Origin of the sequence: Eggerthella sinensis, from assembly GCF_003339815.1 — a bacterium.
GTDB classification, from domain to species: Bacteria; Actinomycetota; Coriobacteriia; order Coriobacteriales; family Eggerthellaceae; genus Eggerthella; species Eggerthella sinensis.
Window position 1 is genome coordinate 1 of sequence record NZ_PPTT01000019.1, and the last position, 57,671, is coordinate 57,671.

Consider the following 57,671-nt stretch of genomic DNA (forward strand, 5'->3'; position numbering starts at 1 on the left):
AGGGGGGTTCGCCTCGGGCCGGGTTTCCGTACAACAAGATTCATGTGCTTGGCTATGTTAATTCTTGCTTCTCAGTATCCGGTTTTCAAGGTTCTGCGGCGCCCCTGCGGGCGCCCCGCGCTTTCGTTGTGTTTCAAGCGCGTGAGGAAATATATTACTCTTTCGTTTCTTCACTGTCAAGAACTTTTTACCAAAATTCTTGGAAGCTTGGGGAGAAGCTTGCTTCTCCGCGCTTCGGGGAATTACTTCCTCTTAGCAAAGAACCGTTCCGCGCTTTCCTCAAACGCGGGTTTTGTATATTACTCGTAAGGTGGGTGTAACGCAATGGGTAATTTTGCAAATACTTGATCTTTTTTGCCCCAAAAGGAATAATCCCAGGTGGTAAGGCATAGAATGTGAATCTATGTGTGGCACCCTCCACGAGTGCCACACATACGAGCGCCTTAACGGTTGTTCATGCCGTTCTGGTTGCCTTTGCCGCCGTGTCCCCCACCGTGGCCATGGCCGTGTTCGTCGGAAGAGCCTTCGGGGGAAAGCTCGGCGATGCGATCGCGCAATTCGTGCATGGAAAGACCCTGGCACTCCTCGAGCGTGACGCTGGGGTCGAGCTCCATGAGCTCGAGCGCGGCGCGGTAGCGGCCGGCTCCCATGCCGGCCGACGAAGCGGCTTCGCGCGTGTCCTCGTCCACGGCGTGGCAGGAACCGCGGCACGGCAACGAGCTGAGGCAGGCGTCGCTCTGCTGGCGGATGTTTTCCGCTTGACGGTCGTCGCCGGACGTGACGCTGATTTCCACGTACGAATCGGCCTGCGCGTAGGGCGAGAACGCATCGCTCTCGGTGAGCAGCTTGAGAGCGTCGGCGTACCCGCGACCGGTCAGGGACACGGCATCGAGCAGCGCACGGCCGTCGTCGTTGAACGCTTCGGCCTGCACGACGATGCCGAATCGGTTGACGCCGAGCTCGATGGACGGATTGACGTCGATGCCCACGTATGTGGTGGGCTGCGCGTAGGCGAAGCCGCCGAACCCGACGACGGCGAGCACGAGGCAGGCTGCGACGGCGGCTACGGCACGGCGCAGCGAGACGAAGCGAGTGCGCGGGCGCTTACGTGGAGTACGTTCGGGCGCGGACGAAGGGGCTGGGACCGCCGGGGTCGCAGCGGGCGCAGCCTGCTGCTCGGTTGCTTCGGCAACGCACGCTATATAGGTAAGGGCGCTGCGCTTCACATCGTCGGGAACCGTCACGGAGTCGAAGGCTTGACGCACGCGCGTATCGAGATCGTTCATGACAGCACCTCCTGCAGCTGCTTTTTACCGCGCGCGATCCACGAGTACACCGTGTTGACGGGCGCTTCCACCATCTGCGCGATTTCGGGAGCGGTGTAGCCCTCGTAGAGCGCGAGGTACAGCGGTGTGCGCAGCGGATCGTCGAGCGAGCGCATGGCATCCACCACCTCGCTGGCAAACGAGGCCGGCTGGGTTGCGGGATCAACCGACACGGCGCATTCCGCGCAGGAAGCCGCTTCGAGGGGGATGACGCGGCGACCTGCCGCCTTCAGCATGTCCTTGCATATATTGGTAGTCACGCGGATGAGCCACGCCTTGCGGTGCTCGTCGCCGTTGAACTCCTGCTGGTCGGCGAGGGCGTACTTGAGAAACGCATCCTGGAATGCGTCTTGAGCATCGACATGGGAGCGAAAGTAGAGCACGCAGACGCGCCATACGGCGTCGCCGTGGCGCTCCATCGCCCCCTCGATGTCTTCGGGTGATCGCATGCGGTGGTGGCCGGTGCGCTATCGATGCATGCGACCGTGGTGGCCGCCGCCGTTGCCGTTGGCCGCGCTGTAGCCAGCACCATTACCGGTGCCGTTGCCGCAGCCGTGACCGTGGCCGTGGCCGGTGCCGCAAGCGCCCGAGCCGTAGGTGTCGCAGATGCCGTCGTTGTCGGCATCAGCATAGCCGGGGCAGGCGCCCTGGCCGTTCGTGCAATTGTCGCAGACGCCGTCGCCGTTTTCGTCGGCGTAACCGGGACATCCCTGCTGGTTGTCGGCGTATGCGCCGCGCACGGAGGCGATGGCTCCTTCGACCGTGGCAGCCGCATCGCTCTCGCCTGCTGCATGCATCGCATGATGGGCAAGCGAGCCCGCGCCGCCCATGGGCGCCCATGCCTGATGCATGCCGTTGGCGAACGCGATGGTGGGCACGGCAAGCATGACCAAAGCCACGGCAGCGACGAGCACGATGATGTACTTCTTCATGGTTGAATCCTCCTGGTTGTCGTTCGTTCTTCACCTATAACACGAACGAGCCATGCCTATCCTTGCAGGAATTTTCAAATAATGCAATGCGCATCTGGAAACGCGCAGCGGGCGACCCGAAGGCCGCCCGCTGGTCAGTGCGAGACGATACGCGATCGAGCTACACGAGCTTGACGAATTTGCGCTTGCCCACCTGCACGGTTGCTCCGACAAGCAGAGCGGGATCGACGTTGTAGGACTTCGCGGGCAGCGCGTCTCCGTTCACCTTCACGCCGCCGCCGTCGATGAGGCGGCGCGCTTCTCCGGCGCTTGCGGCCATCCCGGCATCGGCCAGCAGTTTCGCGAGGTACACGGTGCCTTCGTCGTTGGGCGTGAGGTCGGCTGCGAACTCGGGGATGTCGTCGGGCACGGCGTGCTGCTTGAACACGAGGTCGAACTGCTCCTCGGCCGCCTGCGCCGCCGCCTCGTCGTAGTACGCGGCCACGATGTTCTGCGCGAGGGCGCGCTTCACCTTGTTGGGATGCAGCTCGTCGGCGGCCAGACCGCGCTCGATTTCGTCGATCTCGTCGACCGGCAGCGCCGAGGCGAGGCGGTAGTACTTCACCATGAGCTCGTCGGGAATGGACATGACCTTGCCGAACATGTCGGCCGGCTCGTCGGTGAGGCCGATGTAGTTGCCGTAGCTCTTCGACATCTTCTGCACGCCGTCGGTGCCCTCGAGCAGCGGAAGCGTGAGGCACACCTGCGGTTCCATGCCCATCTTCTCCATGAGCTCGCGGCCGGCCAACAGGTTGAACAGCTGGTCGGTGCCGCCGAGTTCGACGTCGGCTTCGATGACCACCGAGTCGTAGGCCTGCATGAGCGGGTAGAGGAATTCGTGCAGGCTGATGGACTGGTTCGACGTGTAGCGGTTGTGGAAGTCGTCGCGCTCGAGGATGCGGGCCACCGTGAAGTTGCTGGCCAGCTTCAGCAGGCCCTCCATGTTGAGGGAGAGCAGCCACTCGGAGTTGTAGCGCAGGGTGGTCTTCTCGGGATCGAGGATTTTGAACGCCTGGTCGACGTAGGTTTGGGCGTTCGCCTTGATCTGCTCGGACGTGAGCTGCGGGCGCGTGGAGTTGCGGCCCGAGGGGTCGCCGATGAGCGCGGTGCCGTCGCCGATGATGAGCGTGACGCCGTGGCCGAGATCCTGGAACTGACGCAGCTTGCGCAGCGGTACGGCGTGGCCGAGGTGGATGTCGGGGGCCGTGGGGTCGACGCCCAGCTTGATGTTGAGCGGCTTGCCCCGCTTGAGCTTCTCAAGCAGCGCGCTTTCCGGCACGATCTGCGCCGCGCCGGAAGCGATGGTGTGCAGTTGTTCTTCCGCGGAAAGCATGGTCTCCTCTTTCTATGTATACGTAGCTCACGATTCTACCATAGTGGGCAAGAGGGGGCGCGGGAAGGCGGAACTACGAGACGCCGCGGAAGAGGTGGCCGCTGGTGGTGCCGGGGGTTTTGGCGATGGCGTTGTTGTCGGCGTGGGCGACGTTGCGGGCGCGCACGGCACGGGACACGGCCTTCGTGGTCTCCTCGACGTTCATGAGCGTGGTGTCCACCATGAACGAGGTGACGCCGGCGTGGATGAGGTCGGGCAGCGTTTGCGCCACATCGAGCTGCACGCCGTTGAACAGGTGGCTGCGGCCCATGGCGTCGGTGATGACCGGGAACTCGTACTCCTTGCGGTCGCGCAGGTAGTGCGGGCTCTTACGGCGCGGGCACGCGTCACAATCTTCGTCGCACGGTCCCTGGCTCATGAGCAGGCAGTGCTCGGTGACCATGAGCTCCTGCGCACCGATGATGGTGAGGCCCAGCTCAACCGGGGAGTCCTCGGCAATGTCGGCGATTTGGCCCAGCGTGAGCTCAGGCGAGAGCCATACGCGCTGCGCGCCGAGCTCGGCGGCGGCGGCAAGCGACAGCCCGTTCGTGACGGGAACGTGCGGGCCGAGCTCGACCTCGGCCCCGAGCTCGGCGGCGCGCACGAGGCCGGCCAGGTTCTCCACGAGCACCGGCTTGCCGGGCTTGACGTAGCGCCAGGCGTCGAAGCCGAGCGCCGCCTCGCGCGTGCCGGGCACCGGGTCGTGCTCGACGGTGGGCAACGCGACGACGGCCTGCTTCGGGTAGCCCGCTTGCTCGGCGGTCGACGAGCGCTGGCCGGCCACGACGGCTTCGCCGCGCTTGTTGTTGAGCGCGGGCACGAAGATGATGTCGGCGCCGGCGCGCTTCGCGGCGCGGGCACAGGCGGGATTCGTAGCCCACGCGGCGATGCGCACGCCGCGCGGACGGGCGGGTGCCGGCGACACGCGCTCCTGCACGCGCGGGAGCGCGCGGTTGCGCGTGGGGGCGAGCAGCTGCTCGCTGAGGTCGTCGAGCGCGGCGGCGCGCACGCGATGGAGCTGCGAGAACCCGATGCCCACGCCCTCGTCGAGTTCCACGTCGAGCGCCACGAGCTCGAACGGCGTTTGGCCAAGGCGGTCGATGTGGGCGCGCACGTCGTCTTCGGCGACGGGCTTCGTGCGGGCGGCTTCCACGACGTCGCCCTCGGCCGTGCCCACCGTTGCAGCGGCGGCTTCGCTGTAGGCGGCGCTTTCCGCGAGCGAGAATTCAACCCGCAACGGCTGGCCGATACGCAGCACGGCGCGCCCCGTCACCGCGACGCGCGGCTCGAACAGATCGTCCTCGAAGGCGGCTTCGGCACTGCGCACGCGGAACACGCGATCGCCCTTCCCCACCGGACGATCGGGGGAAACGCGCACGTTGCCCTGCGCGTCGAGCGACACGGCATCGATCGTATAGGCGAAGTGGCCCTTGTTCGTCCAGAATTCCAGCACGTCGCCCGCAACGAGCGGACGCTCGGCGGCGATGGAGGCGGTACCGTTTTTCGCCGACAGCACGCGCCCGACGAACACGCCGCGGTTGTTCGGGCGGCCGTAGCTCATGATGTCGTTGCCGCGCTTGCCCTGCAGATACGCGGTGGTGAAGCCGCGCGAGAACGCCTCGGCGAGCGTCTGATGCTCCTCGTCGGTGGCTTGCACCGAGGAGGCCCCCTCCGGCTGTTCGGATGCGGCGCGCTCCTTGATGATGCGGTCGAGCACGGCGCGATACGTGCTGGTGACGGCGAACACGTACTCGGGGGACTTCATGCGGCCCTCGATTTTGAACGAGGTGACGCCCGCCTCCACCAGCTGCGGAAGCAGGTCGATAGCGCACAGGTCTTGCGGGGACAGCAGGTGCTCGCCCGGCGCGGGCAGGTTCTTGCGCAGCGCCTTGTTGTGCAGCGTGTACGGCAGACGGCACGCCTGCGCGCACATGCCGCGGTTCGCCGAACGGCCGCCGATGAGCGACGACATGAAGCACTGCCCCGAGTAGCACACGCACAGGGCGCCGTGCGCGAACGACTCCACCTCCATGTCGAGCCCGTCCGCCACGTCGACGAGATGCGCGATCTCGGGAAGGGAAAGTTCGCGCGCGAGCGTGACGCGGCGGGCGCCGAGGCGCGCGGCCGCTTCGATGCCGGCGGCGTTGTGGGTGTTCATCTGCGTGGAAATGTGCAGGCGTGCCTCGGGAAGCGAGCGCGCGATCTCGGATGCGATGCCGATGTCCTGCACGATGAACGCGTCGGCTCCGGCGCGGTACGCTTGACGCACGGTCTCGAGCGCGCGCGTCACTTCGGACGGCAGGATGGCGGTGTTGAACGTCACGTACACGCGCACGCCGCGCAGGTGCGCGTAGGCGCAGGCGTCGGCCAACGTGTCGAGCGTGAAGTTGTCGGCGCCGCGGCGGGCGTTGAACGAGTCGAGCCCGAGGTAGACGGCATCCGCCCCGCCGCGCACGGCGGCACGGAGCGCCGCGGCGTTGCCGGCGGGCGCGAGCAGTTCGATGGCATGCTGCATGGAAGTTCCTTACCTATATATAGTAGTGCGTCACGCGACCTGCGGAACAAGATGCGTCCTGAGAGCAAGAGTTCCGGACTTCTCCGGTCGAACGTTACGATTCGGTATCGGCGCTATGGTAGTATAGTCGAACGATGAAAAATCGGAGAAAACAGCGCGAAATGCGCACCCACGCGGTGAAATGGGCCCTCGTCTTCACGATGGTCGCCCTCTGTTTTGTCGGCTATGCGGCCGTCCAAGGCGTGCTGCACGTGATGGACGGGTGGACGAAGGACCTTCCGAGCATCGAGGACACCGACTTCACGAACACCTCCCGCGAATCCCTCATGTACGCCGGCGACGAAAGCACCCTGCTGGCGGAATTTCAGCTTGAGAAGCGCTACCCCGTCACGTACGACGAGGTGAGCCACTTCGTGCTGGAAGGCACGGTGGACACCGAGGACGTGCGTTTCTACGAGCACACAGGCGTGGACATCCCCGGCATCGCGCGCGCGGCCCTCAACAACCTGCGCGGCGGCGACCTCGAGGGCGCGTCCACTATCACGCAGCAGCTCGTGCGCAACACCGTGCTGTCGGAAGAGGCCACCGACATCTCGTTCAAGCGCAAGATTCGCGAGGCGCAGCTGGCCATGGACCTGGAGAAGCGGTTCGACAAAGACGACATCCTGGTCAAGTACCTGAACATCATCAACTACGGCGACGGCTGCTACGGCATCGAGGCGGCGGCGCAAAACTACTTCCAGGTAGCGGCCATCGATTTGACGCTGGCACAGGCGGCCACGCTCGTGGGCATTCCGCAGTCGCCCACCTTCCTCAACCCGAAGGAGTATCCCGAGGCATGCCTCGACCGCCGCAACGTGGTGCTCGACCGCATGCTGGCGGCCGGCGACATCACGCAGGAGGAGCACGACAGCGCACAGGCCGAGGAACTGGGGCTGGACCCCGAACCGGATGCGCCGACGGACGGCATCTACGCCTACCCCTACTTCACGAGCTACGTGCGCGAGCTGCTGTTCGACGAGAACAACCCCTACGGCTGCTCGTACGCCGACCTGTTCAAGGGCGGGCTGACCATTTACACGACGCTCGACACCGCGCTGCAGGACGAGGCCATCGCGGCCGTGGACAATCAGCGCGCGAACATGGATGCGAACCTTGATGCCTCCATCGTGGCCATCGACGTGGCAACCGGCCAGGTGAAAGCGATGACCCGTGGCGTTCCCTACGGATCGGGCGAAGGCGAGAGCCAGGTGAACATCGCCACCGGCAGCGGCGGCACGGGGCGGCAAGCCGGTTCCACGTTCAAGGCGTTCACGCTGGCGGCGGCCATCGAACAGGGCATTTCGCCGCAGACGCTCATCGACTGTTCGTCCCCTTTGAAGGCGGGACAGGACGGCGCACCGCAGGACTTCGAGAACTTCGGCGGCGCCAGCTACGGCATCCAAACCATTCAGGGCGCGACGGCCATCTCGTCGAACACCGGCTACCTGCGCCTGTCGAACTCCATCGGGCAGTCGTCCACTACGGAAATGGCCTCGCGCCTGGGCGTCACGTCCGAGATGAGCCCCGTGTACACGGCAACCGAAGGCGTGGCCGACGTCAACCCGCTTGAGATGGCGAGCGCCTACGCAACCCTGGCAAGCGGCGGCATGAAGCGCGACCCCGTGGTGATCACGAAGATTCTCGACCGCGACGGCACCGTGATCTACGAAGCGGGCGACACGAGCGAGCGCGTCCTGGACGAGGCCGTGTCCGCGGCGACGACAAAGGTGCTGCAGACGGTGTTCACGCAGAGCGGCGCCACGGCGAACTCAGCCCAGCTGAACAGCGGACAGCCGGTGGCGGGCAAGACCGGTACCGCAAGCCTGTTCACCGACCACTGGCTGGTGGGCTATACGCCCAGTCTGTCGTGCGCGGCGTGGATCGGAGACCCGAGCGGCGCCGTGCCCACCGACACATCGCTCACCGCGAACGCGCTGTGGAAGGACTTCATGGATCGGGCGACCGCCGGCAAGGAGATCGAGAACTTCCCCACCGTGAAGGACCCGCCGTACAACAACCCGTACAACACGGCGCAGAAGAGCAAGCTGGGCAAGAAGGTCGAAGACACCAAGAAGGACGATTCCACCGACAGCGGAACCAAGGACGTGAACGCGGCGCCGAGCGCGGTGGGCAGAACGTACGACGAGGCCATCGAGATACTGAACGGCTACAAGGCCGGGTACCTCGAGGAATACTCGGATACGGTGCCGAAGGGCACGGTGATCAGCCAAAGCGTGCAGGGCGGCCAGGTGGTCATCGTCGTGTCGCTCGGGCCGAAGCCGGCAGCGTAGCAGACGCGCACCCCTCCTTTTTGGCGCGCATGCTATACTTCACGCAGGCCAAGGAGGAGGGGTCCAATGGTCAGGGAAGCCAAAGACACGAAGATGCGTTTCGCCAACGCCCTGTTCGAGCTATGCGAAACGAAGGACATCAACAAGATCACCGTGAGCGACGTGCTTCGCGCAACGAGGGCCGCGAAGCAGACGTTCTACAATCACTTCAAGGACATCAACGACCTGATATTCTTCGCTTCGATGGCGCACTTCGAAGAGGATTACGCGCGATTCTACACCGAGCAGGGCTGCCTCGACATATTCAATTACGTGAAAAAGCACCGGGCGTTCTTCAGGCAGCTACCGCGCCATGAAGGCCAGAACTGCTTTCGCGAAACTCATTTGGCCTGGCTGAAAAGCATCTACTACACCGAAGCGCTTCAGGGGGAGCCTTGCGAGGTTTCGATGCAAAAACACCAGCTGGACGCTTACCTCTACGGTATCGTAGACCTGTTCATGGATTGGTGCACGAGCGATATGGCATGGTCGCCGGAGGCCATCGCGAAGGTCATCTTCGATTCGAAGCCACCGTTCCTTCACTGCGATCCTCTTCCCGACGCGCACCTCAAGCGAGCCTCCGGCACGTCGACGTACGCATTCGAAAGTTAGCCTGAAGCTACAAGACACAAGGCCGAGGATCGTCTGTTTTCCTTCGATAGAAGCGTCCGTATACTCGTTCCCAGGAAGACCCGACAAGAGAGCGGGCTGGGGAACGAGGAGGAACCTATGGATGAAAACACGAGGGAAGAACTGGGCCTGAACCGCCGCGACTTCATCAGAGGAGCAGCGGTCGGCGCCATGGGCATCATGCCCATCTTCAATTTGCTGGGCTGTAGCCCTTCCCCTTCGAGAGGTTCGGCCAACGCCGATTCCGCCGATGCGAAAGAAGCCGATCCTTCGAATGCAAGCGCGTCTTCGGGCGAGTGGGTCGACGTCCTCAGAAGCGACGACCTCATGGAGAAGGTCCTCGACGAAGCCGAGATCACGGAAGACGTGACCTGCAGCGACGGCACGGTAATCCCTGCCGTGTACGTTCGTATGCGTAACCGCATCAATCGCATCGGTCGCGGCATCGGATCGATTCCCGCCGACTCCACCAGCTGGGACATGATCAAGTACCTCTGGTCGGAGGAAGATGCCGAGAACTACCTCGCCATGCCCTTGCACGAATACTTCTCGGCTGGCGATTACGCCGCCGTAGCAGGAATATCCGAAGAGGAAGCCTCCGCCATCCTTGAAGATCAGGCAGCTCGCAATCTGATCTGGCGTGTGCGCCGCGGCGGGTTGGCACTGTTCGTGCTCATGCCCTACATCAACGGGTTCTGGGAGTTCAACGAGCTGGACGCGCTGTACCACCGGGAAGAGGGCAAGGTCGCCGAATTCGACACGCAGGGAATCACCGGCGTCGACCCTCATGGGGAAAGCGGCTTCGACAACACGTTTCCCCTGTTCCGCTCGTATCCCGTGAGCGTCGACGTGGTGGAGGGAGACAAGTTGGCGCCCTACCATGACTGGCGCGCCCTCATCAAGCGCAACAGCACCATCACCGTGTCGGCATGCCAGTGCCGCACCATGTGGAATGCGCTGGGCGTTCCCTACCCCGAGGAGCACCCGCACCGCACGTGCCTGTCGCTGGGCGAAATGGCCGAATACTTCATCGAGAACGAGATCGGCGAGCAGATTACGCAAGACGAGGCCATCTCCATCGTCGAGGACATCATCGACAAGGGTATGGTGGTGGAATCCATCTGCGCGAAAGACGCCGACATCATCTGCTGCTGCCATTCGCAAAGCTGCGGGAACCTGATGGCGTACCGTGGCATCAACGGCGAGGGCGCGTGCTCGACGTACTACAATGCCTACCTGCTCAAGTACGACAGCTCCGCATGCACCAAATGCGGGACCTGCGTCAACATCTGCCCGATGACGTCCATCTCCTTCGGCGACGATGGCTTCTGCGTCATGGACAAAGCCTGCGTGCGTTGCGGCCAATGCGTGCGCGTATGCCCTGCCCACGCGCGCATCCTGACCGAGAATCCCAGCTATCCGGAGCTGCCGGCCGACTACGTGGAGTGCAACAAGTATTTCGCAAAAGACCGCATGCAGCGCGGCCAGCTGGTCGACTTCACCGACACCACGCTGTAGAAGCAGCCGCGATTCGCAGGGAGGAGGAGTCCATCGTGCACGAAATGTCGTTGGTACGCAACGTGGTAGACGCGGTCGTTGAAGAGGCCGAGCGGGCTGGAGCTTCGAAGGTGACCGCCGTGTACCTGGTCATCGGCGAGGGCCGCGACGTGGTGGAGGACTACTTCGAAGGGCTTTTCGGGTTCCTCGCACGCGGAACCGTAGCAGAGGATGCTGAAGTCATCATCCATCGCGTGCCGTACACCATGCGATGCAACCGGTGCGGCTTCGCTTTTCACGTCGACTATATCCGGCACGCTGCGAAAACCTGCCCCCTATGCGCCTCGGAAAACGATTGCACGTTTCATTCAGGCATGGAGTTCTATATCAGCAAGATCGAAGCGTCGGTCTCCGCAAGCGAATCGTCCCGAACGGGGTGCGACCCGGGCGCGCGGGGTCGAGGGGCCGCGTAACAGACACGACAACGGGGAGGATACGATGGACGAAACCCGCATCATCGAACTGCGCAGAAGCATATTTGCGAGGAACGACGCCGAAGCCGACGCGTTCCGTGCGGCGCGCAAGGCTGAGAACACGTTCTTCGTAGACATCATGGCATCGCCCGGAGCAGGCAAGACGACGTTGCTCCTGGCGCTTATCGCCCAACTGCGCGCCGATTCCGCAGCCTCGGGAGACGATGCGCCCAGCGTGGCCGTCATCGAAGCCGACCTCGAATCCGACGTGGATGCGCTCAAGATCAAGGAGGCCGGCGTCGCATCGGTCGAGCTGAACACCCGCGGCATCTGCCACGTGGAGATGGGAATGGTGCATCAGGCGTTTTCCGCATTCGGAGACGCGCAGTACGAGTACCTGTTCTTGGAAAATATCGGCAACCTGGTATGCCCAGCCGATTTCGATACCGGCGCGCATCTGCGCGTGATGCTGCTGTCGGTGCCGGAGGGCTGGGACAAGGTGATGAAGTACCCGCCCATGTTCGCCGCGGTGGATGCGCTCATCGTCACCAAAACCGATTATCTGCCCCTCAATCCGGACTTCGACAGGGATGCGTTGCGCACGCAGGCGCGCATCCTCAATCCGGATATCCGGTACTTCGAAACTTCGGCTCGCACGGGCGACGGCATCGAAGAACTGGCGGCATGGTTGCGTTCGCAGCGAGAAGCGACGCTGGCATAACCTTCGAGCGCGAGAGAAAAAGCCCCGCCTGATTGCGAGGCTTTTTTGGTGGCGGGACACTCACGTCTCGGAGGCGTACGCCTCATTGAACAACGACAAGAGTTCTTCACGGGAACCGACACCCAGCTTGCGATAGATGTTGCGAATATGAGTGCGTGCCGTGTTGTCCGAAATGAACAAGTTCTTGGCAATGAACGATGAGCCATAGCCGCGGCTGAGGTAATCGAGCAATTCGCGTTCGCGGTTAGTCAAACCGTGCCCGTCAGCCAGCACCTCGATACGCAGACGGCGAAATTCCTCAATTGCATCGGGGTCGATTGCGGATCGAGCGGGTTCGACGGCGTCGTCATCATACGGGCGACACAGATCACGCCATGACGAATATCCTAGCTGAACGATAACGCAGGCGAAATAGCAGCAAATAACGACCCAGAGCACGGGCCCTATCGTATCGGATGAAGCCAACCCGCCTCCGGACGCCAATCCGACGAGCGTAACGAGGTTGCTTGAGAAGAATGCCGCTCCGAACACGAACGGCAACGAGAACTCGCCCGCCGCCGCGATCGCAACAAGCGAGGCAAGAGCAAACAGCGACAAGAACATCATCGGCACGAATATGTAGGCAGCGCCGAGAACGAACGGCATGCTGTTGGCAGGAAAACTCCCCAACACAACCGACACGGCAATGAGGCCCGGCACGACGAGTTTGTCCACAAGGAGCACGAACGGAGTCTTACGGTGCATGAGACATAACGCAACGGCAACGATCGAAGCTGCCATCCCGCCGATGAACTCGCTGCGCAGGGTGACGCCGTCGATGCTGAACTCGCACGACGCTGAAGTAAACGTACATATGAGAAAGCCGACCAGGGGCAACCAGATCACCGACATCAGATTGCCCACCGCAGCACCAATCCCCGCACCCACCGCGCCTGTCGCATCAGCCACGTTCCTGCATGCAACCATTGAATCTTCCACGCTTTTGGTATCGCGCCCCGAACGAAGCAAAGCTCCGCCAGCTCCTACGCCAGCGCACGCAACGCCAAGCAAAGCGGCCGGCAGCGCCGGAAGAAGCGAAAGCGCCCAACCGAGAAGCGCCGCGCCCACGCACGCCAACGCGCCGTGGAACATGACATTCCGCACGTCAAGCGCGTAGCGCGCAACCCACGCCATGGCAATGGGCATAGAACATGCCGCCAATACCATGCCTATGCATGCGAACCATACGGGTGGCAACGACCCCAAGGACAGCGTGCTCCAGAGAACCGTTTCCAGGACAACGTAGCCCGCAGCACCGCCAACCAGCATCCGATGGCCGAACCCGGGCCACGAGGGACGGCGGCTTGAAAAGAACGCAAGCGCCGCCGAGAGCAGTAAGCTTGCGCCCGCCATCGCCGTCACGAGCGGATCAACGCCCGATGTGCTCCCGATAAGATCACGCATTATGCGCACATTCGGCACATACAGCGGCATAGAGGCGAGAAACGGCGCGAGCAACAGCAACGACGGACGTAATACGAGCTTCGGCTGCGCGTTCAGATAGCGAAGGAACGCACGAGATTCCTGCATGGCTTTCACCTCCCCTTTCCTCGCATTTTACCGCACGGTTCTCCGGCACGCCTGATCAAGACGGCGTAGCTGCAAAATACTGCAAAACGGTGAGGGGGATCACGCAACGAGGTGATCGACCGCACACGATCGCAAGGCCTACGATCGTTCCAGATGCAAGCCACGTCAAGGAGGGAATCGAATCATGAACAACCGTACATCCGCTGATGAGAACAATGGAAAGCGGCCTGGCCTTTCGCGTCGAGCGTTCCTCGGCAGCGCAGCTATGACCGCCGTCGGGGCAGGCGCCATGGCCATGCTGGGAGGCTGTTCTCCTGCGTCGAGCGCGTCTGCCACGGCAAACACGGCATCCAATGATGCGGGTGCGGGCGATCAAGCAGTCAGTCCATCCGGCATCAGGTACCCTTGGCCCGCAACCCCTCCCGAGATTGCCGAAAGCGACATCGAGGAGGAGATCGATGTCGACGTGGCCATCATCGGCTTGGGCGTGTCGGGCGTCGCCGCATTCCGAGCCGCCGCTGAAGCGGGAGCAAAGGTAGTCGGCTTCGAAAAGGGCAGCGAGCCGAGCGTACGGTCGAGCCAATACGCATATCTGAACGGATCGATGACCGAACGGTTCAACTTGGGCACGTTCGATTTGGAAAAGATCATCGACCACGAGTTCGCGGAATGCTCGAGCATCACGAACTACTCCATCATCCGCAAGTGGGCCTACAACTGCGCAGATGCTTTCGACTGGTGGTGCGCGGGCGACGAGGAGCTCTACTTTCCGGAGCCGGGCGAAGTAATCGGCATGATGGGCGATCCCAACCATCCGGTTGCCGTCGCATCCATGAGCGACCCGAACATCGACTACGAAAACGAGAACCAGGCAGCCTACCCGGAGAATCTATCGTTCACCGACCATCCCCACGTGGTAAACGCGAACCTGCAAAAAGGCATCGATGCCGGCGGCGCCACTTATTTCGGCCATTTCGCCGAGCAGCTCATCATGCAAGACGATGCCTGCGTGGGCGCCTACGTGCGCAATGCCGATACCGACAAGTACAAGAGAGTGCATGCGAAAAACGGCGTCATCCTCTCATGCGGCGACTGCGGGTCCAATCCCGACATGATGAGCGTATTCTTCCCCGCCGTCGTCGAGAACGGCAACGGCAATCCTTGGCCGAATATCGACGTCGAGGGCAACCGCACGAACACGGGCGACGGGTACAAGATGGGCTACTGGGCCAATGCAGCCATGTCACAGTATCAGGCACCGATGGTGCACGTGATGGGTGGCCCCGGCGACACTGATTCGCAAAACGACTCCATGGGGCTGACGGGGCCGCTCTTGCGCCTCAACTACCACGGCAAGCGTTTTCAAAACGAGGACGTAGCGGCAACGGAGTGCGAGTTCGCGTTCGATCGCCAGCCTCAGCGCAAGGCGTTCGCGATCTTCGACTCCCACCTCGACGAGCAAACTCCCCTGTTCATCAACACGTTTGCGTTCACCCTCGCGGATTTCGACGAAAAAGCGGGCAACGGCACCATCTTCAAAGCCGACACGCTCGAAGAGCTATTCAAGTCAATTGAGGGCATGGATGCCGAAGAAGCCCTGCGATCGGTCGAGCGCTACAACGAGTTGTGCGCGAAGGGCGTGGACGACGATTTCGGCAAGAAGGAGAAGTACCTGCTACCCGTGCAGGACGGCCCTTTCTACGCCCAGCGTATGGGTGTGGGCCTGTGCCTTTGCACGATGGGCGGCCTCTGCTCCGATGAGGAAGCGCACGTCATCAGCACCGAGCGCGCCATCATTCCCGGACTGTACGTATCGGGCAATGCGCAAGGCGACCGTTTCGCTGTTAAGTACCCCTTCAAGCTTTCGGGTACAAGCCACTCCATGGCCATGTACTACGGCAAGGTGGCTGGAGAAAACGCGGCGGCGGGAAAATAGCCATACGCGAAAGGTGCCCGAGGAGACACAGCGAACGCATTGCGCCCCGGAGCTTTTAGTTCCGGGGCGCTTGCCGCAACGGCGTGGGAGGGATGCCGTATATGCGGGAACTATCGCTTTACTGCTGCGCAGCCGCACGACCGGTCAGCATGCCCATCGTCTCTGCCATGGACAAACTCTGGCCGGCAATGGACGTGAAGTACTGCCAACCGAAGCGACCGCCCGAGGCATTGCCCGCTGCGTAAAGGCCGGAAACCGGATGGTAGTTCTCATCGAGCACCCGCCCTTCGGCGTCCACTAAAAGCCCGCCGCACGTCACCATTATCACGCCGACTTTCTTCGTGCCCTTGTAACCGTAATAGGGAGGCTGCGTGAGGCCGATCATCAGCGAAGGATCTTTTCCGAAATCGGTATCGGCTCCCGCCGCGCAAAGCTCGTTGTAATGCTCGATGGTTTCGACGAACGAATCAAGTGCCGCGCCCGTGTAACCGAGGTACGTGCCAAGCGTTTTGAAGTCGTCGGCCGCGAACACCGTCGACGCGCTCATTGCCCCTACGATATCGTCAGCCGTCTTCGCATCGCCGCCCGCACCGTCCTTCTTCGCATCGGCATCGTCAGCGGAGCCCTTTTCCTTGCCTGCGTACGCTTTTTCCATAACGGCGTGAATGGCGCTGAAATCCCCCGAAGAATAGTCGATGGCCATATGGCCGAAAGGCTGAGCCTTGATCAGCTCTTCGACGTTGCTGTCAAACACGGTTGCGATCTCGCCTGACGGCTGCCACGCGCCGGGCATAGCTTGGAGCTCGGTCGAACCGAACCCTTCGTTCGAATAACGTTTACCGTCTGCGTTGATCCAAAGTGCCGCCGTGGCACCGAGCAGGTCAACCGGCTGATCGGTGGGATACCAGTACGCGCCGTCCATCGTTCCGATGCACGGGTCGATACGGCCGCCAGCCCAGTAGCCCATTTGGATGCCCGTACCGTCGGAATCCATCATCGCGGTGATCTCGTCGTCCGGGCCCATACGCTCGTTGATCTCGTAGAGCAGATCGGCGCACATGTCGGCGTTAGCGCCGAAACCTCCCGTGGTGACGATAACGCCCTTGGCAGCGTTGACCCGCACATAACCGTCTGGCCCTTCGCCAACCGCCCCCGTGACGGCCCCCTGGTCATCGGTTACCAGTTGGCAAGCCTTCGTGCCGTAATACACCTTGCCGCCTGCATCGATGCCCGCCTCGATGCAGTTCATGAGAGCGTCGTTGATGTAGTCGCCCATCATGGCCGTGCCCACCCACGTTTTCACACCGGAAAGCTCCTTTTTGAAGGGGGCCCCTTCGATGAAACTGCGAATCTCGATGCTCTCCTTCTGCTCGTCGGTGAGGTTGGGGAACAACCAATCGAAGCACGGACCGCAGTTCTTGGCGTAATTCATGACGAGACCCGGGTTCGAGCGGTTGTTCGAACGAACCTGCCAGTCGTTCATGAATTCGACGACATCGACGTTCGGAACGCCGCGCCCTTCCAGAAACGCCGAATTGATGTGCCCGATTTGCCCGCCGCCGCGGAACGTGAGCGCGTCCTCCTTGGCCTCATGCAGAGCGCACACCTTTGCACCAGCCTCAGCCGCCGCGCGAAAGGCCGCGCAGCCCGCGTGCCCCAGCCCGATAACAAGCACATCGCACTCATAGGTTTCCGCGATGTCGGTGATGGGGTCGGGTGCTTGCCGCCAGGTAGAGACCTGGTTGCCGGACGATACAGAACCGCTTGCCTCGCTGGTTTTCCCGTCTGTCGCCGATGCGGGCGAGCACGCTGAAAGCGCCCCCGCTCCCATGACGGTTGCAGCCCCGACCGCAGCCGCGCTGAGGAATCCACGCCTGGAAATTTCTCCCATATCATTCCCTCTCTTTCGAACTGTGCGTTGAAGTCCGCGCCATGCAATAGGCGAGACCCTTCCGGGAGTATCATTCCGGCCTCCCGCAGGTGAAACGATACCGACCTTCCAGTCGCAAAGGAATCAACGGATCGAAGGATCGTCACGCGAAACCAGGATGACAACCTGGACGGAATGGGGGATTTCGCCGTTTCTCCCTTCCGGGCGTAGGAAATGCACGCCTATTTCAAGCGTGTCGGCTACAATGAAAGCCTGGGGATGGGGAGGGATCGATATGCATGAGTATCTCAATTCGTGCGCGCGCGGCGTTCATGAAGCCGACGTCAGCACCGCACGCTTCGAACGGATCGGCGATATCGTGGGTTCGGTCGCCTTTATCGCGATCAGCCTCCCTTGCTTCCTCAACCTCACCTTCGCAGAGAGTTCTTTGCATGCTTCGGAACCGTTCGAGACGTTTATGATTGCAGCCATGATAGGGTGCGTGCTCGGATCGGGGCTCTCGATCGTGCTCGGAGCCGTACACGTGTTGCGCGGGAGGCTCGACGCGCCGCTTGTCGTGCTCGCGACCATCTCGTTCGTGGGAGGTTACCTGGTTCCCATCCTCGCGCAATGGATCGACGTGCCCCTTTGGGCGCTCTATCCAGCAGGATTGCTGTCAGGGATGGGCTTCGTGCCGCTCGCCATCGCATGGAGCTTGCGCATCGGAACGAACGACTTCAGGAAGATTCTGCTTGGAGGCGCCGGCCTGTGCTCAGCAGCCGTTTTGGTGAACCAGCTGCTGCTTCACTGCCCGCCGACTATCGCGTCGCTCGCTTATCTTGCGATGCTCGTCGCTTGCTCTCTCGTCCCCCTTCGCGCATCTTTGAAAAACGCACTCGCGTTTCCCCTGTACGACGAACATGCCGTCGACAACGTGAAAGACGGCGCATTCGTCACGAAAGCTTCGCTCGGAGACCTGGCACCGCTGCTGGCAGGATCCACCCTGGGCCTCATGCTGTTCGTGCTCCTCTCGAATTCTCGCCATTTCCTGCTCATACGCAGCCTGTTCGACATCCTGCCCGACAATGCCCAACAATTCATGTCCGAAGCATCGTTCGGGTTATTGTGCGCCTCTGTCATCGTCGCCATCGGGTGCTTCGTGAAACGGGACAAGCCCATCATGCCTTTCGTGTACTGGGTCCTGTTTCCAGCAGTTGCGGGCATCTTGATCGTTCTCGATAGCTTTCCGTCGGAATCATTCGTATTTCTCATCGGGGCGACGGGCGTGTTCGCATTCAGCTCGCTATTGGGACTGTTCGCTGTCGCATTCCTTTTGACGGCGAACCGGCAGGGGGAGTTTTCGCCTTTGCTGATTCTCGGCATACCGCTTGCCTTGGTCTCGTTGGCCGGGCTCGCAGGATACGCCTTCTACTACTCGGGATTCGACTATCTCGTTCGCGGCAAAACGCTGTTGGTGCTATCGACGCTCTACTTCGTCTATCTCCTGGTCATGCCGGCACTGCAATTATGGCACGCGCGCAATGCCGCGCATCTTGAAGAACCAGGGGCTTCCGTACCGACGAGCGAAGAAGCCATGAACTCCCGTTGTCGCAAGCTTGCCGACCAGGCTGAGCTTTCGCCAAGAGAGTATGAAGTGCTTTGCTACCTGGGGCGCGGATACAACTCGCCGTACATCGCGAAAACGCTGTTCATCTCCGACAGCACGGTACGCAGCCATTTGAAGAGCATCTACAAGAAAACGGGCGTCTCTTCGCGCATGGAACTCATCGACCTATTGGAGCATCAAGCATGAGAGCGGCCCCTGCTGGGGCCGCTCTCATGCTTCGTTTGAGTGTTTCGAGTTCTCGCCGCTTACAGGTGCGCTACCACGAGGTCGCCCATTTGGATGGTGCCTACGAGCTTGTCGGCGGGGGTTGCGGCTTGTCTGATGTCGCCGGTGCGCCAACCTTCGTCGAGGACGGCGGTCACCGCGCGGCGGATGTCGTCGGCGGCGTCCTGCAGGTCGAAGCTGTAGCGCAGCATCATCTCGACGGACAGGATTTGCGCGAGCGGGTTCGCGATGCCCTTCCCCGCGATGTCGGGCGCGCTGCCGTGGCTGGGCTCGTAGAGCGCCGTGCCGTCGCCGAGGCTGGCGCTGGCCAGCATGCCGAGGGAGCCCGTGATCTGGGCGGCCTCGTCGGAGAGGATATCGCCGAACATGTTCTCGGTCACCACGACGTCGAAGTCGACAGGGCGGCTGATGAGCTGCATGGCGGTGTTGTCCACGAGCAGGTCCTCGAGCTCCACGTCGGGGTATTCGGTCTCGCCGATGCGATGCACGATCTCGCGCCACATGCGGCTGGTTTCGAGCACGTTCGCCTTGTCGACGCTGGTCACCTTGTTGCGGCGCTTGCGCGCGGCTTCGAACGCCTGACGGGCGATGCGCTCCACCTCGTACTCGCGGTACTCAAGCGTGTCGTAGGCGCGCTGGCCGGCTGCGCCGCCTGAGCCGCAGCCCTCCTCGTCGTAGAAGCGCTCGCGACGGCCGAAGTACAAACCGCCCGTGAGCTCGCGCACGATCATCATGTCGACGCCGTCGACGATTTCGGGCTTGAGCGTGGAGGCGTCGGCCAGCGCGTTGAAGATCTGGACGGGGCGCAGGTTCGTGTAGAGGCCGAGCGCCTTGCGGATGCCGAGCAGGCCCTGCTCGGGGCGCGGCTTCGCGGGGTCGGTGGTATCCCACTTCGGGCCGCCGACGGCGGCGAGCAGCACGGCGTCGGACGCGTTCGCAACCGCGAGCGTCTCGTCCGGCAGCGCCGAGCCCGTCTCATCGATGGCGCAGCCGCCGATGAGCGCCTCGGTGTAGGAGAACGTCGTGTCGTACTTCGCGCCCACGGCGTTCAGCACCTTCACGCCCTCGGCGATGATCTCGGGGCCGATGCCGTCGCCGGGCAGGAGGCAGATGTTGTAGGTTTGGGACATGGCTACTCCTTGCCAAGTTTCTGGCGCGTGCGGTTGATGAGGCCGCCGGCTTCTATGATCTCGCGGATGAACGGGGGGAACGGCTGAGCCTCGAAGGTCTGGCCCGTCGTTTCGTCCACGATCTTGCCCGCGTCGGCGTCCACCGACACCACGTCGCCCTGGGAGATGGCGTCCACCGCTTCGGGGCATTCCATGATGGCGAGGCCCGTGTTGATGGAGTTGCGGTAGAAGATGCGCGCGAAGCTCTTGGCGATGACGACGTCGACCCCCGCCGCCTTGATGGCGATGGGCGCGTGCTCGCGCGACGAGCCGCAGCCGAAGTTCTCGTCGGCCACGATGATGTCGCCCGGCTGCACGCGTTCGATGAACGACGTGTCGAGGTCTTCCAGGCAGTGCTTCGCCAGCTCAGCCGGATCGGACGTGGTCAGATAGCGGGCCGGGATGATGACGTCGGTGTCGATGTCGCGCCCGTAGCGGTGCGCGGTTCCTTTGAATTGCATGGTCGCTCCTCCCCTAGTCCAAATCTTCCGGCAAGCCGATGTGGCCGAGCACGGCGCTTGCCGCGGCGACGGCCGGCGAGGACAGGTAGACCTCGCTCGTCGGATCGCCCATGCGGCCGACGAAGTTGCGGTTCGTGGTGGCGATGGCGCGCTCGCCCGCGGCGAGGATGCCCATGTAGCCGCCCAGGCAGGGACCGCAGGTGGGCGTGGACACGGCGCAGTTCGCGTCGAGGAACACGTCCATGAGGCCCTCCTCCATGCACTGACGGTATACCGCCTGCGTGGCCGGGATGACGATGCAGCGCACATCGGGGTGCACGGTGCGGCCGCGCAGCACGTCGGCGGCCTGGCGCATGTCGACGATGCGGCCGTTCGTGCAGGAGCCGATGACGGCCTGGTCGATTTTGATGTCGCGCGCTTCGGCGGCCGGACGCGTGTTCGACGGCAGGTGCGGGAACGACACGGTGGGCACGATGGATGCCGCGTCGATCTCGTAGATCTTCGCGTACGTCGCGTCCGGATCGGAGTGGTACTCGGTGTAGGGGCGCTCGGTGCGACCGTCCATGTAGGCGCGCGTCACGTCGTCGACCTCGATGAGGCCGGCCTTGCCGCCCGCTTCGATGGCCATGTTCGAGATGCTCATGCGCTCGTCCATGCCCATGTTCCGGATGGCGCTGCCGGTGAACTCCATGGCCTGGTACAGCGCGCCGTCGACGCCGATCATGCCGATGATGTGCAGGATGACGTCCTTGCCGGTGACGCCGGGGGCAAGCTCGCCCTCGATCTTGAACAGCAGCGACTCGGGCACCTTGAACCATGCCTTGCCGGTGGCGTAGCCCACGCCGGCATCGGTAGAGCCCACGCCCGTGGCGAACGCGCCGAGCGCGCCGTACGTGCAGGTGTGGCTGTCGGCGCCGATGATGAGGTCGCCCGCGCCGACGACGCCCTGTTCGGGCAGCAGCGCGTGCTCGACGCCCATGCAGCCCACTTCGTAGTAGTGGTTGATACCCTGTTCGCGCGCGAAATCGCGCACGATCTTGGCCTGCTCGGCGCTTTTGATGTCCTTGTTGGGGACGTAGTGGTCGGGGACGAGAGCGATCTTCGTGGGATCGAACACCTTCTCGACGCCGATCTTGCGGAACTCTTTGACGGCGATGGGGGCGGTGACGTCGTTGGACAGCACGAGGTCGAGATCGCATTCGATCAGCTGACCCGGCTCTACTTCGTCGAGCCCCGCATGGGCGGCGAGAATTTTCTCCGCCATGGTCATGGGACGTGGCATGTGTGCTCCTTTGTGCGGTGGGTCTCTGGTGCCCGCGCTTCCCCGCACGGACCCTGGAAATCGCTCACAATTGTACCACTCGCTTTAGCACGCAAAAGGAAGAGCCCCGGAGGGCTCTTCCAATGTGAAGCGATTTACAGATTTTTCGCTTACCAGGAGCCGTGGTAGCCGTATCCGTACGAGCCCATGTCCATGGAGCCCATCATGCCGTACACCGCTGCCGAGATTGCGCCGGTGATGAGCAGGCCCAGCAAGAATCCGAGCACGACCCAGATGACGAAGCCGATGATGGAGAATTTGAGCGCGTCGCTCTTCACCTGCGGCATCTTGTCGACGTTCACGAGCCAGGCGATGATGATGCCCGGGATGCCCAAGAGGGCGCCCACCACGAGCCAGGCGAACTTCATGCCGCCGGTGAGCTGCATGAGCGGCGCGGGCGGGTAAAACGCCTGCGGCTGGGGCTGGGGCGCGTTGTACATCGGCTGCGGCTGCGGCTGAGGTTGCGGCTGCGGCTCGGGCTGCGCAGGCGGCACCTGCTGGCCCATCGGGGGCTGCTGCTGCGGCAGCGGCTCGGTGGAGGGCTGCGGCGTCGCGGGAGGCTGCGGGGCAGCATCGGGCTGCTGCGGCGCGGGCTGGTTGGTGTTGTTGTTCATATCGTCAGCCATGATAACCTGCTTTCCATCGATTGGTGTTTGCAGCAGTATAGAGCCCTCACCTGCGGAAATCAGTATCCTTCGCGCATCCGTCATCGAACCGACACGAGAATACACCAGATGGTGTAGGCGCAGTGCCGACAGGGAGAACCGGAGCCTACGACAACGCGGTGCAGAGGGCGTCGAGCAGGGTGATGGCGAAGTGCTGGGCCGAACGGCCGGCACCGGCGTCTTCCCACACCGTGCTGGGCAGTTCGACGGCGATACGCGAGGGGTTGACGGCATCGGCAACGCCGATGGCCGTTTCGAGGCGCAGCGACAGCGTTTCCTCGTCCTCGAAGCTGACGCGCGGCACGGTGGTGACCGTGAGCTCGCCCGGCAGAACGATATGCACGAGCAGCATGGACTCGTCGGGAGCCACCAACAGCGAATCGGCGCTCATGATTTTGGAGGCAGGGTTCGTGGCAAGCGCGAGGTTCGACATGCGCGAGGCGACGCTGCGCGTGAAGTCCTGCGTGCCGAAGAGGCAGAGCGCGTTGCGCTCGAGCACGTCGGCGGCGCGGGCGAACCCGAGGTGGCTCGTTCCGTGCACCGCCTCCTTCCCCTCCCACGAATGGTGGAGGTTGCGGATGGCGGCGTACGTGTACGCGCCGGCGATGCCGTCGGACGGCAGACCGAGGTTGAGCTGGAACTTGCGCAGACCGAGCTCGGTGAAGGCACCGAAGATGCCGTCGGTTGCACCGCAGGCGAAACCGAGCGCGCCCAGCGCGTGCTGCAGCTCGAGCACGTCGTGGCCATGGAAGTGCGGCATGCGCAGATACAGCGTGCGGTCGCCCAACGTGAAGGAGGCGTCGACGAGCGCCGCCCATACCTTCTCGGTCACTTCGTCGGAAAGGGGCAGGCCCGCGTTGCCGCAGAAGGCCTGCACGGCCTCGGCCGTGGTGTCGCCGAACTCCCCGTCGACGTCGGCGGGATCGAGCAGCCCGATGACGACGAGACGCTGCTGAACGTCTTCGACGGCGGGACCGGTGTCATGTCGCTTAATGGTTTCCATGAGCGTCATAGTACCCTATTCATGCAGGCAGACGCAGGTATCGGCGCGAGGTTCCACAAGAGGAACAGAGCGCCGCCGAAACCGGCGGCGCTCGTCACAGCAGAAGGTTACGGTTGTCGCACGCGGCTACTTCAGTCGGCTGACGAACCAATCGGCCATGGACACGAGCAGGTCGCGCGCCGTGGACGGGCGCACCATGTCGGTCAGGCGGTTCTTCGCGATGCTCGTGAGGTTCTCGGCGTAGCTGCGAGCGTAGTCGATGCTGCCGGACGCCTCCATGATGGCGACGGCTTCGCCGAGCACCGCCGGGTCCTTCTCCTTCGAGGAGAGGATGTCGATGAGGCGGTCGCGATCGTCGGAGTGCTGCAGCGCGTGCACCACCATGAGCGTGCGCTTGCCCTCGGTGATGTCGTTGCGGAAGTCCTTCTTCGTGCTCTCCTCGGAGCCGACGAGGTTCAGCAGGTCGTCCTGAATCTGGAACGCGAGGCCGGTATCCAGACCGTAGTTGCGCAGGGCCTCGATTTCCACCTCGGTGCCGCCGCCGATGATGGCGCCGATGGCGAGGGGCACCGCGCCGGAGTAGTGCGCGGTTTTGTGCGTGGCCATGACGAGGTAGTCCTCGGGCGTGATGTCGTAGCGGCCGTCGCGCGCCCATCCGATATCGAGCGCCTGGCCCTCGATGGTGCGGCGGGTCATGTCGATGAGCTCGGTGATGACGCGCACCTTCGTGGTGTCGTCGAGGTTCTCGTCGGACACCACCGTGCCGTTGACGAGGGAAAGCGCGAGGTCGCCCGCATTGATGGCGAGGCCCATGCCCTCGGTGAGGTGCATGCACGGCTCGCCGCGGCGAAGCTCGGCCTCGTCGGCGATGTCGTCGTGGATGAGGGCCGCGGTATGGAAGTGCTCGATGGCCGCGGCGGCGCTCGTCGCGCGCGCCATGTCGCCGCCGACGGCGCGGCAGGCTGCGAAGCAGATGAGCGGACGGTGGCGCTTGCCGCCGTTCTGGCTGTATGCGACCAGCGGATCGTACAGGTAGCGATCCATATCGGCGTGCGTCCCCTTCGGAATGAAGGAGTTCACCAGGTCGCCCACGCGATCGGCGTACTGCGTGAGGTACTGCTCGAACGACTCGGGGGGTTCTTCAACAGCTGCGATAATTTCGTTTATGTTGTTCATAGCGCTTTCTTTGTTGCCTCGGCGGGTTGTCCGTCCGACATGGTATCACAAAGGAAAGCGGGGATTTTCCCTGCGCTGCGCGAGCGGCTTATTTTTCCGCGTTTCTCCGCATATGGGGTGGAAAGTATGCAAAAAGAGATCGAGGAAAACAGACGATGAAGGGACTCAACCCGACAGCTTCTCGATGAGCTCGTCTTTCGAATGAACACCGAGTTTTCGATACGCGCTCTTGATATGGCTTTGAGCGGTGCTTGTCGAAATGAACAGCAACGACGCCACTTTCTTCAAGCTATGGCCCTGAGCGAACAGCGTTGCCACCTCGATCTCGCGCGACGTCAGCTTGCACGATAGCGCCAAGTCCTCCGAAACAGAAGGCGTCAAATGACTCGAAGCCGCCGTCACGGCGGGGCTCTCGACGTCTTGCTTCCTCAGCGCCACAGCACCGAACACCAAAATGATAAATGCCAGCAAAACGAACACGGCAAGCAGAACCACGACGTCCGTAGCCTGCATGCGACCGTTCCCAACCTCCAGGGTCAGCAAGCTGGGCAGCACCACGTAGCTGAGCAGCCACGAGACGACGTTCGTGAGAATGCTGAAAACGGTAAACACGAGCACCGGGGAAAGCTTCTCGGCACGCACGAGATTGCAGAGCATCACCCAAAGAAGCACGTCGAACATCGATCGCGCCACGACCACGACATGCCCCGACAGCACGTAAGCTCCTTCGAGCAGACCCGCGAAGATGGCCCCGAAGAACAAAAGCGCAAGCGCCGCCCACACCCTCAACGTCATGGCCTCGATCGGACGATAGAACCTCGCGTCGTTCGCGCTCGACACGTCCGCCATTGCGCGCTTCTGCCTTCGTGCAAACAAAACGCAATACACGAGCAGGATCCCCGACAATGCAACGGAAAGCGGCCACCGAAACGTCGGACCGGTAAGGTCGGCTTCGGACGTGTCGACGATACCCCTCAGCACGCTCCCCGCCACGAGGAATGCGACGAACAGAACAACGTAGGGCGTCACCTTCCGCAGCGTCGAGAATCCCGTATTCGGAGATGCCGCACAAGGAGGAGAAGCGACGTACCAGAACAGGCCCGTACACGCAGGAACAGCTATTGCTACGAACACGGGGACCCATGCATGAAAAATAAGCAGACTGGTCATATACGAAGCGGCAAGCACTACGATATGCCCCAGGTCGAAACGATCGCAAAACCATATCGACCACGCCAGATAGCCTGTGACGAAAGCGACGGCGACGAAAAGCAGGGACACCCAGGACACCCACGATGCGAGCATGCCTTCGTCCACGCCAAAGCCCAAGGCGACTCCGACGGATCCGAGCCCGCACACAATCGGCACGAGAATCCGACGCAATCGAAAGACGCCTTCGATACGCGCCCTCGTCGCCACCACCGCCATGCACAGCGCGAACAACAGAGCAAGCAGCACCGGATATGGAGCGAGACCGGACAGACGACCTTCGAACGACAACGGATATAGCAACCCGAAGAACGACTGGTAGCGAACGTATACCCAGAAAAACGACATGCCGGCAAAAGGCGCGGCGTAGGTTTTCAGCATCGAGCGCATCATGAAGTCCCCCTCCCTGCGGGCAATTCTACCGCAGATGCGTTGCTCCTTTCCTCGAAGAACCCGAGGTGAAGAGGAATTCCCCCATTTTATGGTCGGCGTATGCACCCTCCTCCCCCGGTTCCCCAGATTTTATGGGAAGACGCTCGGTGGCTCTCGGAGGACTATCGAGCACGAACCGTATCCACACGAAACGAAAGGGGACCGATATGGATCTGAACAGAAGGCAATTCCTAAAAGGCACGGCGGCAGTAGGGAGCGTCGCGGCACTCGGAGGGCTCTTGTCCGGCTGCCAACCTTCGAAAGAAACCGAGCGGACCGCACCTTCCAACTCCTCCTACCCGGCAGGAACGACATCCGAAGATTTCGAAGCTTCCGTCGTAGAACTGGACCCGATAACCGTATTCGCCGACGAGAAACACTACGACATCGTCGTGATCGGTGCGGGGACCGCGGGCGTTCCCGCCGTGTGCACCGCGCTTGAAGAAGGGGCTACCGTCGCGTGCCTGCAAAAGGAGTCCATCGTTATCGCCCACGGAAACGGCTCCTCAGGACCCATTCTCGAAGAGAGCAACGCCATTGGAACCCTGCAGTACAAGCAAGCTTGGCGCGCAGCGGGCGGTTATCGCATGAACCCCGAACTGCTTGATCTGTACGTGAACCATGCCGGAGAGATGATCATGTGGATGATGGGCAAGGCGGCGGAAGTCGGTCTGCCACCCCAAATGTCGAAAATGCGCACCGACTTCGACGAGGGAAGCTTCATTACCGTCGCCAGCAACTTCTTCGGACCGAAGCCCATCAACAACCAAGATATCATGACGAAACTCGCAGACGAGGCCAAGGCGAACGGCGCCGAGTTCTTCTACGAGACCCCCGCCGTGCAACTCGTCCAAGTAGAAGACGGAAGCGTCACGGGCGTGATCGGGAAGACGAAGGACGGCTACGTCAAGTTCAACGCCGCCAAGGCGGTTATCGTCGCCGCGGGCGATTATCAGAATAACGAAAGCCTCGTAACGCGCTACTCCCCCGACATCGTTCGCTTTCAGCGCAAACAAGTGAACATGACCGGCGATGGCATTCTTATGAACATGGCGGTTGGGGCCCGCATGGTTCCCGTCAACCACGCCAAAACCATGCACGATATGGACGCGGGCCCCATGTTGATGACGGGTTATCCGTTTATGGCGCTCAACGAACGCGGCGAGCGATTCATGAACGAGGACATCCCCATGGAATCATGGGATCTCTCCTTGCAGCACAACACGGACGCCGAGGATCCCGGCCGCTTCTTCCGCATCTTCGACAACGAGTTCGCAGCCAAGTACGACGCGATGGTGACCGTCGAATCGCTTGAGAATTACATTCCAGGTTACAAAGACGATCCCACGGGCGTGTACACCAGCCTCATCGACACCCATCGCGCAGACACGCTCGAAGAACTGGCGGAGGAGCTGGGCCTACCCGCCGAAACGCTGAAGAGCAGCGTCAAGGAGTGGAACGCGTACTGTGAAAGCGGCATAGACGAACGGTTCGGATTGGCTAAAGACAAGCTCAAGCCTATCGACACACCGCCGTACTGGGGAATTCGCCAATGGATTCGCTGCAGCGCCATCAATGCCGGGGTCGCGGTGGACGGATGCTGCCGCGTGCTCGACGAGAACAACAAGCCTATCGCCGGGCTGTATTCAGTCGGATCGGGAGCGGGCAACGTGTGCGGCGGCCTCGAGTGGAACCTGTACCAAGGAGGTCTTTGCTGCGGGTCGTACATGACCATGGGTCGGTATGCTGCGGTGCACGCCATGACGGGCGGAATGACCCCGTCGCATCCGGCGGCTTACGACGACGTGAAGGAGCTTTGGAACGCGTAGGGTTTGAGCAGAGGCACCGGAGCGGGGAGGGCGTTCGCTGTGCAGGCGCGTCCTCCCAGGTCATTTAAGTGGTAGGGGCGGCGGGACTCGCAGATTCGCTGAGCGAATCTGCACCCCTCGGCATCGCAGATGCACGCCCGCTCGGGCGGGAAGACGGTTTGTAAACAATCCGCTGGATTGTTTACCACTACAAACAGCCCACTGGGCTGTTTGCTTCACGCGAAACCACCTCATCGGTTCGAGCCCCGCCGGAATATCCCCGAGAAACTCGCTATTGCGAAAAGCTTTGACTGGTAGGGGCGGCGGGACTCGAACCCGCAAGACCGAAGTCGGAAGATTTTAAGTCTCCTGCGTATGCCAATTCCGCCACGCCCCCACATGCAGGCACCTATGGTAGCAAACTTTGCGCGCTTTCGGGATTGCGGAGGCTAGTTTGCCGCCTCGTCCAACATGATGCCATGAAGGATGTCCGACTCGCTCACGGTGAAGGCGTCCACGCCGGCGAGATCGAGCACCGTTTGCAGGATCACCATACCGGCCACGATGACGGGCGCGCGGCCCGGGTCGAGCCCGACGATGCGCTCGCGCTCGGCGAGCGGAACGCGCTCAAGCTCGTCGGCTACCCCGTCGAGCACGGAGCGCGTGATAACCGCCTTGTGAACGCGCGCGGTGTCGTACACCTTCATATGCTCGTGCACCGACACCACCGTCGTGGCCGTGCCGGCCACCGCGACGAGACGCTCGGGCGCGAAGCCGGCGCCGCGCAGCTCGTCGAAGTACGGCCGCATGCCGGCCTCGACCCATGCGCGGGCCTCCTCGAGCTCGGCCGCGCTCGGCGGATCGGCGCGGAAGAACTTCTCCGTCACGCGACGGCACCCGATGTTGAACGAGTGGGAGCGGTCGGGTGCTCCCCCGGCGCGCCCGGCGATGGCCTCGGTCGAACCGCCGCCGATGTCCACCACGAGCAGCCGCTCGCCCAGAAAGTCGCAGGACGCGCCTGCAAACGACAGCGCCGCCTCGCGCTGACCGGGGATGACGGACAGCGTGACGCCGAGGCCGGCAAGCAGGGCCTCGAACTCGTCGGCGTTGCGCGCATCGCGCGCGGCCGAGGTGGCCATGGCCTTCGTTTCGATGACAGGATGCTCGGGCGTCTCGAAGCCGCGCAGCACCTCGAGGTAGCGCGCCACGGTATCGGCCACGCGCTGCATGGCTTCGGGCTTGAGCACGCCCGTGGCGTCGACGCCCTCGCCGAGGTTCGTGATGGCGTACTCGCGGTCGAGCTCGTGCAGGCGGCCGGCTTCGTCCACATCGGCCACGAGCATGCGACACGTCACGGTGCCGATGTCGATGGCCGCATAGCGGCCCGCTCGAAAGCCGGTCTCGGGTTCCGTCGTGACATGCATGAGCTTCCGCCCTTCTTTTGCGGGTTATTCGACGCCGAACAGCTTGTCGAGGAACGGCGAGTACCAGGTTTCAGGCGCCTCGACGCTGCCCGACGGGATGTTGGCCTGGAACGACGACGAGCTGGTTTCGTCGAGGTCGAGTCCGCGGACGTTCGCCGTTTCCTCGCCCTTCTTCACCCAGCCGAACTGTTCGTGCGCGCGATCCTCGATGCCCGCTTGGGTTTGCAGCGACGCGACGTCGCTTTCGAGCGCGCTGTTGCGCTCGGCGAGGGCCGCGTACTCGGCGGCAAGCTGGTCGCGCTCGCGCAGCGCATGGTAGTACTGCTGCGCCGGCGCGTACAGGAACACGCACGAGAGCGCCAGGCACACGGTAACCGCCGCGGTGGCGATGAGCTTCGGAGAGGACTTGAACGACGCGAGCGACAAAAACGAGAAGCCGCGCTTCGCCGAAGCCTGGGGGCTTTCGGCATTCTGCATGCGGGCCGCTTGACGGTGCTTCGCACCCATCTCGCCCTTGTACACCGCAGCGCGCGGGCCGGCCGCGGCCGCAGCGGCTTCGGCGCTCTGCTTCGAGCCGCCGAACTGCTTGGTGAAGGCGCGTTCGGCCTTGCTCTTGGCGCGCGACTTCTTGAGCTTCTCGAGACGCGAAAGGCGGCGCTCTTCCACTTCCTCCTCGGCGGGTTCTTCGACACGCTCTTCGAACGCGGCGAACCGACCCGTGCCGTACGAGCTCGAGGCGGACGTGCGACGCGACAACGACCGTGCGGTGCGCGAAGCCGTCGACGAGGCCGACAGCGGGGCCGCATGCCGGCCCGCGGGGCGCTCGAACGACGACGAGCGGCCGAAGCCGTCGACGAGGCTGCCGGTTGAACGGCGCGCGGTCGCGGTGGAGCCCGACGTGCGGGCGCGCGAAGTCGACGAAGCGCCGCCCCGTCGCTCGTCCGCTTGGCGGAAGGGCGAATCGAAGGCGGGGATGCTGTCAACGGTATGGATGACGGGGCGCGATTCGGGCGCAGCGAGAGAGGGGCGGCGCGCACGAGTGTCGCGTTTCGCCTCGTCAAACGAGAGAATATAAGGCTGCGTTGCCACGGAAAGGGGCTCCTCTATGCATCGTGTTTCGTGTTTGGTTTGTTTAATGCAGAAGCTTCGCTCAGCATACCACACCAACGCCCGCCCCGCCACCGAAGGAGGGACGGGCGTTGCCGACCGTAAAGAAGTTGTTGAATGCTTGGATGACCGTGGAAAACGGCCCCGGAGCACCCTTGGAAACCCGCCTAGAGGGCGAGTTTGTTAATATAAGAACTCCATTTTTTGAACGACTCGTCGCTGATGGCGTGCTCCATGAGGCAGGCTTCTTTTTCCGCCTGTTCCTCGGGAATGCCGAGCGCCTTCGTCAGGAACGTGAACAGCATATGGTGACGGTCGAGCACCGACGTTCCGTATGCGAATCCTTCTTCGGTGAGCGTGATATCGCCGTAATAGGGCTGGTCGGCCAAGCCCTTCTCCTTGAGCGAGGACACGGCCTTGTTGACCGAGGCCTTCGACACGCCAAGCTTCGTCGCGATGTCGACCGACCTGACGGACACGTCCGTCGTGCCCCCCCAGCATGACGATGGCTTCAAGGTAGTCCTCGTGCGACATGGACATTTTTTCCACGGAACCCTCCTTCTGTTCGTCACTCCATGGTACCACACGACGGGCAGAACCATGCGCGGGTGCGAGGGGCGGTGGATATGATGAGGTGCATATACTTGGAGGAGGCCGGCGAGGGAAGGGGGTCCCTCGCCGGCGTGCTGTGTGGTGGATGACCAGACGAGGAGAGTCCCCACCACCGTGTCAGCAAAAAGAGGAGGTGCCTGCGATTTCGGGTTTCTTGCTTCCGAGTTCCCGACCTCGCTGACAATAGTTAGTCTACGATAACTTATGGCGATAGTCAATGGAAGTTTGCCATGGTTTACAATTCCTCCATATGAGGAGGAGCCGGCACAAAAAAGAACGGATGTTTCACGTGAAACATCCGTTCCGGGGCGTTATATGAGCGCGCGGCGCTAGCGGTGCGCTTCGGCGTGCTTTTGCAGGTCGGCAACCATGCGATCGGCGGCACCGCACCCCGAGCACCCCGCACAACCGCCGGCGCACCCGCCGCCGCGCGGATCGTCCTTGTGATGGTCGCACGTGCCGTTGCGCCAGAGGCGTCGCACGGCCAGCGCGGCGAGCGCCAGCACGATCAGTCCGACAACGAGCGTTGCCGGCGTCATTTCCCAAACTAACATGGTTGCTCCTTTCTCAGCGATCCGGAAGGCGGGGACGCTCCCCTCCCCGAGCGCGCCGCCCGCCTTCCGAACCGTGGGTTAAGCCGCGCTGCCCTCCGCTTCGAGCTCGCGCGCAGCGGGCTTTTTCTTCTTGTCGAAGTTCGGCATGGGGCGGAACAGCTGGAACAGCAGGGCACCGAGCACCACGATGGCGACGACGGTCCAGAAGTTGAAGCTGAGCTCGCCGGTGATGAGGCCGCCGAACTGGTAGAACATGAGGCCGACGCACCACGCGAACACGGTCATGTAGCCGATGGCGAACCAGGTCCACTTCGCGCTCTCCATCTGACGGCGAATGGTGCCGATGGCGGCGAAGCACGGCGCGCACAGCAGGTTGAAGGCGCAGAAGGCGATGATCGCGGGAACCGAACCGGCCAGCATGGCCGCGAAGCCCGCCCACAGCGCAGGATCGGCTTCGCCTGCGTCGCCGAGGCTCGTGAGGATACCCACGGTGGCCACGACGTTCTCCTTGGCCACGAGGCCCGTGACGGACGTGACGGTGGCCTGCCAATCGCCGAAGCCGAGCGGCGCGAAGATCCATCCGATGGCGTTGCCCAAACCGGCCATGACGCTGTACTGGATGTAGTCGTCCATTTCGGTGTCAAGCAAGCCGAACTGGCCGTCGTAGGTACCGAAGTTCATGAGGAACCAGATGACGATGGTGGACAGGAAGATGATGGTACCGGCTTTCACCACGTAGCTCTTGATGCGCTCCCACGTTGCCAGCAGCACCGACTTCACGGTGGGCATATGGTATGCCGGAAGCTCCATGACGAACGGCGACACTTCGCCGGCGAACATCTTGGTCTTCTTGAGGATGATGCCCGAGATGATGATGGCGATGACGCCCAGGAAGTAGAACATCGGGGCGACCCACCAGGTTTCCTCGGTGTTGCCGCCTGCGATGGCGCCGAACACGAGGGCGATGATGGGCATCTTCGCGCCGCAGGGAATCATCGTGGTGGTCATGATGGTCATGCGGCGATCGCGTTCGCTCTCGATGGTTTTCGTGGCCATGACGGCGGGCACGCCGCAGCCGGACGCCACGAGCATCGGGATGAAGCTCTTGCCCGACAGACCGAAGCGGCGGAACACGCGGTCCATGATGAACGCGACGCGCGCCAGGTAGCCGCAGCCCTCGAGCAGCGCGAGCAGCAGGAACAGGATGATCATCTGCGGGATGAAGCCGATGACGGCGCCGACGCCGGCGATGATGCCGTCCACGACGAGGCTCTGCAGCCACGGCGCGGTGCCGATCGATTCCAAGGCGTTCGACACGATAGGCGTTAACCCGGGAATGAACAGGCCGAATTCGGCCGGATCGGGCTCTTCTTCAGCCAGCAGCGCCAGCTCGTCCTCGCTTGCGCCGGACTCTTCGGCCGCAGCCACGCTCTCTTCCCACGTGCCGACGGCCTCTTCGTACTGCGCGCCGTTCGTGTAGAGCCAGCCGTCGCCGGAAATGCCGTCGTTGGCCCAGTCGGTGACTACGCCCGTGCCCACCGAGATGGCGAGGTAGTACACCAGGAACATCACGATGGCGAAGATGGGCAGGCCGAGCCAACGGTTCGTGACCACGCGGTCGATTTTCTGCGAGGTGTTCATGCCCTTGCGCGAACGCTTCACCGTCGCGTCCACCACGTGGGTGATGGCGTCGTAGCGCTCGGACGTGACGATGCTCTCGGCGTCGTCGTCCTCGGCGTCCTCGACGCGCTCGCGAATCTCCTCGATGGCCTTGAGATCGGCGGCGGACAGCTTGAGGGCCGTGGCCGTCTTCTCCTCACCCTCGAACAGCTTGATGGCGTACCAGCGCGCCGTCGCGTTCGACACGCGGCTGCCGAGGATGCTCTTGATCTGGTCGATTGCCGACTCGACGGCGGCGTCGAAGGGCATCTGAGGATGGGGCGCCTCGCCCGCCTTCGCCGTCTTGACGGCCACCTCGATGAGCTCCTTCATGCCGTCGCCCTTGAGGGCGGACGTCTCGACGATGGGACAGCCCAGCTTCTTCGACAGCGCGGGCACGTCGATTTTGTCGCCGTTCTTCTTCACGAGGTCCATCATGTTGAGCGCGAGCACCACCGGCACGCCCAGGTCGAGGATCTGCGTGGTGAGGTACAGGTTGCGCTCGAGGTTCGTGGCGTCCACGAGGTTGACGACGACGTTCGGGCCGCCGTCCAGCAGGTAGTCGCGCGTGACGATCTCCTCGGGGGAGTACGGCGACAGCGAGTACACGCCCGGCAAGTCCGTGATGGTCACGTCTTTGTCGCGCGTGTACTTCCCTTCCTTTTTCTCGACGGTCACGCCCGGCCAGTTGCCAACGTACTGATTGGCCCCGGTCAGGTCGTTGAACATCGTCGTCTTGCCGCAGTTCGGGTTGCCGGCAAGCGCTATGCGAATTCCCATGTTCAGCCTTTCCATCTGCATAAGTTAACTGCTGCTAACTCAGTCCCAAAAAAGAAGCGCCGATGCGCCTCCGTCCTGCCTACGTGCGTCCGTGCGTCCGTACCCGCTAGCTGACGAGGATGTTCTCCGCCTCGCTCTTGCGCAGCGACAGCTCGTAGCCGCGCACGGTGACCTCGATGGGGTCGCCGAGCGGCGCGACCTTGCGCACGAACACGCTGGTTCCCTTCGTGATGCCCATGTCCATGATGTGGCGCTTGAGCGCGCCCTCGCCCTTCAGGCGACGGACGGTTGCGGAGTCGCCGATGCGCACGTCCCGCAGCGTTCGATCTTGAGGTTCTGCCATGTGCCTCGTTCCTTTCCTCGTACGAACAGATGTTTCACGTGAAACATCTCGACCTGCTTACTCGATGGGTGGTATTCGCGCAGTGCTACGCCGCCGCATTCGTGATGATGCGCGCGGCCACCTGGCGGTTGAGGGCGACTTGCGTGCCCTTGACCTCCACGATGAGATCGCCCGCGGCCTCGGACACCACCGTCACCTGCGCGCCTTCGACGAAGCCGAGCGTTTCGAGGTGATGATGCAGATCGCCTCGTCCGCGCACCTTCGCGATGATGCCCGTCTCCCCGCCCTTGAGGAACGAGAGCGGCATCTGATGGCAGGCGGCATTCGGCGCAGAAGCTGCGCTTGTCCGTCCGCATGTTCCCTGCATGCTTGCAACCGTTGCGTTGTCCATGGTGGCTCCCATCGAGTTAGCTTCATGTAACAAAAGTATCTTATAGCAAACTTTGGGAGAATGGAAGCCAAAGCTAACATTTTCTGCACAGAAGGGGCGCCCGAACCGATGTTTCACGTGAAACATCGGTTCGCTTTCCGGGTTGGGGCTGGGGCTGCGGGTGCTTACTCGTCCTTGAGGGTCATGGCGTTGATGGCGACGATGACGGTGGACAGGCTCATGAGCACGGCGCCGACGGCGGGGCCGAGCAGGATGCCCACCGGTGCGAGGACGCCGGCGGCGAGCGGGATGGCCACGATGTTGTAGCCGGCGCCCCACCACAGGTTCTGCTTGATCTTGCGCGTGGTGTTCGTGCCGAGGTCGAGTAGGCGGACGATGTCCTCGGGGTCGCTCTTGACGAGCACGACGTCGGCGGAGTCGATGGCGACGTCGGTGCCGGCGCCGATGGCCACGCCGATGTCGGCGCGCGCGAGGGCGGGCGCGTCGTTGATGCCGTCGCCCACCATCATGACGACGTCGCCCGCATCGCGGCGTTGCTGCACGAGCTTCACCTTGTCCTGCGGAAGCAGCCCCGCGCGAAATTCGTCGATGCCGAGCGTGCGGGCGACGGCGCGGGCCGCGGCCTCGTTGTCGCCCGTGAGCATGACGGGCACGATGCCGCGCGCCTTGAGCTGCGCGACCGCCTCGTGCGCCGAGGGCTTGATCTGGTCGCCCTGCGCCACGACGCCGCGCACCTCGCCGTCGACGACGAGGTAGCTCACGGTGAGGCCGCGGCCCGAGAGCTCCTTGAAGGCGGCGCGATCGTAGGGGATGTGCTGCTCGTCGAGATGGCGGGCGTTCGCGATGAGGGCGCGCGAGCCGTCTTCGAGCGTGCCGCGCACGCCGACGCCCGCCACCGCCTGCACGTCGCGCACGGCGGCGGGATGCACGTGGCGCTCGTCGGCGGCGCTCACGATGCTGGCGGCGAGCGGGTGCGAGGACAACTGCTCGAGGCCCGCCATGAGCGCGAGCACGCGGTTGGCGTCCTCCTTCCCCACCGCGCGCACGTCCACCACGCGGAAGTTGCCCTCGGTGAGCGTGCCCGTCTTGTCCATCATGACGACGTTCACGCGCGGCGCCACCTCGAGGGCACGTCGGCGGCGCACGAGCAGGCCGTGGCGCGCGCCGAGCGAGGTGGAGCGCGCCGCCACGAGCGGAATGGCCAGGCCCAGCGCGTGCGGGCACGCGATGACGAACACGGTGACCATGCGCGTGAGCGCGTCGCCCACATCGCCCGACACCGCGAACCACACGGCGAACGCCGCGACGCCCACGCCCACCGCCGCGTAGAACAGCCACCGGGCCACCTTGTCGGACAGCACTTCGGCGTGCGACTTCTCCTGCTGCGCCTGGGACACGAGCTGCATGACCTGCGCGAGGTAGCCCGACTGGCCGGTGCCGGTGACGCGCACGTACAGCGTGCCGTCGCCGTTTTGCGAGCCGCCGAACACGGTGCTGCCCGGCTTCGCCTCCACGGCGCGGGCCTCGCCTGTGACGAGCGCTTCGTTGACCGACGACGAGCCGTCGGTCACCTCGCCGTCGGCGGGCACCTTCTCCCCCGCTTCCACCATGACCGTCTGCCCCACCTGCACCCGATCGAGCGGCACGTCGGCGAAGGAGCCGTCGGGTTGTTGCACGTGGGCCTCGGAGGGCAAGAGCTCGGCCATCTCCTTGAGCGCGTCGCCCGCGCCCATGACGGCGCGCATCTCGATCCAATGGCCCAGCAGCATGATGACGATGAGCGTGGCCAGCTCCCAGAAGAAGTCCATGTGCGCGTGGGGCATGCCGAGCACGGTGCGCTGCACGAACGCGTAGATGCTGTAGACGTAGGCGGTGGTGATGCCGAGCGCCACGAGCGTCATCATGGCGGGCTTGCGGCGGCTCAGCTCGTCTGCCGCGCCGCGCAGAAACGGCCAGCCGCCGTACCCGAACAGCACGGTGGCCAGCGCCGCCACGAGCCAGTCCGAGCCGGGGAACGCGAGCGTGATGGGCAGCGCAAGCCCCATGGGCGACGACAGCAGCATGATGGGGATGGCAAGCACGAGGCTCACGAAGAACCGGCGCTTGAGATTCACCCCGTGCATCATCATGCCGCCCGGCGAATCCGAGCCGTTCTTCCCGTGTGCTTCCATGCGCGCTCCTCGCGTCCGTCGGTATGCCATCGTTCAGCGTACCGGGCCGTGCGCCGCATCGCGGGCGCGGGCTGTTTTGTTACGGAATGGGAGCCGCCAGGAAACCCAGGTCGCATACGCACATTGCGTGGAAATCGTCCACCGATTCTGCACCCGGGATAATTCGCAGCATAGTATACTGAAATGCGATTGACCTATCGGCGAAACCGGCAGAAAGTGCAGGACATGGCTCAAAACCTCTACTCCGACACGCGCGGGCGAAGCGAGCGCCCGGTCACCTTTACGGAAGCCGTCATCGACGGGTTGGCCGCAGGCGGCGGCCTGTACGTGCCCGAGCACATCCCCGAGCTCTCGCTCGACGAGATCGGCGCCTTGGCCGCGCTGCCGTACGCTCAGCGCGCGGCGCGCATCTACGAGGCGTTCGACATCGACCTGCCGGCCGACACCATCGAAGCGCTCATGGAGCGCGCCTACGGCGACAACTTCGACGACGAGCGCATCTGCCCCATCACCTCGCTCACGGCGAACACCCACGTGCTGGAGCTGTGGCACGGCCCCACGAGCGCGTTCAAGGACATGGCACTGCAGTGCCTGCCGAAGTTCTTCTCAGCGAGCGCGAAGCAGCTGCGCGAGCAGGGCAAGCTCGATCACGACTTCATGATTCTCGTGGCCACGTCGGGCGACACCGGCAAGGCGGCGCTCGAGGGCTTCCGCGACGCCGACGGCGTGTCCATCGGCGTCATGTACCCCGACGGCGGCGTGAGCGACATCCAATTCAAGCAGATGGCCACCCAACGCGGCGAGAACGTGCAGGTGTGGGGCGTGCGCGGCAACTTCGACGACTGTCAGACCGGCGCGAAGAACGTGTTCGGCGACGAAGCCTTCGCCGCGCGGCTGCGGGACGAGCACGGCGTGGCGCTGTCGAGCGCGAACTCCATCAACTGGGGGCGCCTCATGCCCCAGATCGTGTACTACGTGTCGGCCTATGCGCAGCTCGTGGCCGACGGCAAGCTGGGACTCGGCGATGAGCTGGACGTATGCGTGCCTACCGGCAACTTCGGCAACATCCTGGCCGCCTATTACGCCAAGTGCATGGGCGTGCCGCTGGGCATGCTGTACTGCGCGAGCAACGAGAACCGCGTGCTCGCCGACTTCATCAACACGGGCACCTACGACATTTCCGAGCGCGACTTCGTGCTCACGCCGTCGCCGTCCATGGACATCCTCGTGTCGTCGAACCTGGAACGCCAGCTGTTCGAGCTGACGGGCCGCGACGCGAGCGCCATCGCCGGCTGGATGGACGATCTGAAGCGCGAGCGGCGTTTCCGCGTGGACGAAGGGACCTTCGCGAAGGTGCGCGAGACCTTCGCCTCCGACTCCATCGACAACGCCACGTGCCTGGACACCATCAAGCGCGTGTTCGACGAGCACGCGTACCTGCTCGACCCGCACACGGCGGTGGCCTACCAGACCGCCGAGAACCTGCGCGGCGAAAACCCCGTGCTCATCGCGAGCACGGCGCACTGGGCGAAGTTCGGCGACAACGTGTACCGCGCGCTGCACGGCATCGCGCCGGGCGCGGCGCTGCCGGACGACGTGGCGCAGCTTTCGGGCTGCGAGCTCAACGAGCTGATCGCACGCGAGACGGGCAGGGACGACATTCCGCGCGGCCTGGCGGAGCTCGACGCGCTGCCCGTGCGCTTCGGCGAGGTCATCGAAGGCGGCACCGGCGACATCGAGGCGGCCGTCACGCGCTTCCTCGACCACCTGAACGATTAGGCGCGCTGCGCGCGCCTCAACGAGAAAAGGACGGAACACCATGAGCGACCTTGCGAACCTGAAGCCGACCATCCGGCTCTCCATCATGAACCCGGACGCCGAGAGCGGCTCGCTGTTCGGCCGCGGCATTGCCAGCCTGTGCCTGGGCGTGCGCGAGACCGGCTCGCTCAACGCCGCTGCGAAGGGCATGGGCATGGCCTACAGCAAGGCCTGGCGCATCATCAAGGAGACGGAGGCGGCGCTTGACCTGCAGCTGCTCAACCGCGACGGCGCGCACGGCAGCGATCTGACCGACGCCGGCAACAAGCTACTGGACGCGTACCTGGCCATCGAGGAAAAGCTGCAGCGCGAGGCCGAGGAGCTGTTCAGCGACGTGCTGAAGTAACACCGTGTCATCCTTACGCGAGCGCACCCCGCGAAAGCTGCTGGGATTCAGATCGGGGAATCCTTGGAAGAGCTTGTGTGCGCTCGCGTTCTTCTGCCTGGTCTATCTCGTGTTCGTGCTCACGCTCATGCCGCCCGTCATGGCGGGCAACCAGGACCTGCTCGTGTACAAGGCCGTGCGCGCGGCGCTGTTCGCCATCGTGGTGCTGCCCATCCTCTTCTTCTCCGACTTCGCGTGGTGCAAACGCATCCCGTTCTTCTCGTCGCCGCGCTTGTCGCAGCGCGTGCTGGGCGTTGCCCTGCTCACCGTGCTGCTCGTGTGCTTGAGCGCGAACCTCACCTACCTGCATACGCCGGAATACCGCGCCGCCGCCACGCATCGGGCGGCGCTCGCGTTCGGCGTCGAGGAAGCGAACGTGCCCGCGCCGGAGGACGGCGCGGGCACGCGGGAGGGGTCGGACGGCGCGAGCGCACAGGAAGGGTCGGCCGCGGACGCGAGCGCGAACGGGGACGAAAGCCTGCGGAACGCCTGGGACGAGCGGCGCGAAGGCTGCGGGACGGACGACTAGCAGGCGCAAGCGGGAGCGGCTCCGTCGTGCGCGTCGAGCTCGAGCCACGCGGCGCACGCATCGATGAGCTGGACGTACGCATCGACCGGACCGCGCTGATGCGCAAGCTGGCCGAGCGTGGGCACCCAGCTGAGCAGGTGGCGCTTGAGGAACTCGTCGGCGAAGCGCCCGGCCGCCGCGCCCTTTTCGCCGCCCATCGCCTGCACGCGACGCAGGTGCGCCATGAAGGCGAGCTCGGCGGCGAGGTGATCGGGGCGCAGGGCGCCGACGAGCGGTTGGAACCCCTCGAGCGCGCGATGGTCGAAGCCGTACGTGCGGTAGCACGCCAGAACCTCGGTCATGCGCGGACCGTCCATGTGGCCCGGCTCGAGACGGCCGTGCTCGTCTTCCCGCGCGTCGAGGATGCAGCTCTCGATGGCGGGAAGGTAGAGCGGCGACACGCCGATGACGAAGCGGTCGTAGAAGCGCTGCTCAAGGTCGCCGACAGGCTCGGCGGCAGGTTGCGCTTCGCCGGCGCCTGCGGCAAGCAGCTGCGCGAGACACGTGCGCACCTCGTCGTCCGGCACGTTCACCAGACCCGTTGCGAACAGCGCGTAGATGGCGGCCGCGTCGGTGCGATCGTGGTTCATCGTCATTCCCCTCCCCTTCCTTTCCTTGCCTGCGGGCGCCCGGCGGCACCGGGCGCCCGCAGCGCGTGATTGCTAGAATGCCGCGCCGATCGACAGGCCCACCGCGGCCACGACGATGACGTAGCGCAGCGCGAATCCGCCGACGCACGCCGCCACGTAGCCCACGAGGCTGAGCGCGGTCACCTCATGGCGCGCGGCGCGCAGGCGCACGATGCCGGCTGCGAGCGGCACCGCGATGCCGCAGATCACCGCGCCAAGCCAGAACACGAGCGCGTTCGAGCCCGCCAGCATGCCCTGAACGGTGGCCGCCGCGGCCACGGCCCCCGCGTCTCCGCCCGTCGTGGCCGTCACGGCAAGCAGCACGACGAGGAAGAGCCCCACGAGCGCCGGAAGAGCGGCTTCGACCTTCGGCAGGAATCCGAGATCCTGCAGCTCATCGCGTGCAACGAAGTACGCCACCGCCGACACGAACGAGAAGCCCGTGAGCGCGGCCGAGCACACGAAGAGGAACGGCAGCACGGCGAGGTTCCACAGCGGATACGACACCGAGTACCCCAGCAGCACGCCCGTGTACGTGGCCACGCCGGCCGCGGCGACGATGCCCAGCACGTCGAGCACGCGCGGCACGTCCTTCTTGCACAGCTGCATGATCAGACTGATCACGCTGATCACGATAAAGAAGCTGAGGCAGAGCACGCCCCAGGTCATGGGCGAGCCCAGGTTCGTGATGAGGTAGAAGAACCGCAGCGGGTCGCCCAGGCCGGCCTTCGCGTCGATCATGAGCGTGAGCGCGCCGAGCGCCACGGCAACGGGGCCCACGATGGAGCCGATGAGCCTGACCTTCTTCGCGCCGCCTGGCGCCCATCCGGCCACGATGGAGAGCAGGAACGCCCCGGCGCCCAATCCGGCCAGGAACAAGTCGCATGCGACAACGCCATCCCATACCATCATGCTATTCCCCTCCTTCCAAATCCTGCAGCTTCACCGCAACGCGACCGCCGTGCAGCACCGACGATGACTTCGGCAGCGCGTTCGTCTCGGCAAGGCCCACGTAGCACGTGTTCGTCTCGATGCCCAGCTCGGGCAGCATGCTCTCGGCCTGCACCTTCGCCACCTTCTGCGCCACTTCGCTGTTCGGATCGTTCAGATCGCCGAACAGGCGGGCGTGGGTGGGGCAGTTGCCGGCGCACGCGGGCAGCAGGCCCTGCGACGTGCGGTTCACGCAGAACGTGCACTTCTCCACCTCGCCGGCCTCGTTCTGCCAGCGCACGGCGAAGGGGCACGCCGCCATGCAGTATTTGCAGCCGATGCAGCGATCCTGGTCGACCAGGATGAGGCCGTCGTCGTTGCGGTACGTGGCGCCCGTGGGGCACACGGCCAGGCAGGGAGCGTTGTCGCAGTGGTTGCACAGGTGCGGCACGTTCGCGCGCACCACCTGGGGATAGTCGCCCGCATCCCAGGTTTCGATCCAGGTGTTGAACTGCTTGATGGACAGCCCGTTCTCGAACTTGCACGCATTCACGCACGCGTGGCATCCGATGCACAGCGACACGTCGATCAACATGAAGGGCCGTTTGCCCGTTTTCGTTTCAGCTCGTTGCATGATTCACCCTCTATTCTTCTCATCTCATAGGTCCACAAAGGTCAGCGAGGGTTTCCGTGGTGCCCCAGATCGTGGGGAGGGCGAGGGCGAAGCATACTTCGGTATGCGAGCCCTCGGCCTCGCCGCGAGATGGGGTGCCACGGGAAGCCACAGCGTCGACCCGTTCCGGCGGTCGTCAGACCGACGGAACCACCAGCTTGAACATGCCGCCGTTGCGGCCTGGGGTTGATGCTTCAGGGTCGGAGAAGGCCAGGATGCCGCCTTCGCCCACCTGGGGGTCGAGCATCTGGCACAGCTGGACGCCCGTGTCGATGTCGGGGTTGCCGGGGACGGTCTCGTCGCCGACGGTGAGATCGGTGGAGCCGTAGGCATCCTGCGTGTAGCCGAACGAGATGCCGATGGTCCCGCGCGCCGTGCCGCCGCGCAGCATGGCCACGCCCTCCATCACGTCGCCCGAGGGGTTGATGGCCTGCACGGTTTCGCCATCCTCGATGCCTAGCTCACGCGCATCCTCGATGTTGATTTCCAGGTAGTTGTGCGGCGAGAGCTCGCGCAAGAGCGCGCTGTCGGACAACATGGTGACGCAGCGGAAGTACGGCTTGTGGCTGGCGGCGGCGAAGGGATACTCGTCGCGGGAGTAGACGTCGGCGATGGGCGTGCCGTCGCTGAACACCTCTTCGTGCCAGCCGAGCGCGCCCTCGTAGAATTCGCCCGTGTAGTGGCTCTTCACCGAGCCGCGCTCCTCGGAGTAGAAGTTCACCATGTAGGCGCCGGAGTACGTCTGGCGACCCTGCGCGTCGAAGGTGTCGGCTTCGGGCCAGGTGCGGCATCCGCGGCTGAGCAGGCGTTGCACCTTCGGCCACTCTTCGGCCGTGACGGCCTTCTTCCACGCATCGGGCAGGGTGTCGAGGGCCTGCATCTTGATTTCCTCGTCGGACAGGTCGTCGATGATGCCGTCCTCGTAGGCGATGTTCGCCAGCGCCTTCACGTAGTAGTCGCACGCGTCGTTGTACGGCGCGAGCTCGCCCGTTGCGGACAGCAGCGCCTTGTCGCCGTAGCCGGGCAGCTCGAGCTTGCGCCCGACGTCGCAGAGGAAGGCGTCGAAGCTGGCGTGGCGGCCGTCGTCGAGCTTCATCGACTTCGGTTCGACCATGGGCCACTGGAGGAAGTTGCCCTTGTGGCCCCACCATGCGGCGTGCTGCGAGATGCCGAAGTGCTCGCGGTACATGGTGTCGGGCACGATGTAGTCGGCCATGTGGGCGAACGTGCCCTCCACCACGTCGCAGCAGATGGCGAGCGGGATGATGTCGGGGTCCTTGAAGGCTTCCATCACCTCGTCGCGCATGGCGCCCGGCGTGGCCTTGATGGGGTTGCACTGCCACGTGAGCAGGATTTTCGCCTTGTGCGGATAGCCGTTGGCAAGCGAGAGCACCATCTGGTTGTCGGAGGTGCCCACGCCGCCGGGATACCACGGCAGCAGCGGCTTGGGGTTCTTCTCGCCGGCGGCGATGCGACGCGCGTACTCGCTCGTGTCTTCCCAGGCGAAGCCCGTGCGGTCGACGCGCGCGTCGGGCTTGTCCTTCGGCATGCCCTCGGCCTTGCTCAAAAGGTAGCGGTCGCCGTTGCCGGGGCCGACGACGCCCACGAACGTGGAGATGAGGCTGCCCTTCATGCAGAGGGCGCCCGTGAGGCCGGCCAACGTGGAGAAGCAGCTGGTGGCGTCGGTGCCGTTCGCGGACGTGACGCCGCCCGCGCCGTTGACGGACGACTTCGTGCCGTGGGCGACGAATTCGCTCGCCACGTCTTCGATGACCTCGACCGGCACGTCGCAGGCCTGGGAGTACTCTTCGATGGTGTGCGCGTTCGCGCTGTCCTTGATGAAGAGGTAGGCCGTGCGCACCTTCACGCCGTTGACCTCGCCCTCCCATTCCATGAGGCCCTTGTCGCTGTCGAGGCTGACGGCGGGCTGCTTCGTGGCGGCGTCGATGCACACGTACTGCTCCTCGAAGGCGTTCTCCTTCTCGGATTCGGGCAGGCCCGCGTCCTCGGGATGCATCATGTGGCGGTAGTTCGGGTGCTGCTCGTCGACGATGACGAGGTGCGTGGCGTTCGTGCACGCGTTGAAGCCGAGCTTGACCGCCTGAGGCAGGTTCGGGGCGGACATGAAGTCTTCGTTGTACTTCTTGTTGTCGATGATCCACCTGATCATGCCCATGGTGAGCGCCGAGTTCGTGGCCGGCTTGATGGGGTACCACACGGCGTTGTCCTGCGCCGGGGTGACCACGCCGTTGCCGAGGTTCGGGTCGAACACGACGATCTTCGCCTGCTTGTTCTCGATGGTGGATGCGACGCGCTTGAGGTCGCTCATCACGGAGCCGCCGTTCGCGCCGGGGAACGTGCCCATCCAGATGGCGTACTCGTTGAACTCGGCGTCGATGCCGAGGTCGTCGCCGTCGCCGGACTGGTAGGGGTAGACGCCCTTCGCACCGTAGCAGGACGAGTGGTGCGAATACTTGTTGGCGCTGCCGTACATGCTGAGGAAGCGCGTGGACGTCTGGCCGCGGCCGTCGGTGCGCCCGCCGCAGTAGATGAGGCCGTTCGCCTTCGAGCCGAACTCGGGCGCGTCTGGCACGAGCGGCGTGTCGAAGTCGCGCACGGCGCGGAAGCCTTCGATCTCGCGATCTTCGCCGATGTCCTTGAACAGCTTGCCGCCCTCGACCACCTCGTTGATGAGCTGATCCCAGCTGATGGGCTGCCATTTGCCCTCGCCGCGCTTGCCAGCGCGCTTGAGCGGCGTGGTGATGCGGTACGAGTTCAGATAGACGTCGAGCGCGCCGAGCGAGCGGCCGCAGCACGTGGCCGCGCCCGTCTGCTTCGTGGGCGACTGCGTCATAGTACGGTAGGCCTCGGTCAGCGGCTCGTCGAACGGCAGCACCGGATAGGCGTTGCACGGGTTGTACGGGTTGCCGCCCTGCGCGAGGATCTCGCGCGACTCGCGATCGAGCTTGAGGCGCACGCCGCACATGGCGTAGCACCCCACGCAGTTGCTGTACCGCACGATGACCTCGTCGTTGATTTTGAGGTCATCGGTTTTCGGGTCGTACGTGGCCTCCAACTTGCGTCCGCGACCCGACACCGGAAACTCCGGATCGACCGGAGCCGCCTCAGCCGCTTCGGCGTTGCTTGGCAGTCCCAACCCCGCAAGCGCCGCGGCGCCCGCGAGACCGGACAGCTGCGCGAACCGCCTTCTCGACATATCCATGATTCCCATAACGTTCCCCCTCTTCTCCTCTCATGCTTATACCACGGCTCCCAGCTTACGCAGCTGCCCTCCGGCGCGCATCGGTACGATTGAATGGATAGGGGCTCAACGAGGCGCAGAGCATCATTGGAAGTCAATGATTTTCATTCGCCGAGTTCAGAGCGTTGCAGGTGACAGGCTTTTCCGGGCGGCCGCATTCGATATAGGGTAAAATCGAACCGAGGGATAGCGGGAACGCGAGCCGGGGGAGGGCATGCATGGCTGAAACACGGAATCCGTCCGTGCTGGAACCTATCAGGCTTATCATCGCCTCGAGCGCGCGGCGCCGCGCGCTTGCCGCGTTCGTCATCCTGTACGCCTGGGAGTACCTCGCTTTCTTCTCGAGCGCGCTCACGAAAGGGTCGTGCGTGCTGAGCCCGAGCCTTCCCGAGCAATGCTGGGGCGCGGCGGGACTGGCCTTGGCGCTGAGCGCGGCCGCGCTGTTCGCCCGCCGGCGCTCGAAGCCGCTGCGTTTCTCCCGCACGGTGTACCTGCTGGCCGCCGTGCTCATGGGCGCGTGCTGCCTGGGCATTTGGGCGCTGTACACGTACAACGTGCTGCCCGACGCCCTCCCCTTCGCCTGCGCCGGGCTCATCGGCCTCATGCTGCCGCTCATGTACCTGTACCGCATCGACCATTTCCCCGAGCTGGACGCGTCGTTTCTGGGCACGTTCTTCGGCCTCGTGTCGGTGTTCGCGCTGCTCGTGTACCTCGTGTTCATCATGCTGCCCACGCTCTGCGCCGTGCTGTTTTGCACGGTGGCGCCGGTGGCCTTCGTGCTCATGAGCTCCGACCTGCCCGAGCTGGAACAGGAGGCGGACGATGAGGAGCGGGGCGAGAACCGCGGCCGCAGTGCGGCGAAGCAGGGCGAGCGCGGGGCGTCTTTCCCGGTGAAGCCGATGCTGCTGAACTACGCGAGCGCGTTCATCCTCATCGTGTGGCTGAACTTCGCGTTCTTCCGGGTGATTGCCGCGCCGTGGGACTTCGAGTCGCGTTCGTGGTACTCGCCGTCGGTGTTCGTCACCACGCTGCTGGTGACGCTGACGTTGTTCCTGTTCATCCGCAAGACGGCCACGCGCAAGCACCAACGGGGACAGGCGCGCTTCGCCATCGTGGTGTTCGCGGTGAGCTACCTCATTCTGTACGTGCGGTTCTACAGCCCGCTGCTTGCCACCATCGCGTTTTCGTTCTGCTTCGCGTGCATGATTGCCCTCGAGGCGCTGGCCTGGAGCTTTTGGTACCAGGCCGTCAAGCACGACCGGCGGTTCGCGGCGATGCCGCTGCTCATCTACCTCATGGCGAAAGGTGCGGGCATTTTCACGGGCGTGATGCTGGGCGAGCAGTCGTGCCTGATCACCGACGGCATCATTCCGGTCACGGCACCGCTGTTCTTCCTCGTGGTGCTGTTCGCGGTGGGCATGGCCATCAAGCTGGAAGACTTCGACAAGCTGTTCATCGGCAGCGGCGGCGAGGCGCGACCGTTGCAGGGGTACGAGACGGACTTCGGGCGGCTCGTGATTGCGGATGCGATCGAGCCGGCGGACGGGAGTGCGGCGGGTGCGGCGCATGGCGGCGCCGGAGCGGGGGGCACGGCGGGCGCCGGCGCGGCGCCGATGCGCACGGACAACGCGGTGGATGCGCTGGCGGAGCGCTACGCCCTGTCGCCGCGCGAGACTGACGTGGCGCGCCTGCTGCTGGCGGGTCGAAACCGCCCCTACATCAAGGATGCGCTGTTCATTTCGACAGGAACGGTGAACTCGCACATCTCGAGCATCTACCGCAAGACCGAGGTGAACTCGCAGCAGGAGCTGATCTCACTCGCGGAGAGCATGGGCGATGCGCGGACGGACGCCGGGGACGCGGGGCCGTCGGAGGGGCAGCGCGGCTAGCGGAAGAACAGCGTCCCTAGCGGTCGCGGTAGTAGCGGACGACGAGCTGCGTGCGGTTCTTGAGGTCGAGCTTTTGCAGGATGGCGCTGATATGGTTGCGCACCGTGCCCTCGCTCAGGTACAGCTTCGCCGCGATCTCCTTGTTGTCGAGGCCTTCGGCCACGAGCTCCACGATGGCGCGCTCGCGCTCGGTGAGGTCGTCGTTCAGTTCGCTCGCGGCCGCCGGAGCGGGAGGCGCGGCCGCGGCCCCACGGTGCACGAGCGCGTCCATACGATCGAGCACCTCGCTGCCGAGCACGCTCTGACCGGCCATGACGGTGCGCAGCGCCGGCGCGATGGTGGCCACTTCCTGCTTGATGAGGTAGCCTTTCGCCCCGAGGCGCAGCGCGCGCACGATGTACTCGTCGTCGGAGAACGTGGTGAGGAACACGATGCGCGCCGACGGGTGCGCGGCGAGGATGCGCTCCGCCGCGTCGAGGCCGGCCGAGCCGGGCATCTGGATGTCCATGAGCAGGACGTCGGGGCGTTCGCGCTCGAACAGCTCCGCCGCCTCGTCGCCGTCGCCGCCGAGGGCGCACACCTCCACGTCGTCCTGCGCTTCGAGGATGGTTTGCAGCGACATCCGCACGAACGGGTCGTCGTCGACGATGAGCGTCCTGATCATGACTTCTCCTTCGGAATGGTGGCGAACACGCGGAAGCCCTTGCGGTAGCCGGTGCGCAGCCGGCCGCCGAGGGCGCTCACGCGCTCGTCCATGGTTTGCAGGCCGATGCCGCCCGACGCCGCGATGCCGCCCGAGGCGACGCGCTGCTCCCCCGCTTCGCGCGAGCCGTTGTCCTGCACGATGAGCTGGTAGAGCGCCGGGTATTCGATGACCGACACGTCGATGCGCGTGGCGTCGCTGTGCTTCGCCACGTTCGACAGCGCCTCGCGCACGACGGCCACCATGCCGTAGGCCACGGGCAGCGGGATGTCCTGCACGTCGTACACGAGCCGCACGCCATCGAGACCGCAGGTGCCGATGACTCCTTCGAGGCGAGCGCGCAGGTCGAAGGCGTCGTCGTGCAGGTCGTGCACGCTTTTGCGCACGGTGTCCATGGCCTCGTGCAGCGTGGCGCCCACCCCGGCAAGCTCGCCGCGCACGCGCTCGTCGTTGGCGTGCACCACCTGCAGCGCCTCCACCTGCAACACCGATCGCGTGAGCAGGTGGCCCACGTTGTCGTGGATTTCGCGCGCGATGCGGCTGCGCTCGGACAGCGTGGCCAGGCGCACTTCGTAGTCTTGCGAGGCCATGAGCTGGCGGTTCTTCTCCACAAGCGAGAGCGAGGCTTCCTGCTGCTCGTCGCGCAGCGAGCGGTAGCGGCCGCGTTCGTCCTCCATGCGGCGCGTGCGCCACGCCATGAGACAGGCGACGGCGCTCAGCACCGCAACCACTCCCACCAGCAGCGCGTCCTGCGTGCGCAGCGCGGCCGCCAACGGGACGATCCAGCTGAAGCGGACGAGCCGGAAGCGCTCGCCGTACAGCACGTAGGCAATCGGGGGCGTGAACAGCGAGAACGCAGGCACGAGCAGCGCGACCGCGAGGTATGCCGCAGCGGCAACCAGGCGCAGGCGGCGGCGCGGGAACGCGTCGAAGCAGCACACCACCACGATGGCGCACAGCAGCGCGGCAACGTGCACGCTGACGAACGCGGTGAACGGCAGCAACAGCAGGCACAGCGCGGTGAGAATGATTTCGTCGACAACTCGATCCATGGCACCCAGTATAGCCGGGCGCGCACGGCGGCGGCGCTGAAGTTGCGCAAAAGCCGCCGCGCGATCAGGTTCGTGACATTTGTCATGGGAGGACGGCGAACCGGTGACGGCGCACACTTCCGCGGTGCGGCGCGGGCGGGCATGATGTATACGAACCGGAATCGCGGAGGTAACGCCCGCTTACAAGGAGGAGCCATGGATATCGTAGCCGTCGACAACTTGGTCAAGCGCTACAACGAGGTGCTCGCGCTCGATCACTTCAACCTGCACATCGAGCCGGGCGAGATATTCGGCCTGCTGGGGCCGAACGGCTCGGGCAAGACCACCGCCATCAACTGCATCCTGCAACTGCTGACGTTCGACAAGGGCACCATCGAGCTGTTCGGCCAGCCCATGCGCCCGTCGAGCTACGATTTGAAGCGGCGCATCGGCATCGTGCCGCAGAACGTGGCCGTGTTCGAAGAGCTCACCGTGCGCGAGAACATCGACTATTTCTGCGCGTTGTACGTGAGCGACCGGGCACGCCGCCGCGACCTTGTGGACGAGGCCATCGCGTTCGTGGGGCTGGAGGACTACACGAAGTTCCGCCCGCGCAAGCTGTCGGGCGGCCTGCTGCGCCGCCTGAACATCGCGTGCGGCATCGCGCACAAGCCCGAGCTCATCTTCTTCGACGAGCCCACCGTGGCCGTCGACCCGCAGAGCCGCAACGCCATCCTCGAGGGCATTCAGGAAATGAACCGTCAGGGCTCCACCGTGGTGTACACGAGCCACTACATGGAAGAGGTTGAGGAAATCTGCACGCGCATCATGATCATGGATCACGGGCAGGCGCTTGCCACTGGCACGAACGCTGAGCTGAAGGCCATGATTGGCACGGGCGAGAAAATCCAGATCGACGCGCCGGAGCTGGGCGACGTGACGCTTGCGCACCTCGACGCGCTGCCGCACGTCACCCGCGCGCTGTATCGCGAGGGCACGCTTGAGCTGGCGTGCCAGAACGGCACGCACAACTTGAGCGACGTGCTGGCCGTGCTGCAGCGCGACGGCGTGCCGTTCGGCCGCATCTACGCCGAACCGCCCACGCTGAACGACGTGTTCCTGGAGATCACCGGCACCGAGCTGCGCGACTAGCGGAGATAAGGCGGTTATCATGCTCAACGTTTTCAAGGGGGCCCTGCTCACGCTCGTGCGCGAGAAGGCCGTTTTCATCTGGTCGTTGGCGTTCCCCCTCATCCTTGCAACCATGTTCGTGTTCATGTTCTCCAATCTGGACGACACCGGGCAGTTCGAACCCATTCCCACGGTGGTGGTGACGGACGCAAACTACGACGACGCCACCGGGTTCGCCGACATGATCGACACGCTGGCGGAGGCGGGCGACGATCAGATGCTCGACGTGACGTACGTCGGCACCGAGCAGGAAGCGCGCACCATGCTGGAAGCCGGCTCCGAGGAAGGCGGCGGCACGTACAGCGGTCAGGCGAGCGAAGGCATCGTGGGGTATCTGACGATCGACGCCGACGGCATGCCGACCGTGCACGTGAAAGCCGGCACGACGCCCGAGTCGGTGGACAACGTGAACCAATCCATCTTGAAGGCCATCTCAGACGGGTACGTGCGCAATGCGGCGCTCATCAAGGACGTGGCGGCCACGAATCCCGCCGCGCTGGCCGACCCTGCGGCCGTCGAGAAGCTGCTCGATGCGGGCGACATGACGGAGAAGATCGATGTCACGCACAACCCGCCGAAGGAGTCGGTGCGCTTCTACTTCGCGCTGCTGGGCATGGCTGCCCTGTTCGGAGGCCAGATCGGCATGATCGCCATCTGCCTCACGCAGCCGAACCTGAGCGCGCTGGGCGCACGGCGCGCCGTGGGAGCGCTGAGCCGCGCGAAGACGCTCGCGGCGACGCTTGCGGCAAGCTGGGTGCTTACGTTCGCCTGCATCGTCATCGCGTTTCTGTACATCCGCTTCGTCGCCGGCGTGGATTTCGGCGGACGCGACGCAGCCTGCATCGGCGTGATTGCCGCGGCAGCGCTTGTGGCCACGGCGTTCGGCACGCTGCTGGGATCGCTGCCGAAGATCAACGAGGGCGTGAAGGGCGGCTTGCTGTCCGGCATCGTGTGCTTCGCCTCGCTGTTCGCCGGGCTGTACGGCACCCCTACGATGAAGCTGTCGGACACCATCAACGCGGCCGTGCCGGCGGCGCAGCTGGTGAACCCGGCGGTGCAGATCTCGCAATCGTTCTACAGCATCATGTACTACGACACCTACCAGCGCACGATCGAGCATGTGGTGATTTTGCTGGTCATGGCCGCCGTGCTGTTCGCGGCATCGGCCCTTTTCATCAGGAGGCAGCGCTATGCAAGTCTTTAAGACCGCCGTCAAAACGGTGCTGCGGCACCCCATGTACCTCCTCGTGTACGCCGTGTTCCTCAGCTTCATGGGGGTGTTCATCGCGAGCGGGCTCACCTTCGGCGGACTCGACGACAGCGAGTACACGCCGTACGAGACGAAGTACTCCGTCATCGATCGCGACGACAGCGCGTTCTCGCAGGGGCTTGCGGCGTTCCTCGCCGAGCACGGCACCGAGGTGCCCCTCGAGGACACCGAAATCGCCCTGCAGGATGCCGCTGCCTTGGGGCAGAGCTCGTACACGCTCATCATCCCCGAGGGGTACGGCGAGGCGTTCGTCGAGGCGGCCCGGGCTGGCGACGATGCGCCGACGCTCGATACCGTGTACAGCTACTACTCCGTCGAGGGCAACCTGATGGATCAGAACGTGGGCGAGTACCTGGGCATCGCACGCGCCTACGCCGGGCTTGCCGGCGACGCGTCGATGAGCGCCATCGTGAACCATGCCGACGACGTCATGCGGGAGTCGGCGCAGGTGGAAAGCGTGCAGGTGGGCGGAAGCTCGTCCGAGGCGCAGCGCTTCGTGTTCTTCCTGCAATGGGGCACGTACACGCTGTTCGCGTCCATCATCGTATGCGTGGGCGTGCTGATGACCGCCCTCAACCGCACCGATCTGCGGCGCCGCAACCTCGCATCGCCGCTGCCCACCCTCTCGTACGGCGCGCAGGTGGGAGCCGCCAGCTTCCTGGTCATGGTGGCGGTGTGGCTGTGGACGATCTGTCTGGGCCTCACCGTGTTCCACGACGCGGTGGCACAGATCAGCGGCACGGGGCTTGCGCTTATGATCCTCGCTTCGTTCGTGTTCGCCACCATCCCTCTTTCGGTGGGGTACCTGTTGGGGCAGCTGGGCGTGGGCGAGTTCGCCAGCAACGCTCTGGGCAACATCTTAGGGATGGTCATCTCGTTTCTGGGCGGGGCTTGGATCTCGTTCGACCTGCTCGACCCCTCCGTGCAGGCGCTTGCGCACTTCTCGCCGGCGTACTGGTACACGAACGCGCTGCAAAGCGCGGCAGATATGACGGCGGCAACGCCCGAGGCCCTGATGCCGGTGCTGGGCAACCTGGGCGTGATGCTGCTGTTCACCGTGGCGATATTCGCGGTGGCGCTGGTGGCGGGGCGCCTGCGCGTGCAAAGCTCCGAAGCCGGCGGCAACGCCGGGGCCGCGCGAGCGTAGAGCTTGGTCAGGAGGCGCATCCGACGGATTTGTCGGATGCGCTTTTTTTCGGGCGCCCGGGTTTCGGCGGGTTGTCCAGACGCTCCTTCACGCTCCACAGGTACACGTAGTTGTCGCGCCCGCACTTCTTGGATGCGAGCTGGCCCGAGCACACCATCTGGCGCACGCGCGCGTCGCTGACGCCAAGCATGGAGGCCGCCATTCTCGTCGTGAGCAGCCCGCGCTCAGTATCGACGTCGACGGAGATGGCCACCAACCGGCCCTCGTGCTCCTCGGGATACGTCGGTTTCGGCAGCGGCTTGTCGAGCTGCAGGTAGTCGTCGATGAGCAGCCACAGCACCTCCGACGCCATCTTCGCCGCATCCTCCATGTCGTCGCCGCACGTGTATCCGTTGTCGAAATCGATGAACTGCAATGTTTATGACAATGTGATGCCGTCGTAGGCGGGGGTGGTCCATTGCAGGTAGGCGACGGTGTTGGCGGTGAGGCGAACCGAGCGCGCCGGGATGCCGTCGCCGGCGGACGTCGCGTAGGCACCGGGATCGCAGGCGGCCTCGCGCATGCGGCCGTGCTGCTCGAACCAGACGCTAGGGCTCCTATCGAACGAGAGGCGATCGCCGTAAAAGCGCGTCTCGTCGGGCGGGAGGCTGACACCCTGGGGAAGCGGGGTGCGTTTGGCTTCGTCGGCGTAGAGCTGGCGGTCGGCGAAAAGGGCGGCGGTTCGGTCGGTGAGCGCGTAGGACACGGTCACGCGGTTGCGGCCGTAGAGGGCGAGGCCGCCGTCGGGCATCGGGGTTCCGTCCGCGTACGGGCGCGTGCAGGCGGCGTCGGTGTACCATCCGTCGAAACCGGCGCATCCGGGCTTTTCCGCCTTGGCGGTTGCCTGGCCGGACGCCTGGTAGGCTGCTCCGGGCAACGCGTCCTCGGTGAACGCGGGGGCGCTTGCGCCGTCGACGTAATAGGATACGGGGGCGTACGGCTGCCACTGGGCGTAGTACGTCGTGTCGGACGAGATCGAGACGACTTGTCCCGTCACGCCGACGAGCGAGCCTCCCGCCGGAGCGTCGTACCACCCCTTGAACGCGCTCGAAGGTTTCGTGCCCGGATCGGGCAGTGCCACCCTCCCCTCGTCCCATTGGGCGTACAGCTTGGTCGTGCCGGAAGAGACGCGCAGGTTCTTGACGGTTGCCCTGTTGCCGTACGACGACCCCGCGCCATCGGCGCGCAGGTTCCACGATTTCCAATTCCAGGTGCACGTCAGGCTCTTCGTTCCCGCCGAACCGCCCTGCGCGTCGCAGGTCATCGCGTACGAGCGCATGAAGCCGTTTGCCGTGAGGGCCTTGGCGGCATCGTAGACGTGCGAGGACGCGGCGGTGCTGCCCGCCGTTGCGCCGTTGCCGTCGTAGGGCACGGCGTAGACGATGGGCTTCCATACGGCGTACAGCGTGATGACGTTCGTGCCGGTAGGCGAAGGCTGGCCGGCGGATGCGTCGCGGAAAAACGCTGTGGGGCTGCTGCCCGCCCAATCGTGCGGGATGTTGCTGCATTGCTGCAGGTTCCAATCTTCGTATCCGATTTTCTGACCTGGCGCGATATTCACTTCTCCGTTCTTGGTGGTCGACCATCCCTCGAACGTGTAGCCGGTCCTCGTAGGCTGCTTGGACGAGATGTTCGCCGTGGTGCCGATGTATTTGTAGTGCGATGAGGGCGCCCCAGTGCCGCCATTCGCGTGGTACTTGATGTTCACGCGCGGCCAAAAATCGACGGACCCGTAGAAGTTTTGACCGTAATCAGCGTTTCTGAGGTACACGTGGCAGTACATGAGCGCGTCGTACCCGTCGTGCTTGGACACGACCGAGCCTCCCCATCCGTACCCGTACGTGGCGATGCAGCCGAACCCGTTGCCGTTGCCGCTGCTGTCGAGCTTGCCGTGCCCCATGGTCGCGCCCGCGCGCGTCCATCGGCCGTTCCAAGCCGTGTACCAGGCAAGATCGTCCTGCCCTCCCGGATTGCTCCACAGGGCGAACTCGTACGCCTCGATGCGCGAGTGGATGCCGCTCGGCGCGTTCCAACTGGGCATGTCGAACCGCGGGCCGATGGGGTCGGAACCGATGAGCTCAAGGTAGTTCGCCGACGGATCGACCCTGATCCAGGCGCGGTTGAAGATCGTGCCCGTATTCGTGGTGCGATAGGAATAGGCGAAGGCGTCGTGCGCCTGCAAGGCGACCACGCCGACAGCCGCCCAGAGGACGAGCACGATGCCGACGAGCGCACGCACGCCGCACCGCCCCCGCGTGGATCGATCAGACATCTTCCGTCCCTTCCTGCCGCTGCGCGCGTGCGCGTTCAAGCGCGAGCGCGGCCGTCTCTTCGTCGAAAAAGCTCGTCGCGGCCGCATCGTCCAGCTCGGCCTCGGTCAATGCACGCGGATCGAAGGGCGCATAGGAGACGAGGGCGCGGTCGCACGCGGCTTCGCCCGGCTCGTAGTAGAATTCGAGCGGCTCGCTCGCAGCGAGCAAGGTGCCGTCGGCAAGCATGAGCAGCGGCAGCTGGGGAACCACCTCATACGACCCCGCAGCGAGGGAAGCGATCTGCTGTCCGCTGCCGTCGAACACGAACTGCTCGTCGCACGGGACGCCGTCGAACGAAGTCCCCGACACGAACACGCCGAGACTCGTGTTTGCCGACGTCCATCCGTCGCACGCCACCTCGACGTGCAGCTCGACGACGTCGCTCTCGGCGTTCGCCCGCGCCGCCGCCTCGCCTTCGGCGAACGCGTGCCAAGCGAACAAGCACGCGACGATACCTGCCACGCCAAGCGCAAGGAGCGCAAGGCCGAGCACCATGCGTCGTTTCATAGAGGCTCCTAACCCATCGAGTTGTTCAAGAAATCAAGCAGGTTGACCACGGTTGGCACCACCACCAATGCGATGGTGGGCGGCAGGAAGCACAGCGAGAGCACGATATCGAGCTTCGTGGGCATCTTGCGAATGCGCTCCATCGCTTCCGCTTGCGCGGTTTCGCGCGCGAGCGACGCTTGCAGCGCGAGCCCCTCCGAGATGGACGATCCTTGGCTCACCGCCTGCGTCATCTGCGCCACGAACGCGCGCACCTCCTGGCTGCCGCACCGTTGCCCCAGGTGCTCAAGCGCCTCCTCGCGCGAATGGCCGAGCAGGTTCACCTCCCGATCGACGGTTGCCAGCTCCTGCGCGATGGGACCCGTCATGCTTGCGGCAACCTCGCGGAAGCACTGCTCAACCGGCGACCCCGCGGCAATGGCAATGCCGAGCAGCTCCATCGCATCGGGAAGCCTCGCTTCGATTGCCCGCCTTCGAGCCCGCTCCCTGTTTGCCAGCACCGCGTTCGGCAGCAGCCACCCGGCAACCGCGCCCGCCGCCACGCCGCTTGCGAGGACCCACGGGGCGCTTGCCGCCGCAAGCGCGACCGCGCCCGCGACGAACGCGCAGCCCACGGTTGCCAGCGCGCGGGCACAGCGCCAGGTTTCCGGCTCCATCACCATGCCGGACCTGATCAAGCGGTCGCGACAGGCATCGGCATCCGCATGGGACAGCGGCGCGAAGCGCTCGAGCGCCGCCGCGAGCGAGCCCACCGCCTCGGCGACACGGCTCGACCTTCCCCGAGCGCGCGAGGCACGCTCGGACGCCGGCGCCTCGCGTCGATGGGGCACGGCATAGCGCACCGCGCTTTCGTACGCGACGATTCCCGCCGCCGCTCCCGCTACGAGAAACGCGCACGCCATGACGTTCATGAGGAACTCCGATCCACCGAGGTGATGCGTTGGCACGCGAACAGGCCGAACAGCTCCGAGCACAGCGCTACGCCGAGCACGATCCAACCGAGCGGCTCGTGCGTGTAGAACTGCGCGAAGTCGGCGTTGGTCGCGAACATGATGAAGAAGATCGCGGGCATCGAGCACGCGACGAACCACTTCGCCAAGCGCGTCCCGGCAAGCTCGGTCTTGAGCTCGCGCGCGGCGCGTTGCCGCGCCGCCGCGTGCTGCGCGATGAGGTCGAGCACAGGGGCGATGGCGCCGCCGAACCGTTGCTGGATGCGAACGGCGGCGGCAAGGGCGCGCACGTCGGGGTCGCCCGTTCGCGCGGCCATGAGCTCGAAGGCTTCGGCCAGCGTCGTGCCGTACGCCGCATCGGCAAGCACGCGCGCCACCTCTTCGCGAAGCGGGTCCTCCACATGGGAAGCGGCCGTGCGCAGCGCTCGCTCGAGCGTGAGCGAGCTGCGCACGCTGGCCGCAACCTGCGGCAGAACGCGGGTGAACTGCTGGGAGAGCAGCTCTTGCCGACGCTTGCGCAGCAGGTGAAGGCGCATGCCCGTCGCCCCGAGCACGGCCGCCCCCGCGCCCGCTCCCACCACCGCCCGACCGGACAGCGCCGTGGCTACCGCGAACACGACGAACGCGAGCGCGGCAAGCTGGGCAATCCAGCCGACGGCGGAACCCTCGCGGCCCGTCTCGTGAAGCAGAGCCGTCAGCCGGGGAAGCCGAACCTTCTTCCGCTCGGTTGCGGCCGCTTCGCCCGCCTCGTACAAATCCCTATCGTCAAGCCGACGACGTCGCTGCGCCGCGCAGGCCTGCCGCACGAGCGCATACGCCCCCAGGGCAACCGCAACGCAGGCGGCCAGTAACAGCAGGGGAATCGCACCACTCATCTCGCACCACCACCTTTCCTTTATTGCTCGAAGAACCACGCGGGGTCGTACCAAACGCCCATCGACCTCATGCGCTCCTTGATGCGCTGCGGCTGCACGCCGCA

Annotated in this window: 49 protein-coding genes and 1 tRNA gene (1 of these 50 running past the window's edge); 15 read left to right on the forward strand and 35 right to left on the reverse strand. The window is 64.3% G+C overall.

Features of this window, described 5'->3' with window-relative positions:
- Positions 1-443: 443 nt before the first annotated feature.
- The 5 genes from C1876_RS11050 to C1876_RS11070 form a co-directional block, all read right to left on the reverse strand.
- Entirely contained in the window at positions 444-1,286 is an 843-nt protein-coding gene (locus C1876_RS11050) for an anti-sigma-I factor RsgI family protein (RefSeq protein ID WP_114546792.1), read from the reverse strand.
- Positions 1,283-1,744 carry an RNA polymerase sigma factor gene (locus C1876_RS11055; RefSeq protein WP_244910112.1) on the reverse strand — a complete coding sequence of 154 codons (462 nt, stop codon included), beginning with the start codon at positions 1,742-1,744 and terminating at the stop codon, positions 1,283-1,285. Before C1876_RS11055 ends, C1876_RS11050 begins: the two co-directional genes overlap by 4 nt.
- 48 nt (positions 1,745-1,792) lie before the next feature.
- A complete protein-coding gene (locus C1876_RS11060; protein ID WP_114546794.1) occupies positions 1,793-2,257 on the reverse strand; it encodes a hypothetical protein in 465 nt (154 codons plus the stop codon).
- Positions 2,258-2,417: 160 nt separating this feature from the next.
- Positions 2,418-3,629 carry a tyrosine--tRNA ligase gene (gene tyrS, locus C1876_RS11065; RefSeq protein WP_114546795.1) on the reverse strand — a complete coding sequence of 404 codons (1,212 nt, stop codon included), beginning with the start codon at positions 3,627-3,629 and terminating at the stop codon, positions 2,418-2,420.
- Positions 3,630-3,702: 73 nt separating this feature from the next.
- Positions 3,703-6,183: a U32 family peptidase gene (locus C1876_RS11070; RefSeq protein ID WP_114546796.1), complete on the reverse strand. Its 2,481-nt coding sequence runs from the start codon at positions 6,181-6,183 to the stop codon at positions 3,703-3,705.
- A 161-nt stretch (positions 6,184-6,344) separates the two neighbouring features.
- On the opposite strand from C1876_RS11070, the gene C1876_RS11075 reads away from it, so the two are divergent.
- From C1876_RS11075 to hypB, 5 genes are all read left to right on the forward strand, one after another.
- Positions 6,345-8,516 (forward strand): penicillin-binding protein, encoded by a 2,172-nt coding sequence (locus C1876_RS11075; RefSeq protein ID WP_114546797.1) that lies wholly within the window; start codon positions 6,345-6,347, stop codon positions 8,514-8,516.
- A 66-nt stretch (positions 8,517-8,582) separates the two neighbouring features.
- Positions 8,583-9,167 carry a TetR/AcrR family transcriptional regulator C-terminal domain-containing protein gene (locus C1876_RS11080; protein WP_114546798.1) on the forward strand — a complete coding sequence of 195 codons (585 nt, stop codon included), beginning with the start codon at positions 8,583-8,585 and terminating at the stop codon, positions 9,165-9,167.
- 117 nt (positions 9,168-9,284) lie between these two features.
- On the forward strand, positions 9,285-10,703 hold the full coding sequence (locus tag C1876_RS11085; RefSeq protein ID WP_114546799.1) for a 4Fe-4S binding protein: 1,419 nt from the start codon (positions 9,285-9,287) through the stop codon (positions 10,701-10,703).
- A 44-nt stretch (positions 10,704-10,747) separates the two neighbouring features.
- Positions 10,748-11,155, forward strand: a complete 408-nt coding sequence (locus C1876_RS17635) for a hydrogenase maturation nickel metallochaperone HypA/HybF (protein ID WP_244910124.1) — start codon at positions 10,748-10,750, stop codon at positions 11,153-11,155.
- A gap of 25 nt (positions 11,156-11,180) precedes the next feature.
- Positions 11,181-11,876 (forward strand): hydrogenase nickel incorporation protein HypB, encoded by a 696-nt coding sequence (gene hypB / locus C1876_RS11095; protein ID WP_114546800.1) that lies wholly within the window; start codon positions 11,181-11,183, stop codon positions 11,874-11,876.
- A gap of 60 nt (positions 11,877-11,936) precedes the next feature.
- Here the strand turns inward: hypB and C1876_RS11100 are convergent, their stop codons facing one another.
- Positions 11,937-13,445 (reverse strand): response regulator transcription factor, encoded by a 1,509-nt coding sequence (locus tag C1876_RS11100; protein WP_244910125.1) that lies wholly within the window; start codon positions 13,443-13,445, stop codon positions 11,937-11,939.
- A 184-nt stretch (positions 13,446-13,629) separates the two neighbouring features.
- Between C1876_RS11100 and C1876_RS11105 the strand changes: the two genes are divergently transcribed.
- Positions 13,630-15,381: an FAD-binding protein gene (locus C1876_RS11105; protein WP_114546802.1), complete on the forward strand. Its 1,752-nt coding sequence runs from the start codon at positions 13,630-13,632 to the stop codon at positions 15,379-15,381.
- Positions 15,382-15,499: 118 nt separating this feature from the next.
- Here the strand turns inward: C1876_RS11105 and C1876_RS11110 are convergent, their stop codons facing one another.
- On the reverse strand, positions 15,500-17,272 hold the full coding sequence (locus C1876_RS11110) for an FAD-binding protein (protein WP_114546803.1): 1,773 nt from the start codon (positions 17,270-17,272) through the stop codon (positions 15,500-15,502).
- A 274-nt stretch (positions 17,273-17,546) separates the two neighbouring features.
- Here C1876_RS11110 and C1876_RS11115 point away from each other — a divergent pair, with 274 nt between their 5' ends.
- A complete protein-coding gene (locus tag C1876_RS11115; RefSeq protein WP_158544679.1) occupies positions 17,547-19,064 on the forward strand; it encodes a helix-turn-helix transcriptional regulator in 1,518 nt (505 codons plus the stop codon).
- A gap of 59 nt (positions 19,065-19,123) precedes the next feature.
- On the opposite strand, the gene leuB is transcribed toward C1876_RS11115, so the two are convergent.
- From leuB to C1876_RS11155, 7 genes are all read right to left on the reverse strand, one after another.
- Positions 19,124-20,233: a 3-isopropylmalate dehydrogenase gene (gene leuB / locus C1876_RS11120; protein WP_114546805.1), complete on the reverse strand. Its 1,110-nt coding sequence runs from the start codon at positions 20,231-20,233 to the stop codon at positions 19,124-19,126.
- A 2-nt stretch (positions 20,234-20,235) separates the two neighbouring features.
- A complete protein-coding gene (locus tag C1876_RS11125) occupies positions 20,236-20,733 on the reverse strand; it encodes a 3-isopropylmalate dehydratase small subunit (protein ID WP_114546806.1) in 498 nt (165 codons plus the stop codon).
- 13 nt (positions 20,734-20,746) lie between these two features.
- Positions 20,747-22,015 carry a 3-isopropylmalate dehydratase large subunit gene (gene leuC, locus C1876_RS11130; RefSeq protein WP_114546807.1) on the reverse strand — a complete coding sequence of 423 codons (1,269 nt, stop codon included), beginning with the start codon at positions 22,013-22,015 and terminating at the stop codon, positions 20,747-20,749.
- A 149-nt stretch (positions 22,016-22,164) separates the two neighbouring features.
- Entirely contained in the window at positions 22,165-22,680 is a 516-nt protein-coding gene (locus tag C1876_RS11135; protein WP_114546808.1) for a spore coat protein SP96, read from the reverse strand.
- Between the two features lie 145 nt (positions 22,681-22,825).
- Positions 22,826-23,731: a peptidoglycan-binding domain-containing protein gene (locus tag C1876_RS11140; RefSeq protein WP_114546809.1), complete on the reverse strand. Its 906-nt coding sequence runs from the start codon at positions 23,729-23,731 to the stop codon at positions 22,826-22,828.
- A 117-nt stretch (positions 23,732-23,848) separates the two neighbouring features.
- Positions 23,849-24,898, reverse strand: coding sequence for a polyprenyl synthetase family protein (locus tag C1876_RS11145; RefSeq protein WP_114546810.1), 1,050 nt, complete (start codon positions 24,896-24,898; stop codon positions 23,849-23,851).
- Positions 24,899-25,063: 165 nt separating this feature from the next.
- Positions 25,064-26,500 (reverse strand): response regulator transcription factor, encoded by a 1,437-nt coding sequence (locus C1876_RS11155; protein WP_114546811.1) that lies wholly within the window; start codon positions 26,498-26,500, stop codon positions 25,064-25,066.
- Between the two features lie 206 nt (positions 26,501-26,706).
- On the opposite strand from C1876_RS11155, the gene C1876_RS11160 reads away from it, so the two are divergent.
- Positions 26,707-28,368 carry an FAD-binding protein gene (locus C1876_RS11160; RefSeq protein WP_114546812.1) on the forward strand — a complete coding sequence of 554 codons (1,662 nt, stop codon included), beginning with the start codon at positions 26,707-26,709 and terminating at the stop codon, positions 28,366-28,368.
- A gap of 291 nt (positions 28,369-28,659) precedes the next feature.
- Here C1876_RS11160 and C1876_RS11165 read toward each other — a convergent pair.
- The 9 genes from C1876_RS11165 to C1876_RS11205 all read right to left on the reverse strand — a co-directional run bounded on the left by C1876_RS11165 (position 28,660) and on the right by C1876_RS11205 (position 37,388).
- Positions 28,660-28,744, reverse strand: a tRNA-Leu gene (locus tag C1876_RS11165).
- A gap of 52 nt (positions 28,745-28,796) precedes the next feature.
- On the reverse strand, positions 28,797-29,771 hold the full coding sequence (locus C1876_RS11170; protein ID WP_114546813.1) for a Ppx/GppA phosphatase family protein: 975 nt from the start codon (positions 29,769-29,771) through the stop codon (positions 28,797-28,799).
- 24 nt (positions 29,772-29,795) lie between these two features.
- Positions 29,796-30,860 carry an FtsB family cell division protein gene (locus tag C1876_RS11175; RefSeq protein WP_114546814.1) on the reverse strand — a complete coding sequence of 355 codons (1,065 nt, stop codon included), beginning with the start codon at positions 30,858-30,860 and terminating at the stop codon, positions 29,796-29,798.
- A 185-nt stretch (positions 30,861-31,045) separates the two neighbouring features.
- Entirely contained in the window at positions 31,046-31,357 is a 312-nt protein-coding gene (locus C1876_RS11180) for a metal-dependent transcriptional regulator (RefSeq protein WP_244910113.1), read from the reverse strand.
- Positions 31,358-31,819: 462 nt separating this feature from the next.
- A complete protein-coding gene (locus C1876_RS11185; RefSeq protein WP_114546815.1) occupies positions 31,820-32,044 on the reverse strand; it encodes a hypothetical protein in 225 nt (74 codons plus the stop codon).
- Between the two features lie 78 nt (positions 32,045-32,122).
- Positions 32,123-34,483 (reverse strand): ferrous iron transporter B, encoded by a 2,361-nt coding sequence (feoB, locus tag C1876_RS11190; RefSeq protein ID WP_114546816.1) that lies wholly within the window; start codon positions 34,481-34,483, stop codon positions 32,123-32,125.
- Positions 34,484-34,589: 106 nt separating this feature from the next.
- Entirely contained in the window at positions 34,590-34,826 is a 237-nt protein-coding gene (locus C1876_RS11195) for a FeoA family protein (protein WP_114546817.1), read from the reverse strand.
- Positions 34,827-34,911: 85 nt separating this feature from the next.
- Positions 34,912-35,217 (reverse strand): FeoA family protein, encoded by a 306-nt coding sequence (locus tag C1876_RS11200; RefSeq protein ID WP_227111963.1) that lies wholly within the window; start codon positions 35,215-35,217, stop codon positions 34,912-34,914.
- A 164-nt stretch (positions 35,218-35,381) separates the two neighbouring features.
- Positions 35,382-37,388, reverse strand: a complete 2,007-nt coding sequence (locus tag C1876_RS11205; protein ID WP_244910114.1) for a copper-translocating P-type ATPase — start codon at positions 37,386-37,388, stop codon at positions 35,382-35,384.
- A gap of 225 nt (positions 37,389-37,613) precedes the next feature.
- On the opposite strand from C1876_RS11205, the gene thrC reads away from it, so the two are divergent.
- The 3 genes from thrC to C1876_RS11220 all read left to right on the forward strand — a co-directional run bounded on the left by thrC (position 37,614) and on the right by C1876_RS11220 (position 40,120).
- Entirely contained in the window at positions 37,614-39,167 is a 1,554-nt protein-coding gene (thrC, locus tag C1876_RS11210; protein ID WP_211309544.1) for a threonine synthase, read from the forward strand.
- 40 nt (positions 39,168-39,207) lie between these two features.
- Complete coding sequence (locus tag C1876_RS11215; RefSeq protein ID WP_114546821.1) at positions 39,208-39,552, forward strand: winged helix-turn-helix domain-containing protein; 345 nt, start codon at positions 39,208-39,210, stop codon at positions 39,550-39,552.
- A gap of 73 nt (positions 39,553-39,625) precedes the next feature.
- Positions 39,626-40,120, forward strand: coding sequence for a hypothetical protein (locus C1876_RS11220; RefSeq protein WP_114546822.1), 495 nt, complete (start codon positions 39,626-39,628; stop codon positions 40,118-40,120).
- Here C1876_RS11220 and C1876_RS11225 read toward each other — a convergent pair.
- The 4 genes from C1876_RS11225 to C1876_RS11245 all read right to left on the reverse strand — a co-directional run bounded on the left by C1876_RS11225 (position 40,117) and on the right by C1876_RS11245 (position 45,623).
- Complete coding sequence (locus C1876_RS11225; RefSeq protein WP_114546823.1) at positions 40,117-40,755, reverse strand: TorD/DmsD family molecular chaperone; 639 nt, start codon at positions 40,753-40,755, stop codon at positions 40,117-40,119. The two genes, C1876_RS11220 and C1876_RS11225, sit on opposite strands and share 4 nt — an antisense overlap.
- A 66-nt stretch (positions 40,756-40,821) precedes the next feature.
- Entirely contained in the window at positions 40,822-41,700 is an 879-nt protein-coding gene (gene nrfD, locus C1876_RS11230; RefSeq protein ID WP_114546824.1) for an NrfD/PsrC family molybdoenzyme membrane anchor subunit, read from the reverse strand.
- A gap of 1 nt (position 41,701) precedes the next feature.
- Positions 41,702-42,352, reverse strand: coding sequence for a 4Fe-4S dicluster domain-containing protein (locus C1876_RS11235; RefSeq protein WP_114546825.1), 651 nt, complete (start codon positions 42,350-42,352; stop codon positions 41,702-41,704).
- Positions 42,353-42,527: 175 nt separating this feature from the next.
- Positions 42,528-45,623, reverse strand: a complete 3,096-nt coding sequence (locus tag C1876_RS11245) for a molybdopterin-dependent oxidoreductase (protein ID WP_114546826.1) — start codon at positions 45,621-45,623, stop codon at positions 42,528-42,530.
- A gap of 248 nt (positions 45,624-45,871) precedes the next feature.
- On the opposite strand from C1876_RS11245, the gene C1876_RS11250 reads away from it, so the two are divergent.
- On the forward strand, positions 45,872-47,542 hold the full coding sequence (locus tag C1876_RS11250; protein WP_244910115.1) for a response regulator transcription factor: 1,671 nt from the start codon (positions 45,872-45,874) through the stop codon (positions 47,540-47,542).
- Positions 47,543-47,558: 16 nt separating this feature from the next.
- Here C1876_RS11250 and C1876_RS11255 read toward each other — a convergent pair whose 3' ends face one another.
- Positions 47,559-48,206 (reverse strand): response regulator transcription factor, encoded by a 648-nt coding sequence (locus tag C1876_RS11255; RefSeq protein WP_114546827.1) that lies wholly within the window; start codon positions 48,204-48,206, stop codon positions 47,559-47,561.
- On the reverse strand, positions 48,203-49,297 hold the full coding sequence (locus tag C1876_RS11260) for a sensor histidine kinase (RefSeq protein WP_114546828.1): 1,095 nt from the start codon (positions 49,295-49,297) through the stop codon (positions 48,203-48,205). The genes C1876_RS11255 and C1876_RS11260 overlap by 4 nt, the downstream gene beginning before the upstream one ends.
- A 195-nt stretch (positions 49,298-49,492) precedes the next feature.
- Between C1876_RS11260 and C1876_RS11265 the strand changes: the two genes are divergently transcribed.
- From C1876_RS11265 to C1876_RS11275, 3 genes are read left to right on the forward strand one after another with little or no spacing between them, the layout of a single operon-like run.
- Positions 49,493-50,428: an ABC transporter ATP-binding protein gene (locus tag C1876_RS11265; protein ID WP_114546829.1), complete on the forward strand. Its 936-nt coding sequence runs from the start codon at positions 49,493-49,495 to the stop codon at positions 50,426-50,428.
- 19 nt (positions 50,429-50,447) lie between these two features.
- Entirely contained in the window at positions 50,448-51,671 is a 1,224-nt protein-coding gene (locus C1876_RS11270) for an ABC transporter permease (RefSeq protein ID WP_114546830.1), read from the forward strand.
- Complete coding sequence (locus C1876_RS11275; RefSeq protein WP_114546831.1) at positions 51,658-52,884, forward strand: ABC transporter permease; 1,227 nt, start codon at positions 51,658-51,660, stop codon at positions 52,882-52,884. The genes C1876_RS11270 and C1876_RS11275 overlap by 14 nt, the downstream gene beginning before the upstream one ends.
- A gap of 7 nt (positions 52,885-52,891) precedes the next feature.
- Here C1876_RS11275 and C1876_RS11280 read toward each other — a convergent pair whose 3' ends face one another.
- The 6 genes in view from C1876_RS11280 to C1876_RS11305 are tightly spaced (at most 20 nt apart) and all read right to left on the reverse strand, a layout consistent with a single transcriptional unit that may run on beyond the window.
- On the reverse strand, positions 52,892-53,299 hold the full coding sequence (locus C1876_RS11280) for a HicB family protein (protein ID WP_114546832.1): 408 nt from the start codon (positions 53,297-53,299) through the stop codon (positions 52,892-52,894).
- A gap of 3 nt (positions 53,300-53,302) precedes the next feature.
- Positions 53,303-55,195, reverse strand: a complete 1,893-nt coding sequence (locus tag C1876_RS11285; RefSeq protein ID WP_114546833.1) for an InlB B-repeat-containing protein — start codon at positions 55,193-55,195, stop codon at positions 53,303-53,305.
- Positions 55,188-55,742, reverse strand: coding sequence for a hypothetical protein (locus tag C1876_RS11290; protein WP_114546834.1), 555 nt, complete (start codon positions 55,740-55,742; stop codon positions 55,188-55,190). The genes C1876_RS11285 and C1876_RS11290 overlap by 8 nt, the downstream gene beginning before the upstream one ends.
- Positions 55,743-55,750: 8 nt before the next feature.
- Positions 55,751-56,653 (reverse strand): type II secretion system F family protein, encoded by a 903-nt coding sequence (locus tag C1876_RS11295; RefSeq protein ID WP_114546835.1) that lies wholly within the window; start codon positions 56,651-56,653, stop codon positions 55,751-55,753.
- Positions 56,650-57,567: a type II secretion system F family protein gene (locus C1876_RS11300; protein WP_114546836.1), complete on the reverse strand. Its 918-nt coding sequence runs from the start codon at positions 57,565-57,567 to the stop codon at positions 56,650-56,652. The genes C1876_RS11295 and C1876_RS11300 overlap by 4 nt, the downstream gene beginning before the upstream one ends.
- 20 nt (positions 57,568-57,587) lie before the next feature.
- Positions 57,588-57,671, reverse strand: partial view of a TadA family conjugal transfer-associated ATPase gene (locus C1876_RS11305; RefSeq protein ID WP_114546837.1) — the 3' end only. The gene runs 1,236 nt beyond the window's last position; 84 of the gene's 1,320 nt are visible here — the last part of the coding sequence; its start codon lies off the right edge, out of view; it ends in the stop codon at positions 57,588-57,590.

Excerpts from the sequence above, each read along its gene's own strand:
- feoB (WP_114546816.1), bottom strand. The coding sequence starts at position 34,483 with ATGGGAATTCGCATAGCGCTTGCCGGCAACCCGAACTGCGGCAAGACG.
- C1876_RS11110 (WP_114546803.1), bottom strand. The coding sequence starts at position 17,272 with ATGGGAGAAATTTCCAGGCGTGGATTCCTCAGCGCGGCTGCGGTCGGG.
- C1876_RS11265 (WP_114546829.1), top strand. The coding sequence starts at position 49,493 with ATGGATATCGTAGCCGTCGACAACTTGGTCAAGCGCTACAACGAGGTG.
- C1876_RS11300 (WP_114546836.1), bottom strand. The coding sequence starts at position 57,567 with ATGAGTGGTGCGATTCCCCTGCTGTTACTGGCCGCCTGCGTTGCGGTT.
- C1876_RS11185 (WP_114546815.1), bottom strand. The coding sequence starts at position 32,044 with ATGTTAGTTTGGGAAATGACGCCGGCAACGCTCGTTGTCGGACTGATC.
- C1876_RS11170 (WP_114546813.1), bottom strand. The coding sequence starts at position 29,771 with ATGCATGTCACGACGGAACCCGAGACCGGCTTTCGAGCGGGCCGCTAT.
- C1876_RS11260 (WP_114546828.1), bottom strand. The coding sequence starts at position 49,297 with ATGGATCGAGTTGTCGACGAAATCATTCTCACCGCGCTGTGCCTGCTG.
- C1876_RS11205 (WP_244910114.1), bottom strand. The coding sequence starts at position 37,388 with ATGGAAGCACACGGGAAGAACGGCTCGGATTCGCCGGGCGGCATGATG.
- C1876_RS11270 (WP_114546830.1), top strand. The coding sequence starts at position 50,448 with ATGCTCAACGTTTTCAAGGGGGCCCTGCTCACGCTCGTGCGCGAGAAG.
- C1876_RS11200 (WP_227111963.1), bottom strand. The coding sequence starts at position 35,217 with ATGGACAACGCAACGGTTGCAAGCATGCAGGGAACATGCGGACGGACA.
- nrfD (WP_114546824.1), bottom strand. The coding sequence starts at position 41,700 with ATGATGGTATGGGATGGCGTTGTCGCATGCGACTTGTTCCTGGCCGGA.
- C1876_RS11060 (WP_114546794.1), bottom strand. The coding sequence starts at position 2,257 with ATGAAGAAGTACATCATCGTGCTCGTCGCTGCCGTGGCTTTGGTCATG.
- hypB (WP_114546800.1), top strand. The coding sequence starts at position 11,181 with ATGGACGAAACCCGCATCATCGAACTGCGCAGAAGCATATTTGCGAGG.
- C1876_RS11080 (WP_114546798.1), top strand. The coding sequence starts at position 8,583 with ATGGTCAGGGAAGCCAAAGACACGAAGATGCGTTTCGCCAACGCCCTG.
- leuB (WP_114546805.1), bottom strand. The coding sequence starts at position 20,233 with ATGTCCCAAACCTACAACATCTGCCTCCTGCCCGGCGACGGCATCGGC.
- C1876_RS11155 (WP_114546811.1), bottom strand. The coding sequence starts at position 26,500 with ATGATGCGCTCGATGCTGAAAACCTACGCCGCGCCTTTTGCCGGCATG.
- C1876_RS11160 (WP_114546812.1), top strand. The coding sequence starts at position 26,707 with ATGGATCTGAACAGAAGGCAATTCCTAAAAGGCACGGCGGCAGTAGGG.
- C1876_RS11050 (WP_114546792.1), bottom strand. The coding sequence starts at position 1,286 with ATGAACGATCTCGATACGCGCGTGCGTCAAGCCTTCGACTCCGTGACG.
- leuC (WP_114546807.1), bottom strand. The coding sequence starts at position 22,015 with ATGCCACGTCCCATGACCATGGCGGAGAAAATTCTCGCCGCCCATGCG.
- C1876_RS17635 (WP_244910124.1), top strand. The coding sequence starts at position 10,748 with ATGTCGTTGGTACGCAACGTGGTAGACGCGGTCGTTGAAGAGGCCGAG.
- C1876_RS11235 (WP_114546825.1), bottom strand. The coding sequence starts at position 42,352 with ATGCAACGAGCTGAAACGAAAACGGGCAAACGGCCCTTCATGTTGATC.
- C1876_RS11145 (WP_114546810.1), bottom strand. The coding sequence starts at position 24,898 with ATGAACAACATAAACGAAATTATCGCAGCTGTTGAAGAACCCCCCGAG.
- C1876_RS11245 (WP_114546826.1), bottom strand. The coding sequence starts at position 45,623 with ATGGGAATCATGGATATGTCGAGAAGGCGGTTCGCGCAGCTGTCCGGT.
- C1876_RS11250 (WP_244910115.1), top strand. The coding sequence starts at position 45,872 with ATGGCTGAAACACGGAATCCGTCCGTGCTGGAACCTATCAGGCTTATC.
- C1876_RS11255 (WP_114546827.1), bottom strand. The coding sequence starts at position 48,206 with ATGATCAGGACGCTCATCGTCGACGACGACCCGTTCGTGCGGATGTCG.
- C1876_RS11115 (WP_158544679.1), top strand. The coding sequence starts at position 17,547 with ATGCATGAGTATCTCAATTCGTGCGCGCGCGGCGTTCATGAAGCCGAC.
- C1876_RS11075 (WP_114546797.1), top strand. The coding sequence starts at position 6,345 with ATGCGCACCCACGCGGTGAAATGGGCCCTCGTCTTCACGATGGTCGCC.
- C1876_RS11285 (WP_114546833.1), bottom strand. The coding sequence starts at position 55,195 with ATGTCTGATCGATCCACGCGGGGGCGGTGCGGCGTGCGTGCGCTCGTC.
- thrC (WP_211309544.1), top strand. The coding sequence starts at position 37,614 with ATGGCTCAAAACCTCTACTCCGACACGCGCGGGCGAAGCGAGCGCCCG.
- C1876_RS11140 (WP_114546809.1), bottom strand. The coding sequence starts at position 23,731 with ATGACGCTCATGGAAACCATTAAGCGACATGACACCGGTCCCGCCGTC.
- C1876_RS11055 (WP_244910112.1), bottom strand. The coding sequence starts at position 1,744 with ATGGAGCGCCACGGCGACGCCGTATGGCGCGTCTGCGTGCTCTACTTT.
- C1876_RS11070 (WP_114546796.1), bottom strand. The coding sequence starts at position 6,183 with ATGCAGCATGCCATCGAACTGCTCGCGCCCGCCGGCAACGCCGCGGCG.
- C1876_RS11105 (WP_114546802.1), top strand. The coding sequence starts at position 13,630 with ATGAACAACCGTACATCCGCTGATGAGAACAATGGAAAGCGGCCTGGC.
- C1876_RS11125 (WP_114546806.1), bottom strand. The coding sequence starts at position 20,733 with ATGCAATTCAAAGGAACCGCGCACCGCTACGGGCGCGACATCGACACC.
- C1876_RS11225 (WP_114546823.1), bottom strand. The coding sequence starts at position 40,755 with ATGACGATGAACCACGATCGCACCGACGCGGCCGCCATCTACGCGCTG.
- C1876_RS11295 (WP_114546835.1), bottom strand. The coding sequence starts at position 56,653 with ATGAACGTCATGGCGTGCGCGTTTCTCGTAGCGGGAGCGGCGGCGGGA.
- tyrS (WP_114546795.1), bottom strand. The coding sequence starts at position 3,629 with ATGCTTTCCGCGGAAGAACAACTGCACACCATCGCTTCCGGCGCGGCG.
- C1876_RS11275 (WP_114546831.1), top strand. The coding sequence starts at position 51,658 with ATGCAAGTCTTTAAGACCGCCGTCAAAACGGTGCTGCGGCACCCCATG.
- C1876_RS11135 (WP_114546808.1), bottom strand. The coding sequence starts at position 22,680 with ATGGCTGACGATATGAACAACAACACCAACCAGCCCGCGCCGCAGCAG.
- C1876_RS11085 (WP_114546799.1), top strand. The coding sequence starts at position 9,285 with ATGGATGAAAACACGAGGGAAGAACTGGGCCTGAACCGCCGCGACTTC.
- C1876_RS11290 (WP_114546834.1), bottom strand. The coding sequence starts at position 55,742 with ATGAAACGACGCATGGTGCTCGGCCTTGCGCTCCTTGCGCTTGGCGTG.
- C1876_RS11215 (WP_114546821.1), top strand. The coding sequence starts at position 39,208 with ATGAGCGACCTTGCGAACCTGAAGCCGACCATCCGGCTCTCCATCATG.
- C1876_RS11100 (WP_244910125.1), bottom strand. The coding sequence starts at position 13,445 with ATGCAGGAATCTCGTGCGTTCCTTCGCTATCTGAACGCGCAGCCGAAG.
- C1876_RS11195 (WP_114546817.1), bottom strand. The coding sequence starts at position 34,826 with ATGGCAGAACCTCAAGATCGAACGCTGCGGGACGTGCGCATCGGCGAC.